Annotated in this window: 44 protein-coding genes (1 of these 44 running past the window's edge); 8 read left to right on the plus strand and 36 right to left on the minus strand. The window is 64.2% G+C overall.

Annotation, left to right across the window (positions count from 1 at the left end; genetic code table 11):
• Window positions 1–287: 287 nt before the first annotated feature.
• From CGS25_RS13145 to CGS25_RS13190, 10 genes are all read right to left on the minus strand, one after another.
• Entirely contained in the window at window positions 288–1,406 is a 1,119-nt protein-coding gene (locus CGS25_RS13145; RefSeq protein WP_101675769.1) for an acyl-CoA dehydrogenase family protein, read from the minus strand.
• Window positions 1,407–1,408: 2 nt separating this feature from the next.
• Window positions 1,409–2,617 carry an acyl-CoA dehydrogenase family protein gene (locus CGS25_RS13150; RefSeq protein WP_089033702.1) on the minus strand — a complete coding sequence of 403 codons (1,209 nt, stop codon included), beginning with the start codon at window positions 2,615–2,617 and terminating at the stop codon, window positions 1,409–1,411.
• Window positions 2,618–2,630: 13 nt separating this feature from the next.
• Window positions 2,631–3,776: a C4-dicarboxylate TRAP transporter substrate-binding protein gene (locus CGS25_RS13155; RefSeq protein ID WP_089033703.1), complete on the minus strand. Its 1,146-nt coding sequence runs from the start codon at window positions 3,774–3,776 to the stop codon at window positions 2,631–2,633.
• Between the two features lie 38 nt (window positions 3,777–3,814).
• Window positions 3,815–5,368 carry a long-chain-fatty-acid--CoA ligase gene (locus CGS25_RS13160; protein WP_089033704.1) on the minus strand — a complete coding sequence of 518 codons (1,554 nt, stop codon included), beginning with the start codon at window positions 5,366–5,368 and terminating at the stop codon, window positions 3,815–3,817.
• A 76-nt stretch (window positions 5,369–5,444) separates the two neighbouring features.
• The gene (locus CGS25_RS13165; RefSeq protein WP_101675770.1) at window positions 5,445–7,025 is read right to left on the minus strand and encodes a fatty acyl-CoA synthetase; all 1,581 of its coding nucleotides are present in this window, start codon (window positions 7,023–7,025) and stop codon (window positions 5,445–5,447) included.
• Window positions 7,026–7,452: 427 nt separating this feature from the next.
• Entirely contained in the window at window positions 7,453–8,760 is a 1,308-nt protein-coding gene (locus CGS25_RS13170; protein ID WP_089033706.1) for a TRAP transporter large permease, read from the minus strand.
• A complete protein-coding gene (locus CGS25_RS13175; RefSeq protein WP_089033707.1) occupies window positions 8,753–9,334 on the minus strand; it encodes a TRAP transporter small permease in 582 nt (193 codons plus the stop codon). The genes CGS25_RS13170 and CGS25_RS13175 overlap by 8 nt, the downstream gene beginning before the upstream one ends.
• 258 nt (window positions 9,335–9,592) lie before the next feature.
• Entirely contained in the window at window positions 9,593–11,230 is a 1,638-nt protein-coding gene (locus CGS25_RS13180) for a long-chain-fatty-acid--CoA ligase (protein WP_101675771.1), read from the minus strand.
• An 86-nt stretch (window positions 11,231–11,316) separates the two neighbouring features.
• Window positions 11,317–12,498 (minus strand): acetyl-CoA C-acetyltransferase, encoded by a 1,182-nt coding sequence (locus tag CGS25_RS13185; protein WP_089033709.1) that lies wholly within the window; start codon window positions 12,496–12,498, stop codon window positions 11,317–11,319.
• A gap of 133 nt (window positions 12,499–12,631) precedes the next feature.
• Entirely contained in the window at window positions 12,632–13,414 is a 783-nt protein-coding gene (locus tag CGS25_RS13190) for an SDR family NAD(P)-dependent oxidoreductase (protein ID WP_089033710.1), read from the minus strand.
• 668 nt (window positions 13,415–14,082) lie between these two features.
• Between CGS25_RS13190 and CGS25_RS13195 the strand changes: the two genes are divergently transcribed.
• Complete coding sequence (locus CGS25_RS13195; protein WP_089033711.1) at window positions 14,083–16,851, plus strand: LuxR C-terminal-related transcriptional regulator; 2,769 nt, start codon at window positions 14,083–14,085, stop codon at window positions 16,849–16,851.
• A 282-nt stretch (window positions 16,852–17,133) separates the two neighbouring features.
• Window positions 17,134–18,582 (plus strand): pyruvate kinase, encoded by a 1,449-nt coding sequence (pyk, locus tag CGS25_RS13200; protein ID WP_089033712.1) that lies wholly within the window; start codon window positions 17,134–17,136, stop codon window positions 18,580–18,582.
• Window positions 18,583–19,167: 585 nt separating this feature from the next.
• On the opposite strand, the gene CGS25_RS13205 is transcribed toward pyk, so the two are convergent.
• The 11 genes from CGS25_RS13205 to CGS25_RS13255 form a co-directional block, all read right to left on the minus strand.
• Complete coding sequence (locus CGS25_RS13205) at window positions 19,168–19,989, minus strand: crotonase/enoyl-CoA hydratase family protein (RefSeq protein WP_101675772.1); 822 nt, start codon at window positions 19,987–19,989, stop codon at window positions 19,168–19,170.
• A 78-nt stretch (window positions 19,990–20,067) separates the two neighbouring features.
• Window positions 20,068–21,228, minus strand: coding sequence for a CaiB/BaiF CoA transferase family protein (locus CGS25_RS13210; protein ID WP_089033714.1), 1,161 nt, complete (start codon window positions 21,226–21,228; stop codon window positions 20,068–20,070).
• Between the two features lie 245 nt (window positions 21,229–21,473).
• The gene (locus tag CGS25_RS13215; protein WP_101675773.1) at window positions 21,474–22,346 is read right to left on the minus strand and encodes a hypothetical protein; all 873 of its coding nucleotides are present in this window, start codon (window positions 22,344–22,346) and stop codon (window positions 21,474–21,476) included.
• 41 nt (window positions 22,347–22,387) lie between these two features.
• On the minus strand, window positions 22,388–22,912 hold the full coding sequence (locus tag CGS25_RS13220) for a TRAP transporter small permease (RefSeq protein WP_089033716.1): 525 nt from the start codon (window positions 22,910–22,912) through the stop codon (window positions 22,388–22,390).
• 25 nt (window positions 22,913–22,937) lie between these two features.
• Window positions 22,938–24,248: a TRAP transporter large permease gene (locus tag CGS25_RS13225; RefSeq protein ID WP_101675774.1), complete on the minus strand. Its 1,311-nt coding sequence runs from the start codon at window positions 24,246–24,248 to the stop codon at window positions 22,938–22,940.
• Window positions 24,249–24,307: 59 nt separating this feature from the next.
• Complete coding sequence (dctP, locus tag CGS25_RS13230; RefSeq protein ID WP_101675775.1) at window positions 24,308–25,393, minus strand: TRAP transporter substrate-binding protein DctP; 1,086 nt, start codon at window positions 25,391–25,393, stop codon at window positions 24,308–24,310.
• 83 nt (window positions 25,394–25,476) lie between these two features.
• Window positions 25,477–27,081 (minus strand): class I adenylate-forming enzyme family protein, encoded by a 1,605-nt coding sequence (locus CGS25_RS13235; protein WP_101675776.1) that lies wholly within the window; start codon window positions 27,079–27,081, stop codon window positions 25,477–25,479.
• 120 nt (window positions 27,082–27,201) lie between these two features.
• Complete coding sequence (locus tag CGS25_RS13240) at window positions 27,202–28,473, minus strand: acyl-CoA dehydrogenase family protein (RefSeq protein WP_089033720.1); 1,272 nt, start codon at window positions 28,471–28,473, stop codon at window positions 27,202–27,204.
• Window positions 28,474–28,486: 13 nt separating this feature from the next.
• Window positions 28,487–28,870 carry a DUF6285 domain-containing protein gene (locus CGS25_RS13245; RefSeq protein ID WP_089033721.1) on the minus strand — a complete coding sequence of 128 codons (384 nt, stop codon included), beginning with the start codon at window positions 28,868–28,870 and terminating at the stop codon, window positions 28,487–28,489.
• A gap of 6 nt (window positions 28,871–28,876) precedes the next feature.
• A complete protein-coding gene (locus tag CGS25_RS13250; protein WP_198588794.1) occupies window positions 28,877–29,872 on the minus strand; it encodes a phosphotransferase family protein in 996 nt (331 codons plus the stop codon).
• A gap of 913 nt (window positions 29,873–30,785) precedes the next feature.
• Window positions 30,786–31,559, minus strand: coding sequence for an enoyl-CoA hydratase/isomerase family protein (locus CGS25_RS13255; protein ID WP_157933830.1), 774 nt, complete (start codon window positions 31,557–31,559; stop codon window positions 30,786–30,788).
• Between the two features lie 208 nt (window positions 31,560–31,767).
• On the opposite strand from CGS25_RS13255, the gene CGS25_RS13260 reads away from it, so the two are divergent.
• The 5 genes from CGS25_RS13260 (at window position 31,768) to CGS25_RS13280 (ending at window position 37,561) form a co-directional block, all read left to right on the plus strand.
• Window positions 31,768–32,571, plus strand: a complete 804-nt coding sequence (locus tag CGS25_RS13260) for an SDR family oxidoreductase (protein ID WP_089033723.1) — start codon at window positions 31,768–31,770, stop codon at window positions 32,569–32,571.
• 139 nt (window positions 32,572–32,710) lie between these two features.
• Entirely contained in the window at window positions 32,711–33,586 is an 876-nt protein-coding gene (locus tag CGS25_RS13265; RefSeq protein WP_089033724.1) for a crotonase/enoyl-CoA hydratase family protein, read from the plus strand.
• A 236-nt stretch (window positions 33,587–33,822) separates the two neighbouring features.
• The gene (locus CGS25_RS13270; RefSeq protein ID WP_089033725.1) at window positions 33,823–34,509 is read left to right on the plus strand and encodes a nitroreductase; all 687 of its coding nucleotides are present in this window, start codon (window positions 33,823–33,825) and stop codon (window positions 34,507–34,509) included.
• Between the two features lie 644 nt (window positions 34,510–35,153).
• Window positions 35,154–36,524, plus strand: a complete 1,371-nt coding sequence (locus CGS25_RS13275) for a hypothetical protein (protein ID WP_089033726.1) — start codon at window positions 35,154–35,156, stop codon at window positions 36,522–36,524.
• A 161-nt stretch (window positions 36,525–36,685) separates the two neighbouring features.
• Window positions 36,686–37,561 carry a hypothetical protein gene (locus CGS25_RS13280; RefSeq protein ID WP_089033727.1) on the plus strand — a complete coding sequence of 292 codons (876 nt, stop codon included), beginning with the start codon at window positions 36,686–36,688 and terminating at the stop codon, window positions 37,559–37,561.
• A gap of 243 nt (window positions 37,562–37,804) precedes the next feature.
• Here CGS25_RS13280 and CGS25_RS13285 read toward each other — a convergent pair whose 3' ends face one another.
• The 12 genes from CGS25_RS13285 to CGS25_RS13340 all read right to left on the minus strand — a co-directional run bounded on the left by CGS25_RS13285 (window position 37,805) and on the right by CGS25_RS13340 (window position 54,052).
• On the minus strand, window positions 37,805–39,445 hold the full coding sequence (locus CGS25_RS13285; RefSeq protein ID WP_089033728.1) for an NHL repeat-containing protein: 1,641 nt from the start codon (window positions 39,443–39,445) through the stop codon (window positions 37,805–37,807).
• A 161-nt stretch (window positions 39,446–39,606) separates the two neighbouring features.
• Window positions 39,607–40,314, minus strand: coding sequence for a deoxyribonuclease V (nfi, locus tag CGS25_RS13290; protein WP_198588795.1), 708 nt, complete (start codon window positions 40,312–40,314; stop codon window positions 39,607–39,609).
• A 42-nt stretch (window positions 40,315–40,356) separates the two neighbouring features.
• Entirely contained in the window at window positions 40,357–41,598 is a 1,242-nt protein-coding gene (locus CGS25_RS13295) for an acyl-CoA dehydrogenase family protein (protein ID WP_198588796.1), read from the minus strand.
• A gap of 14 nt (window positions 41,599–41,612) precedes the next feature.
• On the minus strand, window positions 41,613–42,395 hold the full coding sequence (locus CGS25_RS13300; RefSeq protein WP_089033730.1) for an enoyl-CoA hydratase/isomerase family protein: 783 nt from the start codon (window positions 42,393–42,395) through the stop codon (window positions 41,613–41,615).
• Between the two features lie 4 nt (window positions 42,396–42,399).
• Complete coding sequence (locus CGS25_RS13305; RefSeq protein ID WP_089033731.1) at window positions 42,400–43,509, minus strand: acyl-CoA dehydrogenase family protein; 1,110 nt, start codon at window positions 43,507–43,509, stop codon at window positions 42,400–42,402.
• An 8-nt stretch (window positions 43,510–43,517) separates the two neighbouring features.
• Window positions 43,518–44,711 carry an acyl-CoA dehydrogenase family protein gene (locus CGS25_RS13310; protein ID WP_101675778.1) on the minus strand — a complete coding sequence of 398 codons (1,194 nt, stop codon included), beginning with the start codon at window positions 44,709–44,711 and terminating at the stop codon, window positions 43,518–43,520.
• A 228-nt stretch (window positions 44,712–44,939) separates the two neighbouring features.
• Entirely contained in the window at window positions 44,940–46,088 is a 1,149-nt protein-coding gene (locus CGS25_RS13315; RefSeq protein ID WP_089033733.1) for a porin, read from the minus strand.
• Window positions 46,089–46,224: 136 nt separating this feature from the next.
• Window positions 46,225–47,484, minus strand: coding sequence for an alkyl sulfatase dimerization domain-containing protein (locus CGS25_RS13320; protein WP_101675779.1), 1,260 nt, complete (start codon window positions 47,482–47,484; stop codon window positions 46,225–46,227).
• A gap of 106 nt (window positions 47,485–47,590) precedes the next feature.
• On the minus strand, window positions 47,591–48,871 hold the full coding sequence (locus CGS25_RS13325) for a DUF1254 domain-containing protein (RefSeq protein ID WP_101675780.1): 1,281 nt from the start codon (window positions 48,869–48,871) through the stop codon (window positions 47,591–47,593).
• A 33-nt stretch (window positions 48,872–48,904) separates the two neighbouring features.
• Complete coding sequence (locus CGS25_RS13330) at window positions 48,905–51,025, minus strand: acetate--CoA ligase family protein (RefSeq protein WP_089033736.1); 2,121 nt, start codon at window positions 51,023–51,025, stop codon at window positions 48,905–48,907.
• The gene (locus tag CGS25_RS13335; protein ID WP_089033737.1) at window positions 51,025–52,065 is read right to left on the minus strand and encodes a TAXI family TRAP transporter solute-binding subunit; all 1,041 of its coding nucleotides are present in this window, start codon (window positions 52,063–52,065) and stop codon (window positions 51,025–51,027) included. The genes CGS25_RS13330 and CGS25_RS13335 overlap by 1 nt, the downstream gene beginning before the upstream one ends.
• A gap of 67 nt (window positions 52,066–52,132) precedes the next feature.
• The gene (locus tag CGS25_RS13340; RefSeq protein ID WP_157933831.1) at window positions 52,133–54,052 is read right to left on the minus strand and encodes a TRAP transporter permease; all 1,920 of its coding nucleotides are present in this window, start codon (window positions 54,050–54,052) and stop codon (window positions 52,133–52,135) included.
• A 457-nt stretch (window positions 54,053–54,509) separates the two neighbouring features.
• Between CGS25_RS13340 and CGS25_RS13345 the strand changes: the two genes are divergently transcribed.
• Entirely contained in the window at window positions 54,510–55,826 is a 1,317-nt protein-coding gene (locus CGS25_RS13345; RefSeq protein ID WP_089033739.1) for an alkyl sulfatase dimerization domain-containing protein, read from the plus strand.
• Between the two features lie 59 nt (window positions 55,827–55,885).
• Here CGS25_RS13345 and CGS25_RS13350 read toward each other — a convergent pair whose 3' ends face one another.
• The 3 genes from CGS25_RS13350 to CGS25_RS13360 form a co-directional block, all read right to left on the minus strand.
• Window positions 55,886–56,698 (minus strand): TetR/AcrR family transcriptional regulator, encoded by an 813-nt coding sequence (locus CGS25_RS13350; RefSeq protein ID WP_101675781.1) that lies wholly within the window; start codon window positions 56,696–56,698, stop codon window positions 55,886–55,888.
• A 114-nt stretch (window positions 56,699–56,812) separates the two neighbouring features.
• Window positions 56,813–57,586, minus strand: a complete 774-nt coding sequence (locus tag CGS25_RS13355) for an SDR family oxidoreductase (RefSeq protein ID WP_089033741.1) — start codon at window positions 57,584–57,586, stop codon at window positions 56,813–56,815.
• A gap of 68 nt (window positions 57,587–57,654) precedes the next feature.
• Window positions 57,655–57,671, minus strand: partial view of an alpha/beta fold hydrolase gene (locus CGS25_RS13360; RefSeq protein ID WP_101675782.1) — the 3' end only. The gene runs 1,003 nt beyond the window's last position; the window shows 17 of its 1,020 coding nt (coding positions 1,004–1,020); the start codon falls outside the window, past its right edge; its stop codon occupies window positions 57,655–57,657.

Here is a 57,671-nt window from a genome sequence, read left to right on the forward strand (position 1 = left end):
GGCCCAGCCGCGAGCCAAAAGAAGCTTCCCGCTATTCCGCGATGACCCTTCCTTATTTGGCGGGCCTGAACGGCTCATTCCAACCTCTCAGGTTCGATCATCTCGCTTTACAAGCGAGATAACGACGAGCGGCACAACGTGCCGCGAAGCCCCGCAGGGGGCGAACCGGCTCTGCCAGGCCCGCCTCGCCTGCGGCTCGGTTCGCGATCAAGGATCGCTCCCACAGCGGCGTTGTAGCGGGCCCCATCCCCACTGAAAACTGAAAACTGAACACCGAAAACCGCCCCCTACCCCCCCGCCCAAATCCGCCGCAAAAAATAATCGTCACCACCAAACTGCACCCCCAACGCGGTGAGCCGTTTGAAGTAGTGGCCGACATCCAGTTCATCGGTCATGCCGATGCCGCCGTGCAATTGGATCGCCTGCTGACCGAGGTAGCGCCCGGCCTGGTTGAGACGCACTTTGAGCAGGGCGGCGGCGGTTTGGTTGTCGCCGTGCGGGCGCCAGCCGGTGAGGGTGTGCTCCAGCAAATGTGCGGTGCCGGTGCAGGCGATGTACATGTCCGCGAGCCGGTGCTGGAGCACCTGAAAGCTGGCGATGGGCACGCCGAATTGATGACGAGTGCGGGTGTAATCCAGGGTTTTGTCGAGCAGCGTTTGCATGATGCCAGTGGCTTCGGCGGTGGCCATCAGGATGGCCTGGTCGAGCACCTGGCGCAGCAGCGCCACGGCTTGCGCGTCGGCGGTGAGCGGGCGGGCCGGGGCGTCATCCAGGGTGAGGTTGGCGGCCCTGTGGCCATCCACGGTGGGGTAACCGGTGAGGGTGACCCCGCCGGCGGCCGGGTCGAGCAGAAACAGATCAACGCCGTGTGTCTCGGCGGCCTCGCCGGCGTGGCGCGCGGAGACCAACAGGTGGGTGGCCTGGGCACCGTGCGGCACGCCGATCTTGTCGCCGTTCAGGCGCCATTGCCCACCCTGGTGGTGGGCGCGCACGCTCACCAGCGCCGGGTTGCCACGGCTGCCGGCTTCTTCCCAGGCCAGCGCCGGGCGCGCCTGGCCGGCCACCAGGGCGGCCAGCAAGCCGCTGGCCGTGGCCGTGTCCGCAACGCGGGCGAGTGCCTGGCCGGCCAGGCCGACCACCGCCAGGTAGGGCTCCACCACCAGGGCCTCGCCGAAGGCCCGCATCAGGCCGAGGGTGTCCGCCGGGGTGCCGCCGAGCCCACCATCGGCCTCGGTGAATGGAATGCCCAGCCAGCCCAGCTCCGCGAACCGTTGCCAGTGATCGGGCGAATAACCGGCCGCCCCGGCGGCGATCCGGCGACGCGCCGGAAAGTCGTAATGCTGTCGCAAATAGCGCTCGACACTGTGGTCGAGCAGGGCGCGGGCTTCCGCGTTGAGTGTGGACATAATCAGCGGCTCAGCAGCATTTTGGCGATGATGTTGCGCTGGATTTCGCTGCTGCCACCAAAAATGGTGGCGGCGCGATTGTTGAGGTACGACGGCATCACGGTGAGCGCCTGCTCCGGGCCAATGGGTGGTACCTCGCTGCCCACCACCAGCGCTTGCAACTGCAGCGCCAGGGAGGGCGTGCCGGCCACCTCCACCGCCAATTCGGTGATCCGTTGCAGGGTTTCCATGGCGGTGATCTTGATCATCGAACTGACCGGGCCGGATTCCGGCGAGCCTTTTTCCATGACCGCGAAACCCGCTTCGGTGGCGTCCACCACCGCCACTTCCGCCCACAGAGTGGCGAAACGGTGCTGGAACACCGGGTCATCGGCCAGGCGGCCACCCAAGCCGTCGCCGCTGATCTCGGCGAGCCCGCGCAGCCGCCGCAGTTCCTGCTCGAAGTGGGCGGCGAACGAGGAACTGCCGCCGCGCTCGTGTTCAAGCAGGTACTTGGCCACCGTCCAGCCGTCATGTTCGTCACCCAGACAGGCGTCCAGCGGCACCCGAACGTCGTCAAAAAACACATCGCATTGTTCGGGAAGACCGTCGAGACCGATGATCGGCCGGATTTCCAGACCGGGCAGATCCAGGTTGTCCAGCAAGAAGAAACTGATGCCCTGCTGGGGTTTGCCGCCACGGTCGGTGCGCACCAGCAGGAACATGCGATTGGCGTGGTGGGCGTAGGTGGTCCAGGTTTTGCTGCCATTAATCCGATAATGGTCGTCGTGCCGGTCGGCGCGACAGCTTAGCGAAGCCAGGTCGGAACCGGCCCCCGGCTCGGAATAGCCCTGGGTCCAGAAATCCTCGCCGGAGACGATGCCAGGAAGGTGCCGGCGCTTCTGCGCCGCGCTGCCGAAGCGCATGATCGCCGGCCCCACCATCGACAACCCCTGGGGCAACAGCCTGGGCAGACGCGCGGCGCGGCACTCTTCTTCAAACGCTTTTTGCTGCGCTGGCGACCAGCCGGTGCCGCCGTGCTCCACCGGCCAGGACGGCGCCGCCCAACCCTGCCGATGCAGTATCCGGTGCCAGCGCATAACCGGCTCGAACGGTGCAAAGAAGCTGGTCATCTTGCGGCCCGCCTCACGGATTTCCGAGTCGGCGTTGCGTTCGATAAAGTCACGCACCCCGGCCCGGAATCCGGCCAGCGGATCGTCCTGTTCCTGCATTGCGTTCTCCGTGTTAAAGCCCGTAGCGGTTCACATCCACTTTCGAATAGGTTTCTCGCCAGTAGAGTTCGGCGAGCTGCTCGGGATTGTCCACGTCGGCGACCAGCTTGACCCATTTCGACAGCGTCGCCTCAAAGGTCTTCACCATTTCATCGGCGCGTTTGATGCCATACCGCTTGGCATAGTTGTCGGCGATGGTCTGGATGTCCTGGTCGATGAATTTCAACGTCGCCTGGCGCAGATCCTCGCTGGCCGCGTGCACTTCGATGTCGCTGTCTCCGGCCACCTCCAGCTCGTGGCTGGCGCCGACCTGATAATCCCAGCTGATCACCGCGCCGAGCACGGCGGAGGCGTGCAGCAGGGTTTTGCGCTGCTCGGGCTTGAGACTTTGCCACACTTCGCGATTGATCTGGTTGACACCGGTGCCACCGAACACGCCACCAGGCGCACCGGTGGTGACGTGTTCCGCCACCTCCTTGAGTTTAAAAATATCCAGGTCAACGCTGGAACTGATCGAGCAGTCGAGCACGCCCTGGCCGAGCGCTTCGTAGGAATCACTCACCGAGATGGTCACCGGGGCGGCGCCCACCGCCTGCGCCCAACGCGCCCATTGCGGCCCGGCACTGCGCAGCCGCTTGCCTTTGATCTGCGCCAGGTTGGTGACTTTGTCGTTGCAGATCAGCATGTAGGGCGCGCTGGCGGATGCGCCGGCGAACACCTGGTTCTGCGCCGCGAATTCGCTGACGCACTCCGGGCACTGATTGAACAGGTATTCCGCCATCGCCCCCATGTAGGCGAGGCCCGCTTTGCTGTCCGGAATGTCCTGCCGTTCCAGCAGCATGGTCAGCTCCGACACCAGATTGGTGTTGGGAAACTCGGAGGGATAATAGGAAAACAACACGAATCCGGAATCCGCCATGCCATCGCGTATGCCCGGCGACGTTTCGCTGAAGCTGAGCAACGACATCGGGTAGACCTTGGCTTTAAGCTCCCCGTCGGACATTTTTTCCAGAGTCTTCGCATAGGTGGCGGCGGCGTTGGCGCCAATCGAGTTGGGCGGGTAGCCGGTGGCGTAGGAAATAGTACGAGCATCGACGTGGGCGCTGAACACCAGCGCCGCCGCCATCGGCAGTAACCATCGGGTAGAGAATGACATCATGAAGTTCTCCGCGTATCGGGTGTTGTTGTTCTGCTGTGTCAGCCGATCAGCCGGCCATGGCCGGCCCAGTGTGGCTCTTTGAGTTTGTACTTAAGAATTTTTCCCGCGCCGGAGAGCGGCAGTTCAGTAACGAACTCAAAACTGCGCGGGCATTTGTAGGCGGCGATCAGGCTCTTGCAGTGTTCCATCAGCGCGCTCTCATCGCCGGGCTCGCCGGCTTTCAGCACCACCACCGCGTGCACCCGCTCGCCCCATTTGTCGTCCGGCACGCCGATCACCGCGCACTGGGCCACGGCAGGCTGGCGAAGCAGGGCGTCCTCGACTTCCACCGAGTAAACGTTCTCACCGCCGGTCACCACCATGTCCTTGATGCGATCAACCAGAAAAAGATAGCCGTCGGCGTCCATATAGCCGGCGTCGCCGGTGTGCATCCAGCCGTGGCGTAACGCCTCGGCGGTCTGCTCCGGGCGGTTCCAGTAGCCCTTCATCACCATCGGTCCGCGGGCCACGATTTCGCCCACTTCACCGCGCGGCAGTTCGTTGTCCTGCTCGTCCACCACGCGCACTTCGGCCATGTGCGCCGGGCGGCCGGCGGAGGCCAGTTTTCCTTTCAACGCCGGGTCGCTGTGGCAGCGTGGCGGCAGCGCGGCCACCACCGGGGACAGTTCGGTCATGCCGTAAAGCTGTTGAAAGCAGGCGTTGGGCAGCTTTTTCAGGGCCAGCTCCAACAGCGTGGAGTCAATCGGCGAGGCGCCGTACAGCAAGGTATGCAGGCTGCTCAGATCGTACTGGTCGAAATCCGGGTGGTTGAGCACCGCGCGGATCATGGTCGGCACCAGAAAGGTTTCGCCCACTTGCTCGCTTTGAATCGCCTCCAACACCGCCCGCTCTTCAAAGCGCGGCAACACCACATGAGTACCCTGCCGCAACGCCAGTTGCAGGATCAGGCCGACGCCGGCGACATGAAAAAACGGCGCCGAGTGCAGGCCAATCACCCGGTCGCGGCGGCACTCGTCGAGAATCGCGCCGAACGAGCAACTGTAGAGGTTGGCGTGGCTGAGCATCACACCCTTGGGGGCGCCGGTGGTGCCGCCGGTGTACAACACTCCGGCCAGATCGTCGCCGCCCCGGCCGGCGTCTTCCACCGGTTCGCCGGCATCCATCAGTTGCCGGTAATCCAGGGCATCCGGCGGGCAGTGCCGCTCGCCGATGTAGATCACCGTGTTCAAGGACCGGCTGCGCTGACGCACCTCCGCCAGCAACGGCACGAACTCGTCGTCCACCAGCAGCAGGCGAGTGTCGCAATCGTCCAGCGAGTAGGCGATCTCCGCGGCGCTCCAGCGAATGTTGACGGTGTTGAAAACGCCGCCGGCCCACAGCGCGGCGAAGATCGCTTCGATATAGCGGTCCGAGTTGAGCGCCAGAATACCGACCCGGTCGCCCTCGCCCACACCCAGCCCACGCAGCACCCCGGCCAGGGTGGCGACGCGGTCGGTGAAGGCGGCGAAGGTGTGGCGACGGTCGGCGTAGATCACCGCTTCGACGTCGGGGGTTTCGCGCCGGGCTTTGTGCAACGGCTGGGTCAGGTACATAACGGGCTCTCCTGGAAACGTAGCCCGATTATTCCCCGGCGGGGCCGCCGGGGTGATCGTCGGATGCGACTATTTTTCAGTCGCTGCGGGAATATTGCTCCCGCAGTGTCCTTTTCAGCAGCTTGCCGGCGGTGTTCTTCGGCAAGGCCTCCACGAAGAACACCGCCTTGGGCACCTTGAACGGCGCCAGATGGTCACGGGCGTGGCCGATCAGTGCCTCGGCGTCGGCCTGCTGGCCGGTCTTGAGCACCACCACGGCGGCGATCGATTCAATCCACTTCTCGTGGGGCACGCCGATCACCGCCACTTCGGCGATCGCCGGGTGCAGATAGAGCGCCTCTTCAACGTCGCGGCTGGCCACCAGCACGCCGCCGGTGTTCACCACGTCCTTGATGCGGTCGACGATGTACAAAAATCCCTGCTCATCCTGGTAAGCCAGGTCACCGGAATGGAACCAGCCACCCTGGAACGCCTCGGCGGTCTCCTTGGGTTTGTCCCAGTAGCCCACCATCAATTGCGGCGAGCGGTGCACGATTTCGCCCTGCTCGCCGGGGGCGCAGTCTTCCAGGGTGCCCGGCTTGACGATGCGGGTCCGCACCGTGGTGATGGGCCGGCCGCAGGAGCTGAGACGGCCGGCGTGCTCCTCGGGGGCCAACACCGTCGCCAGCGGCGCGATCTCACTTTGTCCGTAGCAATTGAACAGGCGGCCTTGGGGCAAACGGCGGCCCAACTCCGCGACAATCGGCTCGGGCATGATCGAAGCGCCGTAGTAAAGATTGCGCAGGCTGGCAAGGTCACGGCGGTCGAAATCGTCGTGGCGCAGCAGGCCAATCCACACCGTTGGCGGCGCGAAGAAGGAATTGATTTTTTGTTGCTCGATCAGCGACAACACCTGATCCGGGATCGGGCTTTCCACCAGCCAGGTGAAGGCACCACGCAACAGCCCCGGCATCAGAAAACAGTGCATCTGCGCCGAATGGTACAAGGGCAGCGCCGCCAACATGCGGTCATCCTCACTGATTTCCAGGTGCAGCAGGCAGCCGATGTATTCCGCCATCAGCGAGCGGTGGGTGTGCATCGCCCCTTTCGGATCGGAGGTGGTGCCCGAGGTATAAAGGATTTGCACCACGTCGTCGTCGCTGATCGCCAGCTCCGGCGGCTGATCGTGATCGCCCTGACGGGCCAGGGTGAGGATGTCCCACCGTGGCTCGGCGGGCGCGCCGGCACGCAAGGTGCCGATCAGGGTGGCCCCGATTTCGCCACGAATCTCTTCCAGGTTGGCGCTCAGGTCGTCATCGCAGAACACCGCGCCAGCGCCGGACTGGTTACAGATATAGGAGAGTTCGGCGCGCACCAGGCCATAGTTCACCGGTACATGGATCAGCCCGGCGCGGGTGCAGGCCAGCCACAGCAGAACGTAAGCATCGGAGTTCTTGCCGTAGGCGGCGACCCGGTCGCCTTGCTTCAGGCCGGCGGCGATCAGGCCATGGGCGACCCGGTTCACCGCCCGGTCCAGCTCGCGGTAGGTCCAGTCGCGCCCTTGAAAGTGCAGCGCCGGCGCGTCGGGCTGACGGCTCACCGAACGACCCAGCGCGTCGCCCAGGGTGTTGCGAATGGCGCCGGCGACGTCGCCGGTCATGGTGGTGGCCTGTTGCATATCGGTACTCCCGGTTTTTATTTGGTTCATCGCGGAATAGTGGGAATCGACTCATGCCAACTTACTTGCCAGCTCCGTTGACGCCCTCCGGGCGTTCTACTTTCTTGCTTGTCCAAGAAAGTAGACAAAGAAGGACACGCCGTTGTGTCGCCCTTCGGGTACCCGAGCCGCGGGAAATTGAGGGCCGGGTCGGCGCCGAGACGACATCCTGTCGTCCGCCGCCTCAGTTGGCCGTCCCTGGCCAACTGACCCTATCAATTTCCCGCGCCTCGGCGACACAACAAGGGGGAGACCCTCCAGAGCGGCACGGTAAGGCTCTGATACGGCTTTTCACCACTTTCAAGAACGGACTGCTCTGCTAGCCGGGCCTACGAGTAAAGCTATTTCCCACCGTTCCGCGAAGGACTTTTTTTGATTTCCTTGGCCATCACCCGAAGCGGGTGGGCAGGAACAGAATAAACTCAGGCACCGTGATCAGGAAAAGCAGAACCAGCAGGTCCATGACCAGAAACCAGAAGATGCCTTTGAAAATGTCGGTGGTGGACGCCAGGTCACCGACCACGCCCTTGATCACGAACACGTTCATGCCGATGGGTGGCGTGATCATGCCGATCTCCAACAGCTTGGTGAGCACCACGCCAAACCACAGCAGGCTCAGATCGGCGGCACCGATGATCGGCAACACGATCGGCAGCGTCAGCAGCATGGCGCCGATCGGTTCCAGAAACATGCCCAGCAGCAGATAGATCACCACGATCATAAACAGGATCATCACCGTGCTGGCGCCGCCGCCGATCACCATTTCCGAGAGATAGTCACCGGCCCCGGACAGTGACAGGAAGCGGGTCAGCAGGCTGGCACCAACCGCGATCACCAGCAGCGCGCCGGTGGTCAGCAGGGTTTCCAGCACGGCGTTTTTGAAGCGCTCCCAGGTCAGTGCCCGTTTGCACAGCGCCACGATGCACGACAGGAACGCACCCACCGCGCCCGCTTCGGTGGCGGTGAACACACCGCCGAACAGGCCACCGAAAATCCCCACCATGATCAGCAACACCGGCCAGGTTTCCCTGAGCGCGGCGAGCTTCTCCGAGGTGGGCACGTCTTCTTTCACCTGCGGCGCCAGGGCCGGGTTCAGTTTCACCCGGATCATCACCACCGCGATGTAACCCGCCGCGGTGAGGATGCCGGCGCTGATGCCGCCGAGAAACAGGCCGGTGATCGGCACCTGGGCGATGATGCCGTAGAGAATCATGATGATCGACGGCGGAATCAACGCGCCGATGGTGCCCGCCACCGCCACCGTGCCGGTGGCCAGTTGCGGCTGGTACCCGTGGCGCACCATCTCGGGCACCGCGATCCGGCCCATCGCCGCCGAACAGGCCACCGACGAACCGGACACCGCGGCAAAACCGGCGGAGCCGAAGATCGAGGCCACCGCCAGCCCGCCGGGCACGCCCGCCAGCCACAGCCGCGCGGCGCGGAACAAACCCTGGGTCAGTTGGGCGTGGAAACAGATGAAGCCCAGCAACAGGAACATGGGCACCGAGCTGAGCACCCAGTTGGCGGCGAACTGGTAAGGAATCAGCCCCAGGGAGCCCCAGGCCACGCCCCAGCCCATCAGATACCAGAGCCCACCGAAGGAAACGCCGATCAGCGCGATGCCAATCGGCACCCGCATGGCAATCAGAAACAGCAACAACCCCAGCGCGGAGAGACCGATCTGAACATCACTCATCGCCCTCTCCCAGCTGCTGCTTGTCGACGGCTTGCCCGCCCACCGGCAGGTCGTCCGGCGAAGCCCGGCCCTGGTCCAGGCCCGACTTCAGACCGAACAGGTAGACCACGAACTTGTACACCAGCACCAGCGTCATCAGCCCCAGGCCGGCCGGCAACACAAAGTAGGTCTGCCACACTGGAATGCTGGTGTCGCCCTGCACCACCGAGGCGCCAATGCCATGTTTGGACAACGCCACCTCCCAGGTGCGCGCGGTGATCAGCGCGAACACCACGGCGGCCAGCAACAGCGCCCAGCCTTCCAGATGTTTCTGCACCCACGCCGGCAAACGTTCGGTGACCACTTCCACCGAAATATGGGCGTTTTTCTGCTCCGCGAAGGCCAGCGGCACGAACGCGGCGACGATCATGTAGTAATGGGACACCACGGTGATGGTGCCGGGCACCGGCTTGCCGAACAGGAACCGGCACACCACATCGGCGGTCACGTGCAACATCATCAGAGCGATCGCCAGACCACCCAGAAGCGTCATGAACTGAGTCAGCCCGGAAAGCCAACGTCCCAATCGATACATATGCGGCTCCTGTCCAGGCGCATCGCTTAAGCGCCCGTTTGTTGTTATCGGCACGGCCGGATTCTCCGCACGCAAACCTTTCTCCGCGCGCCTTGCCCGGCCGGTTTTGGGACGAACCGCCCAGGCGGCAACGCGGTCACCAAACGTGGTATGAGCAAACCCTGGCAGCCATCGACCACCCGCACATCGTCGCTTCGGACGAAAGCGGTGCAACCCTCATGCCCTACCCCTCATGCCCTACCCCGAACACCGTCGGGATCAGCGTGCCTGGGGCTGGTAATCCCGGAACTGTTCGCGCAAACGCAGCTTGAGCACCTTGCCGGTGGCGGTGTGCGGCAATTCGTCCACGAACACAATGTCGTCGGGGAGCCACCACTTGACCACCAGGCCGGCCAGGTGGGTCATCAGATCCTCCCGGTCGACCTCGGCGCCGGCGCGCTTGACCACCACCATCAGGGGGCGTTCCTGCCATTTTTCATGACGGATCGCCACCACCGCCGCTTCGGCCACGCCGGGGTGGGAGTAGGCGGCGTTTTCCAGATCCAGCGAGGGAATCCATTCGCCGCCGGACTTGATCACGTCCTTGGCGCGGTCCACCAATTGCATGTAGCCATCGCCGTCGATGTTGGCGATGTCGCCGGTGGGGAAGTAGCCTTCCTCATCCAGCACGTCGCCGCCCTCGCTGCGGTAATAGCCGCTGGCGATCCAGGGCCCGCGAATGCGCAGGTGCCCGGCCTGCTTGCCATCGTGGGGCAGGCGCTGGCCCTGATCGTCGACGATCTTCAGATCAACGCCCCAGACACCTCGCCCGGCTTTTGTTTTGACGTCTTCGCGCTGGGTCTGCGAGAGCCCCTCGTGCTTCGGCAGCCAGCGATTGGCGACGCCCAGCGGGCTGGTCTCGGTCATGCCCCAACCCTGCACCACTTCCACACCGAGCTGATCTTCCAGACGGCGAATCATCGCCCGCGGCGGCGCGCTGCCGCCGATGCCGATGGTCTCGATGCACAAATCCGCCGGGTCCAGTTCCGGGTGATCGTCCAGGTACTGGAACAGCATCAGCCAGATGGTCGGCACCGCCTGGCTGAAGGTGACGCGCTCGTCGCGCATCAGGCCATAGAGATTGTCGCCTTCCATGTTGTCGCCGGGCAGCACCAGCTTGGCGCCGGCCATGGCGGCGGCGTAGGGCATGCCCCAGGCGTTGGCGTGGAACATGGGCACCACCAGCAGCAATACCGACCGCGCCGACACGGAAAAGCTGTCCGGGGCCATCGCGATCAGCGAATGCAGCACCGTGGAGCGGTGCGAATACAACACCCCCTTGGGGTTGCCGGTGGTGCCGGAGGTGTAGCACAGGCTCGAGGCGGTGCGCTCATCGAACTGTGGCCAGTGGTATTCCTCGCTCTCGGCGGCCACCAGCTCCTCGTAACAGAGCAGGTTGGGCACCTGGATGTCCGGCATGTGCGCGCGGTCGGTCATCACCACGTAATGGGTGACGCTGGTCAACGACGGCGCCAACCGCTCGACCAGGTCGGCGAAGGCGATGTCGAACATCAGCACCTTGTCTTCGGTGTGATTGACGATGTACTCGATCTGCTCGGGGAACAGACGCGGGTTCACGGTGTGCAACACCGCGCCGCTGCCGGACACCCCGAAGTACAACTCCAGATGCCGGGTGGTGTTCCAGGCCAGCGTACCGACCCGATCACCCAGCGACACACCCAGGGTGGCCAGCGCGTTGGCCACCTGTTTGGCGCGGCCGCGAAGCTGACGATAATTGGAACGCTGGGTGGGGCCCTCCAGGGTGCGCGAGACGATCTCGGTGTCCGGATGAAAGGTCGCCGCGTGTTCGATCAGCGACGAAATCAACAGGGGCTTATCCTGCATCAGGCCAAGCATGGCGCTCTCCTTGGCGGCTTTATTGTTGTTGGCTGCCCCCGCGTCTCGCGACGCGGGGGCCAGGGCGAGGGCACGGGCAAGAACCGCTATAAGCGCTCAATAATGGTCACGTTGGCCAGCCCACCGCCTTCGCACATGGTTTGCAGGCCGTAGCGCTTGCCCTGCTGATGCAGCGCGTGCACCAGGGTGGTCATCAGCTTGGTGCCGGAGCCGCCCAATGGATGCCCCAACGCAATCGCGCCGCCGTTCACGTTCAAACGTTCCGGGTCGGCGCCCAGGGTGTTGAGCCAGGCCAGCGGCACCGGCGCGAACGCCTCGTTGACTTCGTAGAGATCGATGTCGTCGATCTTCATGCCGGCTTTTTTCAGCGCCTTCTGGGTGGCGGGAATCGGCGCCTCCAGCATGATCACCGGGTCGTGGCCGATCACCGACAGGTGGTGAATGCGCGCCAGCGGCTGCACGCCCAGCGCCTTCAGGCCGCGCTCATTGACCACCATCACGCCGGTGGCGCCGTCGCAGATCTGGCTGGCGGTGGCGGCGGTCACCCGGCCGCCTTCCTGCAGCAGCTTGACCGCCTGAATGCCTTCCAGCGAGGCGTCAAAGCGGATGCCTTCATCCACGGTGTGCGTCTCGCCGTCGCCTTTGCCGTCCACGCTGCGCACCGGCAGCGGCAGAATCTCCGCCTCGAAGCGGCCGGCCTCGGTGGCGCGTTTGGCTTTCTGGTGGCTCTCGAAGGCGAATTGGTCAAGCTGGTCGCGGCTAAGATCGTATTTCTTCGCCATCATCTCGGCGCCCATGAACTGGCTGAAATCGTCCACGTCCGGGTAGCGCTCGCGAATCGCCGGGCTCATGTAATGGCCCAGCCCGTTCTTGTAGGGCAGCGCCACGGAGGTGCCCATCGGCACCCGGCTCATTGATTCCACGCCGGCGGCGATCACCACGTCCTGGGTGCCGGACATCACCGCCTGGGCGGCGAAGTGCAACGCCTGTTGGGAGGAACCGCACTGACGGTCCACCGAGGTGGCGGGCACCGATTCGGGCAGCCGCGAGGCGAGCACCGCGTTGCGGGCGATGTTCTGCGCCTGTTCACCCACCTGGCTGACGCAGCCCATGATCACGTCCTCGACCAGCGCCGGGTCGGCGTCGGCGCGCTGGAGCAGTTCATTGAGCACCTGGCCGGCCAGATCCGCCGGGTGCCAGCCGGAGAGACGGCCGCCTTTGCGGCCTCCCGCGGTGCGCACCGCGGCAACGATATAGGCTTCACTCATGGTCTTTTCCTTTGGTTAATGACAGCGCCAGGGCCGGGCCGGGTCCGGGGCGGGCAAAATCGGGCCGGGGAAAGCTCCACCCTGGCAGCCGACGGGGCCGGAAGGCGTCGTCCGAAGCGACGATTTTGCACGCTCAGCGGGGCGCCATGCGAATGGCGCCGTCCAACCGCACGCTCTCGCCATTAAAATAGCCGTTACAAATCATCGTGTTGACCAGATCGGCGAACTCATCGGGGTTGCCCAGGCGCTTGGGAAACGGCACCGACGCGGCCAGGGAATCCTTGACGTTATCCGGCAAACCGGCCATCAGCGGGGTCTCGAAGATGCCCGGCATAATGGTATTGATGCGAATGCCCTCGCCCATCAGGTCCCGGGCAATCGGCAGCGTCATGCCCACCAGGCCGGCCTTGGAAGCGGCGTAGGCGGCCTGGCCGATCTGGCCATCCTGGGCGGCCACCGAGGCGGTGTTGATCATTACCCCGCGCTCGCCGTCGGCCAGCGGCGTCAGGTCCAGCATGCCACGCGCCGCCTTGGCGTTGCAGCGGAACGAGCCGACCAGGTTGATCTGGATCACCTTATTGAATTCCTCGATCGGGAAGTGCTTGGTCTCGCCGCTGCCCTTGGCGCGGCTGGCGGTTTTGAAAGCGTTACCGATGCCCGCGCAGTTGACCAGAATGCGTTCCTGGCCAAGTGCCTCGCGGGCCAGGGCGAAACCGGCGTCCACGGTGTCCTCGGCGGTCACATCGACCTTGCAGAACACACCGCCCAACTCGGCGGCCAGGGCCTCGCCGGCCTCCTGATTGAGATCGAACAGCGCCACACGCACGCCCTGGGAGGCCAGCCGGCGCGCCACCGCGGCGCCCAGCCCGGACGCGCCGCCGGTGATCACGGCGCTGATGGAATCGTCCAATTTCATAGGGTTACCTTTGCTTGAATGGAAATAATGACCAATGCATTTGGGCGTCATCGCGACATGGCGGGAAGCAGGCTTATTTCCTGGCCGTTGCCTGGAGGCCACACCCCGTTGTGTCGCCCTTCGGGTGCCGCGACTCGGCGACACAACAAACTCGGCTGACACAACAAGGGGGGAGGCCCTCCAAAGCGGCACCAGGCGCACATAGCGCCGCCCTCTCTACAGCGCCGCTGTGGGAGCGGTCCTTGACCGCGAACCGAGCCTGAAAGGCGAGGCTGGCCTGGCAAGGGCCATTCGCGGTCACGGACCGCTCCCACACCAGAATCCAACTCCGGCGCCAGCCTGGCTGGCCTGTTCCGGCCCGGCTACAGCGCCTGTTCCCGCTCACTCCACGACCAAGAAAATTTAACCCCCACCCTGACTCCCGGCATCGTCGGATGCGACGAAATCGGCCGCCGCCAGGCCCCAGTCACACCCTGACCGCCTCCCTGCTTGAATCCGGGCGGCGGCAGGGCTAGTTTTAGCGAAACCCTGCTTTGTCATACCCACCGGTATGGCAACGCCTTTGCCTGATCCCCGGCGCCGTTATCCGGCACCTCGGAGGGCGATAACAACAAAACGGGCAGCGCCGTTTTTTACCCGGCACGGCCCGCCATCAGTGAGGCTCATCCATGCCATCCACGACCACGCCCAGCCATCTGCTCTCGATCCGCAATCTGCTCACCAGCAAGCTCAACCCGCCCACCGTTCACGCCTCGCAGATTCCCCGCGCACGCCTGCAGGCGTGCCTGCGTGAGGAAGACGCGGCGCGGGTGATCCTGGTGCAGGCACCGGCCGGGTTTGGCAAATCCACGCTCATGGCACAGTGCCAGGAGCAGCTTGAGCAGGAGGGCACGGTCACCGCCTGGTTGACCCTGGACGACGCCGACAACGATCTGCAGCGCTTTCTCTCGTGCGTGGAAACCGCCATCGCCAATCTGGTGGAAAGCGCGCCGCCGACCAGCGCGGCGAGCACCGTGGCGCTGGCCGGAACGGCCGGCGAAGACGGCGGCAAATCCCTGGGCGACACCGCGCTCGACCTGGTCGCCCGGCTGGCCGGCGAACCGGGCACCTTCGCCCTGTTTCTGGACGACTTCGAGCGCATCCATGAGCCCACCGTGCTGGGGCTGGTGCGCGAGTTCATTGACCACCTGCCGCACAATTGCCGGCTGGTGATCGGCTCGCGCGGGCAGCCGGAGTTGAACCTGGGGCGGCTGCGGGCACGCGGTCGGCTGCTCGAAATCGACGCCGAGCGAATGCGTTTTTCCCTCCAGGAAACCGGCCAGTTCCTCAACGAGCGGCGCGCTCTGGCACTCTCCGACGAGGACCTGCAGCGCATCCACGATAAGACCGAAGGCTGGGTGGCGGCATTGTGGCTGGCCTCGCTGGCGTTGCAGAACCACGCCGCGCCGGGCGAGTTCATCACCCGCTTCTCCGGTGAGAACCAGGCCGTGGCCCACTACCTCGCCGAAGACGTTCTGGCCCGCCAGCCGGAGGCGGTGCGGCTGTTTCTGTTGCGCACCTCGGTGCTGCGCTATCTGAGCGTGCCGCTGTGCAACGCCCTGCTTCCCGACACCGACAGCGAATCCCTGATCACCCTGCTCACCGAGGCCAATATCTTCCTGGTGCCGATTGAGGGTCGCGAGCGCCTGTACCGTTATCACAGCCTGTTCGCCGATTTCCTGCGCCATCAACTGGAGCGCGAACGGCCCGAGGAGCTGGCCCGGCTGCACCACGCCGCCTCGGCCTGGTTCGAGGACGATCACCGGCCGGTGCCGGCCATCGATCACGCCCTTGAGGGCAAGGATTTCCCGCGCGCGCTGGCGCTGCTCTCCAAACACGCCGAGGATCTGCTCGCCCAAGGCCGCATGCGCCTGCTCAGGCGCTGGTTCGCGGCGCTGCCCGAGGAACATCTGCAGGCCTATCCGCTGCTGCAGGCGATCCACGTGTGGGCACTGTGCTTCAGTTGCAGCCCGCGCAAGGCCATGGACCTGCTGCAAAGCAGCGGGCTGGAACACTCCCGGGACCCGCAGATTCGCCCCCATGTGCTGGCCTTGCGGCCGTCGATTCTGGGCATCATGGACGACATCGAGCAGGTCTATCAGATCGGCCGGCAGGCGCTGAACGAGATGCCCAACGGCGAGCCGTTCGCCAACATCACCCTGGTCAACGCGGTGGCCAACGCCTACGCGGTGCTGGGCAAGGAACAGGAAGCACGCCAGCTTCTCGACGGCGCCCGTGATGTGCAGGGGGTCTATGAAAGCGCCTTTAACGCCATGTACTCCGAATCGGTGGAGGGCATCATCGACCTGCAACAAGGCCGCCAGCGCCAGGCGGCGGCGCGCTTCCGGCTGGCCGCCAGCATGAGCCGCACGCGCGACGCCTTTTCGTTCATCGGCACCAACGGCAACGCCTGGGCCGGCGTGCTGCACGCCAGCTCGGTGTACGAAGCCAACGACCTGCCCCTGGCCACCCGCCTGCTCAATGTGTACGCGCCCCTGGCCCGCGACATCGGCCTGCCCGATCACATGCTGCTGGCGGACACCATGCTGGCGCGCATCGCCTTCCACGACGGCGACCTGGACAAGGCGTTTCAGATCCTCACCGTGCTGGAGCTGACCGGCCACAAGCGGCAGCTGCCCCGCGTGGTGGCCAGCGCCCGCCTGCAACGGGCGCACCTGCTGTTGCTGCAAGGCGACGACCAGGCCGCCCACGCCGAGCTGGAGCGCGCCGACGACCCGGCCACCTGGGCGCGGGTGCAACGTCTGCGGCTGCTCGCCAACGACCTGGACACCGCCCACATCGGCAAACTGCGCTGGCAGAGCCTGGTCGGCGACGCCAACCAGGCGGTGCTCGAGCTGACCCCGGCGATCGACACCGCCAGCGCCCAGAACCGCCACCGGCGTGCCTTCAAACTGCGCCTGCTGCGCGCCGCCGCCCGCCATCGCCAGGGCGACCTGCGCCACGCCCTGGAAGAGATCGAAGCGGTGCTCAAAGAGGGCTGCCGAGAGGGTTACCTGCGTCTGATTCTGGACGAGGGCCCACGCCTCGGCGCCCTGGTGGTGCGCCTGCAATCGGACATCCTCGAACGCAAACTGGACCGCCGCGAACCGCTGTTCGCGGAGTACCTGCAAACCCTGCTACAGGGTTTCGGCCCGGCGGTGTTCAATCTCTACCCCAACGGCGACGACGCCAACGCCGCCCTGCTCGAGCCGCTCACCCGCAAGGAGATCCGCGTGCTGAAACTGCTCGCCGAAGGCCACTCCAACAGCGCCATGGCGGAAAAACTGTTCGTCTCCGACAGCACCATCCGCACCCACCTGCGTAACATCAATTCCAAACTCAATGCCAGCAATCGCACCGAGGCGGTGGCGATCGCGCGGAAGGCGGGGGTGGTTTGATTTTAGTGTCTGACGTCGGACGCTAGACGCTAGACGCCGGACGCCGGACGCCGGACGCTAAGATCAAAACCCGCTACTGAGATTGTTGGCGTGTTTTCTGCCATTCATCGCAGCAAACACGCCGAGCCTTTCCGAGCCAGGGTTAAGCGTCCGGCGTCCGGCGTCTAGCGTCCGGCGTTCCGGCGTTCCGGCGTTCCGGCGTTCCGGCGCCCAACCGTTTGCCAGCCTCTTCAGCTTCCGCCACTCTTCCCCCACCACCACCCACCAAGGACCCCCACCCCCATGTTCCGACGCACCAAAATCGTTGCCACCGTCGGCCCGGCGAGCGCCGGGCCGGAACGCCTTGCCGCGCTGATCGAGGCGGGCGTCAATGTGTTCCGGCTGAATTTCTCCCATGGCAGCGCCGACGATCATCGCGCGGTGGCGGAGGACATCCGCCGTTGCGCCAGCGAGCAGGGCCGCATTGTCGCCGTGCTCGGCGACCTTCAGGGGCCGAAGATCCGCATTGCCCGTTTTCGCGATGGCCCGGTGACCCTGGACAACGGCGCCGCCTTCACCCTGGACACGGCCCTGGATGTGGACGCCGGCGACCGCCACCGGGTGGGCGTGGACTACCCGGCCCTGGCCGGCGAATGCGCCGCCGGCGACACCCTGCTGCTCAACGACGGCCTGATCGAATTGCAGGTGGAATCGGTGCGCGGCAGCCAGGTGAATTGCCGGGTGATCAGCGGTGGCGAGCTGAGCAACCACAAGGGCATCAATCGCAAGGGCGGCGGCCTCAACGCCGAGACTCTGACCGACAAGGACCGCCGCGACATCGTGCTGGCGGTGAGCCTGGAGGTGGATTATCTGGCGCTGTCGTTTCCCCGCCACGCCGACGACATTCACCAGGCACGGGCGCTGTACCGGCAGGCCGGCGGCCAGGGCGGGCTGGTGGCGAAAATCGAACGCGCCGAGGCGGTCGCCGACCCGGACACCCTGGATCAACTGATCCTCGCCGCCGACGGCGTGATGGTGGCGCGCGGCGATCTGGCGGTGGAAATCGGCGACGCCGAACTGGTCGGCGTGCAGAAACACATTATCCGCCGGGCACGGGCGCTGGACCGCTTCGTGATCACCGCCACTCAGATGATGGAATCAATGATCCACAGCCCACAGCCGACCCGGGCGGAGGTGTCCGACGTCGCCAACGCGGTGCTCGATGGCACCGACGCGGTGATGTTGTCGGCGGAAACGGCGGTGGGCGAGTACCCGCTGGCCACGGTCAACGCCATGGCGCGCATCATTCTCGGCGCCGAGCGCACCTATCAGAGCCGCCTGCCGGAACCGGTGGCCGAGCCGGGCATAACCCGCAGCGACGAAGGCATTGCCCGGGCCGCCATGTACCTGGCCAATCACCTTGAAGGCGTGCAGGCGATCCTCGCCATGACCGACACCGGCACCACGCCCCGCTTGATGTCGCGCATCCGCTCGGGCATGCCGATCTTCGCCCTCACCCCGCACGCCGCCACCCGCCGCCGGGTGGCGATCTACCGGGGCGTGCAACCGCTCGCCTTCGACAGCGCCGGCCTCGCCCCGGAACAGGCCAACCAGGCCGCCGTGGCGCAACTGCTGCAACGCGACCTGGTCCACCCCGGCGCCCGCCTGATCCTCACCAAAGGCGACGCCGTGAATCAGCATGGGGGAACGAATACGTTGAAGGTGATTACGGTGGGTGACGCTGGACGCTAGACGCTAGACGCTAGACGCCGGACGCCGGACGCCGGACGCGAAGATCAAAACCCGCAGCTGAGAGCATTGCGGCTACGCATACGGGGTTTGCTCTTCCGCAGCCGCACCAGTCATGGGTGAGGCTGGACGATTAACCCGCCTGGTGTTTCCCAGCAAACATCGCAGAAAACACGCCAAACCTTCCAGAGCCAGGGTTAAGCGTCCGGCGTCTAGCGTCAGGCGTCTACGCGGCCCTGTAGAGGGACGTGTTTTTTTGTAGGAGAGGCTGGGCGGCATTCCGCCCAGCCAGCGACGTCTTTTAGCCGAATGGCACGGCGTTTCTGCCCCGCACCTGAGGGTTTCAGGCCGGACGCCGGACGCCGGCCGCTAAGATCAAAACCCGCTGCTGAGAGCATTGCGGCTACGCTTACGGGGTTTGCTTTTCCGCAGCCGCACCAGTCATGGGTGAGGCTGGACGATTAACCCGCCTGGTGTTTCCCAGCAAACATCGCAGAAAACACCCCGATCCTTTCAGAGCCAGGGTTAAGCGTCCGGCGTCCGGCGTCTAGCGTCAGGCGTCAGGCGTCAGGCGTCAGGCGTCCAGCGTCAGCCGTCCAAAAACCGCGCCACCCGCTTCTCCAAATTCGCATACACCGCCTCAACCTGATTGGGGCTGCCGATGATGGCGTCCTGTTCGCGGGATTCGGCCAGCAGGACGTCGGCGGCTTGGGCGGGTGGCATGGCCGAGCGGGTCAGCAGGCGTTTCATGGCGCGCACCGCGTGCGGGTTGCGGCCGGCGATCTGTTCGGCGAGCGCCAGGGCGTCAGCGCGCGGGTCGTCGCAAATCCGGGTGACCAGGCCCAGTTGCTGGGCTTCGGCGCCGTCGAACACACGGCCGCTGTAGCACAGTTCGCGCACCTGGTCGGCGCGCGCCAGTTCGTTGAGCAGCACCATGCCGGCCATGTCCGGCACCAGCCCCCATTTGATCTCCATCACCGACCAGCGCGAATCCGCCCGCGCCAGCCGCAGGTCGGCGCCCAACGCCACCTGCAGGCCACCACCAAAAGCAACGCCGTGCACGGCGGCGATCACTGGCACCGGAATGTCCCGCCACACCATGGCGGCGTACTGGGGCTGGTTGCTGTCGCCGTGGGTGCGCGGTTCCAGCCGCGAACCCCCGCCGACCCCGGCGCCACCGCCTTCGGCCATGGCGGAGAAGTTGCCCATGTCCAGCCCGGCGCAGAAGCTCGGCCCTTCACCGCTGAGCACCACGGCGCGCAGGCCGGGCTCCGCCGCCAAGCGCTCGCCGATGCCGGCCAGGGCCTGGAACATCTCCGCGTCCAGCGCGTTGTGCTTGTCCGGCCGGTTGAGGCGCACCTCGCGCACCCCCGGCACACCGGTATCGATCACCCGCAGGCGTTCGCTCATTGTTCTCTCCCATGGCGCCAGCCGCCGCTGGCGATTGTGGTCGCGGCCGCGCCGGCCACGTTATTGGTCGGTCGGTGTTCAGCCCGGCCCGTTGGCGGCGTCCGCGGCCAGCACGCCCTCGGCGCGCAGCCGCTCTATGTGTTTCGGGTCGAAGCCCCAGTCGCGCAGGATCGCTTCGCTGTGCGCGCCGCGTGGCGCGGTGCCGCCCGGCACGGCGGCGGGGGTGCGGCTGAAGCGCGGCGCCGGTGCCGGCTGAGTAACGCCGTCCACGGTGATGAAGGTCTCGCGCGCGCGGTTGTGCGGGTGCGCGGGCGCTTCGTCCCAATCCAGCACCGGTGCGAAGCAGGCGTCGCTGCCCTCCAGCAATTCGCACCACTGGTCGCGGGTGCGGGTGGCGATCACCTCGGCCAGACGGCGTTTCAGATCCGGCCAGGCGGCCGGGTCGTTCTGGGCGTCGAAGGCGGCGTCATCGAGGCCGCACAGGCGCCGCAGCTCCGCGTAGAACTGCGGCTCGATCGGCCCCAGGGCCACGTATTTGCCATCGGCGCAGGCGTAAGTGTCGTAGAAATGGGTGCCGCCATCGAGCAGGTTGGCGCCGCGCTGGTTGCTCCATTGGCCGGCCGCTTTCATGCCGTACATCATCGCCGAGAGCAGCGCGGCACCGTCGGTCATCGCCGCGTCCACCACCTGGCCACGGCCGGAGGCACGGCTCTCGTGGACGGCGGCGAGAATGCCAAACGCCAGCATCATGGCGCCGCCGCCGAAGTCGCCCACATAGTTGAGCGGCGGCGGCGGCGGTGAGTCGGGCCGCCCGACCGCGTGCAGCGCGCCGGTCAGGGCGATGTAATTGAGGTCGTGTCCGGCCGCGTGGGACAACGGACCATGCTGTCCCCAGCCGGTCATGCGTCCGTACACCAGGGATTTTCGCCGCGCCAGGCACACCTCCGGGCCGAGCCCCAGTTTTTCCATCACGCCGGGGCGGAAGCCTTCGATCAGCACGTCCGCCTGTTCGATCAGCGCCAGCACCGTGTCGGTGCCGCCCGGCTGCTTCAGATCCAGCGCCAGGGAGCGCCGCCCACGGCCAAGAATATCGAAACGGGCGCGCTGCGCGTCCGCTTTGCCCGGCCGGTCGATGCGAATCACTTCGGCGCCCATGTCGGCGAACATCATGGCGCAAAACGGCCCCGGCCCGATGCCCACCATTTCGATGACTTTCATGCCCTGTAACGGTCCCGCCATACCCTGAGCCTCCTGCGAACGGATTGATGGACGTTCAGGGTAAGCGCACGCCGCCGCGCGTGCATCGTCGAAAACGACGAAGCAGCTTAGCGTCGGACGTCGGACGTCGGACGTCGGACGTCGGACGCCAACATAACACCCCATCGCCAAAGGTATTGCGGCTACGCAACGCGTCTTTGTATCCGCTCAAACCGTTCCGCTTGGGGGTTAAGCGTCAGACGTCAGACGTCGGACGCCAGACGTTCCTAAACCGAAATGTCCGCCATTTTGGCGCGCATCGTGTCGGTGACCGGGGTGGGCCGATGACTGGCCTGGTCCATCAGCACCATTATGCTTTCCGAGGTGGCGACCAGGTCGTCGTCCATCAACACGCCACCGCGCAGAACGAAAGAGGTGTTGCCGATGCCGGCCACGCCGGAAGCCAGGGTGATGTCACCGAAGCCCTTGTCCCAGCGGTGATAACGCAGGTCGATGCGCGCCACCAGCAGGCTCAGGCCGGGCATGCGGATCACGTCCATGGAACCGGCCCGGGCCTGTTCCGTGTAACGCGCCACCGACAGCTCACCCAGGCAACGGTCCGGATCGAGATCGGCGTAGCGCATGGTCAGTGGCGAGCGGCTCGGGTAATCGTGAATGCGCGCCGAATACTCCTCGCTGCCGGATGGCGGCCAGTCGGCCACAACGACCTCGGCGCCAAGCCGGCCGGTGAGCGCCTCGCGTACCGACGCCGGTAACGCCACCCACGCCTCGTCGCCCCAGGCGCCCATCAGGCACTCCTGCACGCCCACGCACTGGCCATCTTGGAACAGGCCCAGGGCGAGCCGGAAACGGTCTTCCTCCACCGCCACCACGCGGGCCGCGCAGAGCACATCGCGCCCGTAGTGAGTCTCGCCGGTAAACTGGGTGACGGTGCGCCGGGGGCGCAGCAGCAGGTGATCGGAAAACCAGCTGTCATTGCCCAGAACCGCCATCAGAAAACGCACCCGCACCTCGCTGTGCAGGCTTTGCACCGCCACATTGTTGACGTGGCGTTCGGTGTCCAGATGGCTGTACATCGGCGACAGAGTAATGCTGAAATCGTAATGGGAGGGGTCCAACTGCCAGGGCTGTGCTTTCACCGAAACACTCCAACCGGAAAAGTAGGCGCATGAGAATCCAATCAGCGCCCGGACGCAAGCCCGGTCTTGCCCGATTCTCCACCACGCAGCGCCTTCCAGAGCAGGCGGAACATCTCCAGAAGCATCAGCCCGAACGCCAGCGGCATCATCAGCATCACCGGCCAGACCGGCCACAACCGGGTGCCAATCTGCATTTCCCGGGCGCTTAACGTGGCCTCCCAGGCGAACCGGGCCAGGTACCAGAACAGGATCATAAACACCGCGATCTCCACGATCAGCACCAGCGCGGTGAGCGCCCGTGACAGCGCCGCCGGCAGCCGCTCGGTGAGCACATCGAAGCGCGGGAAGCTGCCCTGACGGTGCCCCAGGGGCACCGCCCAGAACACCAGCAACGGGAAGGCGATGCGTTCGATCATGTTATAGCCGCCGGGAATCAGATCCATGCCCAGCACATAACGGCCGAACACGCCGATCACGGTAATCATCATGATCAGAAACAGGCACAGCCCGGCTCCCACCGAAGCCAGCCCCCCTTCCAGACGATCTATCCAGCGCCAGAATGTCATCGTCGTTTCTCCGTGTGTGTGACCGCTACTGAATGCGCGCCGGCAACCAGGTCACCAGCGCCGGGTAGAAAATCAACAGCGAGGTCACCACCACGCCGGCCGCCAACGCGAACATGGAAGCGGCGCGGAACACCGGCGCCGCCGGATAATTCACCGCGCTGGCGGCGGCGAACGAGGCCAGCCCCACCGGCGGGGTGAGCAGCCCCAGCGCGATCATCATCGACGCCGACACGCCGAACCACAGCAGGTCGATGCCGGCCGCTTGCAACAACGGCAGAATGATCGGCACCAGCAGTACGATCACCGCGGCGGATTCCAAAAACATGCCGCCGACAAAAAACACCGCCAGCAGAATCGCCGCCACCAGACGCGGGCTGTCCAGCGTCGGCTGCATCAACGACAGCAGTTCGTTGGGCAATTGCGAAAACGAAAGAAAGCGGGCGAAGATCTTCGCCCCCAGCACCAGCATCATCAGGGTGGCGGTGATCTTCACCGATTCCGACAGCGCCAGAAACAGATCCCGCGCGCCCACCCGCCGCATCAGCAGCATGCCGACGATGGCGGCGAAGGCACCGAGGGCGCCGGCCTCGGCGACCGTGACAATGCCGCCATAACTGCCGCCGAACACCACCACCATCAACCCGAGCACGAAGGCAAACGCCGAACCGCTGCGCCGGGTTTCATCCGGGGCCGGCGGCTGATCCGGCGAGACGCCGTCCTCAACGCCGGGGCGCACCTCGCCAAACAGCCGCAAACAAATCATGTACACCAGCACGCACAGCACGCCCGGGCCGATGGCGCCAATGAACAAATGGCCAATGGGCACCGTGGTCAGCGAGCCATAGATGATCATGATCAGGCTGGGCGGGATGATCGCCGACAACGAGCCGGCCACCGCCGACAGGCTCAGCGAGAAGCGGCGCGTGTAACCGAGGCGCTCCAGCTCCGGCGACGCCAGCGAGGCCAGCGACGCGGCACTGGCGGCGCCGGAGCCGGACACCGCGCCAAGCAGGGAACCGGTGACGATGGTGGCGACACCGAGGGGAAAGCGCCGATAACCGGAGAGCCGATGGCCAACCTGGAACAGATCCTTGATCACGCCGCCGCGCAACAGCATTTGCGCCATCAATAAATACAGCGGCACGATCGACAGCGAATAGATCGAGGCGGTGTAGAAGGTGTCCGGGCCGAGCAGCCCGCCCAGCACGTCGATGCCGACCATCAACACAATACCGAGCATGCCGGCGCCGAACAGCACGGTGGCCACGTTCTGGCCAAGCACCAGGAAGACCGCGAACCAGGCCAGCACGATCCAGATAATCAACGTATTCGACATGGCGATCACCACAGCCGGGGCGAAGCGAATCGCGCCACCGCACGCGGCGGCGCGGGCGGTCAGTCCAGTTTCAGATAGCGGGCCGCGCCATCGGGAATCTCACCCCCCTGCTCGCGGATCAGGCGCGCCCACTGGGTGGCCGCCGCGCGGCCCGGGTGGCCGGCTTTTTCCATTTGCTCAATCCAGCGCACCCAGGTGCGGCTGGCCGCCTCGCCGAGGCGGGCCCGCATCGGCTCGGGCAAATCGGCCAGTTCCACGAAGGTGGCGCCTTTGGCGGCGGTGTCCTTACGCACCTGAATTTCCAGCTGATCAATGTAGGCGGCGTTGTCCATGGCGGTCTTTTTGGCCACCTCGTTCCAGGTGCGCCGCTGGTCATCGGTAAAACCGTTCCAGGTTTTTTCGGTGACCGCCAGATAGCTTTCCCAATGCCCCATGGAAAGCCCGGTGATGGTGTATTTGAGCAACTCCTGGAACGAGTAAGAAGGCCAGTCCGCCACTGAGAGAATGGTGCCTTCCACGGTTTTGCGCGACAGCGCCTCGTAGGAATCGGCGCTGGTCATGGTCACCGGCGTGGCCCCCAGCTCTTGAAGCAAAATGGTGTGCAGCGTCGAGCCGGCACGCATCGGCAACCCTTTCAGGTCGTCCGGATCATCCAGCACCTTGCCGGTGGTGGACAACGAATACGCCGCCGTCGCCCCCACCGCCCAACCGCGCAGGCCCTTGTCGCCCAGTTCATACTGATAGAACGTTTTGCCGTCCACCAGTGTCTGGTCCGACGCCATCAAGGCCATCAGCGCGCGGGTCTCCTTGACCGAGTTGGTATTGAGGGTCGGCAGCTGGGTCACGTCGGAAAGCGGAAACTGGCCCTCATGATAGGGCGCCAGCAACGGCGCCGCCACCGAGACGATGCCGGATTTCAGCGCGCCCAGCTCGCGGCCGGGGGTCACCAGGGACCCGGAATAAAAGGGCGTAAAGGTGAGATCGGATTGAGCCTGCATGCTCTTGATGAACGGGTCCATGAACTGGCCCACCCAGAAATGCTGCTGGCCCATGCCGGCGGAGATTCTGAGATTCTCGGCGTGCGCGCCGAGGCTGAATACCACGGTGAACAGAACCAACAGGACCCGTAACGAACGCTGACGCATAACGCTGTCTCCTGGGCCGGATCGGCTCCGGCCGTTGTTGTTGTTCGATAATTTTTCCGGTGCCGCCAACGCCAGCGGCCGCTTCAACCGGCGCTAAGGCGCTGTCGCAGTTGCGCCTTGATCACCTTGCCGTTGGCGTTGCGGGGCAACGGCTCGCTTTGCAGGGTGATGTAATCGGGAATCTTGTAATCCGCCAGATGCTCGGCGCAGAACCGCTTGATGGCGTCGTCTTGCACCGCCGGGCTTTGTTCGCCGTGGCTGATGAAAATGTGGATTTTCTCGCCCAGCACCGGGTCCGGTTGCGCCACCGCCGCGCACTCCACCACGCCCGGATGCCGCACGATCAGGTTCTCCAGCTCCACACTGTAGATGTTGTAGCCGCCACGATTGATCATGTCTTTCTTGCGATCGTGCACGCGCACGTAACCGTGCTGGTCTTTTGAACCGATGTCGCCGGAGCGCCAGTGTCCGGCGACGAACTCGCGCTGGTTGGCCTCGGCGTTGTTCCAGTAACCCGGCACCACCATGGGCCCGCTGATCCACAACTCACCGGCCTCACCGGCCGGCACTTCACGGCCTTGATCGTCCATCACTCTTACTTCGCCGCAGGTCACCACGGTACCGACGCTGTCCGGGCAGTGGGCGGCGTCGCCCGGCGGCAGCACCGTGGTGGGCGAGGTGGTTTCGGTGGCGCCGTAGGCGTTGATCAGCTGCAGCGCGGGCAATTGTTCGTGCAACCGGGCGATGGTCACTTCCGGCATCGGCGCGCCGCCAAAGCCGCCGATCCGCCAGGCGGACAAATCGTGTTCGCTGAAATCCGCGCGCAGCAGGCACAGGTTGTACATGGCCGGCACCATGGAGGTGTGCGTAATGCGCTCGCGCGCCGCCAGCGCCACGAAGGCGGCGGCGTCAAACTGGCGCACCAGCACCACGCAACCGGCCACATGCATCATCGTCAGGATCACCGCCGCCACCCCGGTGACATGGCTGGCCGGCACCACCAACAACGAACGCTCACCATCGACCAGCGACATGCGCTGCTGGTAGTGCATCAGAGTGTGAATCAGGTTGAGGTGGGTCAGCATCACACCCTTCGGGCGACCGGTGGTGCCCGAGGTGTAGAGAATGATGGCGGTGTCTTCTTCGTTGAGAGCCGGCTCGGGGGCCGCCTTTCCGGGGTCCGCCAACAGCGCCTGGAAAGGCTCCCCGTCACCGGCGTCGCCACCAACTATAAAACGGTGCGCCAACGCCGGCAGCTGCTCGGGGCCGGCGATCTTGGCGATTTGATCGGCATCGCAGATCACCGCGCGGGCTTCACAGTGGCCGAGGATGTAACCAATGCCGTCGCGCTGTTCACGCACATTGACCGGCACCGCGATGGCGCCCAGGCGCGCAATCGCCAATAACGACAGCACAAAGGGCGCGTCGTTGCCGAGCAGCAACGCCACCCGGTCGCCGGCTTCGACGCCCCGTTGCGCCAGTTGCGCGGCGATGCGCTCGGCGGCGTCAGCGGCCTGGCGATAACTGTAGCGGCCGCCGTCGGCGACGATGCAATCGTTTTGTGGCGCGCGGCCCAGCGCCCGCCGGAAGGAGTCGAGCACGCTGCCCGGCCGATGCGCGAAACAACGAACCAGGCGATCGCCGAAATGTTGTTCGTAGCGAGTGGCGAAATGATCTCGGCCAGACATGCCGGGCTCTCCCTGCTGCGGGCCACCCTGCGGCCCGGTGAATGCATGCTTCAGGTGTAATCGATGAGCGCCGCCATGACCTCGTCCGAAGCGACGATATTGGTACCGCCGTGACCGGGGTCAACGCTTGCCCAGATAACCGAACAGATGGCCGGCCACCTTACGCATCTGAATTTCTTCGCTGCCTTCGGTAATGCGATAGCGGCGATGGTGACGATAGATGTGCTCGAACGGCTTATGCCGGGAATAGCCGATGCCGCCGTGCACCTGCATGGCACGGTCGGCCGCTTCGCAGCACAGGCGATTGGCCCGGTAATTACACATGGACACCTTGTCGGAAAGCTGTTTTTCGATTTCCGGCTTGGGCAACTGATCCATTTCCCAAGCGGTTTTGCGGATCAACAAACGCAACATCTCCGCTTCGCTGTGCAGTTCCACCAGCGGGAATTGAATCGCCTGATTTTTTGCCAGCGCCTCGCCAAACGGTTTGCGCTGGCGGGCGTATTGGACGCTTTCATTAATGCAGTAACTGGCGGCGCCAAGGCTGGAGGCGGCCTGGCGGATGCGGTTTTCGTGCACGAAATGCTGAGCCAGGGCCAGCCCGCCATCGCGCGGGCCGAAGATGGCGCTGTCGGGCAGCCACACGTCACGCAAGCTCAGGCGTGGGTGATCGGTGGGCATGTTGAAGGTCCACAGATACTCCTCGATGGTCAGCCCGTCGATCGGCGAAGGCATCAGGAAGGCGGTGATTCCTTTGGCGTCGCCGTCGTCGCCGGCGGTGCGCGCGAACAGCACACAATGGGTGGCGGTATGCATGCCGGTGATCCACATTTTTTCGCCGTTGATCAACCAGCCGTCCACGCCGTCACGGCGTGACGGCACCGCGCGGGTTTCCATGTGCGTGGCGTCGGAGCCGTGGTTCGGTTCGGTCAGGCCAAAGGCGATCTTGTGGGTTTCAGCGAGCATGCCATTGACGAACTCTTCGCTTTGCGCGGCGCTGCCGAAGTCGCGAAACATCAACACAAACGGATTGTTGGCGACAATCGAGTGCTCGTTTTGAAGATCGTTGTGCAAGCCCAGCCCGCGCGCCGCCAGGTGCTCACGGATCACGGTCATGGCGAGGTGCGAACCGTCCTGGCCGCCGTAGGTTTTGGGCAGCGGGAAACGCAAATGCCCGGCTTCATCGGCCAGTTGGCGCGCCTCGGCGAGCAGCGCTTCCCACTCCGGCCGTGGCAGGCCACCGTTTTCGAAATCGGTGCGCGCCCATTCGCGGCGGTGGTCAAAAAAACGGATGTTATCGTCGCGCTGCTCAAGCGGCTTGATGCGCGCCTCGATGAAGTCGTCCAGTTGATCCAGGTAAGCGGTCAGTTCCGCCGGCAGGTTAAAGTCCATGGGTGAGTCCTTGTCAGCGGTCGCCGAGGCGCTGCAGCGCCTGCTGATACGCGGCGTACCGGGGCTGATCCACCGCCACCTTATTGAGCGTGACGAACCAGAGAAAATCTTTCAGGCCGGGCGTGCTCAGGCTCACCTCGCCGGCGGCGATGCGTTGGCAAAGCGCGCTGGTCAGCGTGGCAACGTCGCCGCGCTCTCCGGTGAGCCGCTCAAGTTGCTGTTGCTCCTGGCGGGCCAGCTCCGCCGGCTGCCGCCACTGGCGGCAGGCCATGTCAATGACGTTGGCGGCGACCCGGGTTTGAAACGCCAGGCTGCCCTCCAGCGTGGGCACCAATTCACGGCGCAGGAATTCCGCCACCACGGCGAGCATGTCAGTGCTGTCCGGCAGGTCATGCATGGGGGTCTACTCCTTCGGCGCCAGCAGGTTAAGAAGATCCAGTTCGGTTTCCGAGGCGCGCCGGCCAATCGCGCCACGCTCGACCGTGCGGTCCGCACCGCTGATGAACGAGCGCGCCATCTTCTGGCAGATCACGCCCCAGCGCAGGGTGCCCAACAGCTCCCAGAAGGCCACCCGTCGCCGGCAAACACGCTGGCCGCTGGCCTCCTGATAGCCGGCGTAAAGCTGTTCGCGGCTGCCGAAGCCGCCCACCGGCAACTGGCTCCCGAAGCGCCAGGAGTTGACGCAGATCCAGCCCAGGTCCGCCATCGGATCACCCACATAGGCCAGCTCCCAATCGAGCACCGCGCGCAGACCGGTGCGATCGATCATCAGGTTGCCGTTGCGGAAATCGCCGTGCACCAGCGCCGGTTCCGGCTCGTGGGCCGGCAGGTTGTCGTGCAGCCAGCGCAACGCCAGTTCAAACACCGGGCGCGGCTCGCCGTAGCCACGGTATTCCTCGGCCAGCTCCGCCAGCGCCCGGGCCGCGTTCAAACGGCGTAAAAAAGGTGCGTCATCGAAGGGCACCTGATGGATGCCGGCCATCACCCGCCCGCACTGGCGGGCCAGCACCTCGCGGGCGCCGGCATAGGTGTCGTCACGGAGAATGCGCTGCGGCAGGGTTTCGCCTTCCACCCTTTGCATCAGATAGCCGATGCCAAGCCCATCGCCGTGTTCCAGCACATGGCGAACCCGCGGCACCGGCACGTCGTGCCGCTCCACCAGCTGCAGCAATCGGGCTTCCTGATCCAGCGGCAGCGAGCCACGCTCCTGGCCGTTCCAGGGGCCGGCGAGACGCAGGATCAAAGGCTCGATGCGCTCGCCCTGCACCAGGTCCAGGGACCACATATGCTGGCTGGCGCCGCCGGTCAGTTTCACCAGCCGTTGCACCGCAGCGCCCGGCAACAGACGCGGCGCCAGACTCTGCAACGCGTCCATCACCACTTTGCCGTCGCGTTCCATTGATCCACTCGCTCCACGTTCTTCTTCATCGTAGCGGGCAGTCTAGGGCGGCGCGGCGGGCCGGCTCGTCGTCGCATCGGACGATTTAGGGGGTTGTCTTTTTGTAGGAGAGGCCGGGCGGCGCCCCGCCCCGCCAGCGACGGGGTTGATTTTGATTTTCGCGTTGAACGTCTGACGTCGGACGTCGGACGTCGGACGCAAAAACCATAAGGTGCGGGGCAACCGCGCAGTGCCATCCGGCCAAAACACGTCGCTGGCACGGCGGAACGCCGCCCAGCCTCTCCTACGGCAGCGTTGTAGAGGGGCTGTCAGCGTTACGGTGCGCCCCGTGCCGAGCTGGAGGGCCTCCCCCTTGTTGTGTCGCCGAGGCGCGGGAAATTGATAGGGCCAGTTGGCCAGGGACGGCCAACTGAGGCGGCGGACGACAGGGCGAAGCCGGATCAAGCGAAGCATTGCTTCGCCCGGCGTAGCGCGCCGAGCACGCAGGCTCGGGGCCGGGGCCGCAGGCTCGTCTCGTCGCCGACCCGGCCATCAATTTCCCGCGACTCTTGTTTGGAGAATGAAGGGTACCCGAAGGGCGACACAACGGGGTGTCCTTCCTTCTCTTCATAAAAAAGAGGCGCTTCGCTCCGGCCTACGGCCCGCACTTCGTGCGTTCACCCGCTGCGCGGGATGTGTTTACTTTCTTGGAGAAGCAAGACCAGCCGCTTGCGGCTGGAACGCCGAAGGCGGCCCGAAGGGTGAGTGGCAACGCCACGAATCAAGTAAAACGCCCAACAGGGCGTCAACAGCGGTAGGAGATGTCTTCTCACGGTCATTGCTCTTGCAGGACACCATAGAATCTCCTACGGCGGCCTAAAGGGCCTCAGCGGCGAAGGGGGGAAGGGTTCGGTAAAAACCGATTCCCGCCAGCCTATTTTTTCTTGGCGGCTTTCTCTTTGAAGGCGGCGATGGCGGTTTTCGATTCTTCGCTGTCCATGCACAGCTGCTGGGCAATGGCTTCCTGCTCGACGGTTTCGGCGAAACGGTTGTTGGCGGCGGCGCGCAGCAGCTTCTTGGCTTCGGCGTTGGCCAGCGCGGAACGCTGGGCGAGCTCGGCGGCCCAGCTGGCGGCGGCGGCGTCCAGCTCCGTTACTGGCAGCACTTTATTGGCGATGCCGATTTGCAGGCATTGCTCGGCGCTCAGGCTGCCGCCCTCGACGATCAGCTGAAACGCGCGCTGATAGCCCAGGTGCTGATAGAGCAGCCAGGTGGCGCCACCATCGGGGACCAGGCCGATGTGGCTGAAGGCCATGTAGATGCGCGCCTCGTCGGCCATCATCACCAGGTCACAGTTCATCAACAAGGCCGCGCCGACGCCGGCGGCGACGCCCGGCGCCACGCCGATCACCGGCAACGGCGAACGGGCGATCTTCTCCAATAACGGCCGGTAACCCTGCAGCAGCTCATCCACCACGCTGTGGTTTTCGGATTTCGGCTCGGTGAGATCGGCGCCGGCGGAAAAGCCCCGCCCGGTGGAGCCGAACACAATCACCTTGATCGCCGGGTCCCGTTCGGCCCGGTCAAAGGCGTCGATCAGCGCCCGGCGCAACCCGGGCGTAAAGGCGTTGAGCACTTGGGGGCGATTCATGCGCAACGTCGCCACCGCGCCGTCCACCCGATACTCAACCAGTTGTTCTTCACTCATTGCGTTCTCCTTAATGTCTGCCCAAAAGCCGGGCTCGCCGATGCGGTGCCAAACCCCCATTATTCGAGCCTTGCGCGCCGCTGGCGTCGTCCAATGCGACGAATCCGCCGACGCGAACGCCCGCCTTTTCGTCGCAACCGACGATTGTCCCACGACGAGCTCTGGCCAATCATGACAGCCTTGATCACTGCGACAGGAGCACGGCGCCATGACGGAGACCCGGGTACGTACGGTACAACAACTGTTCGATCTTAGCGGCAAGACCGCTTTGATCACCGGCGGCTCCCGTGGCCTGGGCCTGCAAATGGCCGAGGCCCTCGGCGAGGCCGGCGCCCGGCTGGTGATCACCGCGCGCAAGGAAGGCGAGCTGCAGCAGGCTTGCGCGCATTTGCGCGAGGCCGGCATTCAGGTAACGCCGATGGTCACCGATCTGGCCCGCGAAGAGGAAGTGTTGAGCCTGGCGGAGCGCGCGCTGGAAACCCTCGGCCAGGTGGATATTCTGGTCAATAACGCCGGCGCCACCTGGGGTGGCGCGGCGGAAGATTACCCGCTGGAAGGCTGGGACAAAGTGATGACGCTGAACCTGCGCCATCTTTTTCTGCTGACCCGGGAGATCGGCCGGCGCAGCATGATCCCGCGCCGCTACGGGCGGGTGGTCAACATCGCCTCCAATGCGGCCCTGGGCGGCAACCGGGAATTCATGCAGGCGGTGGGCTACAACACCAGCAAAGGGGCGGTGGTGACCTTCACCCGGGCACTGGCCGCTGAATGGGGTGCTTACAATATTACCGTCAATGCCATCGGCCCCGGGGTGTTCCCCAGCAAGATGTCCCGCTATCTTACCGAACGGCATGGCGTCGACGACCTCGCCGCGCGCGTGCCACTGAACCAGGTCGGCGACGAAGAAGGCCTGAAAGGCGCCGTATTATTGTTCGCATCCGATGCGGGCAAGCACACCACCGGCCAGTTCCTGCTGGTGGACGGCGGCGCCTCGGCCATGATCGCCGGCTGATTGTCGCGGCACTGATTGCCATTGATCACGCCAATCATCGCGCCAACCATTGAAATTCGCGACCGGGCACCGTTTGCCCGGCCGCCCGCCACGGGGCCACGGCCCTGCCTTTATCCAGTTGCATCACTCGGGAGCCATCATGCAAATCCCCAGCTTTCAAACCCTGGAACTCCAGGTCGAGGACGGCATCGCCACCCTCTTTCTGAATCGTCCTGACCGGATGAACGCTTTTACCCGTGAAATGAAAGACGAGCTGATCGCCGCGTTCGATTTCACCGACGCCAGCGATGAAGTGCGCGCCGTGATCGTCACCGGCAAGGGCCGCGCCTTCTGCGCCGGCGCCGACTTGTCTTCCGGCGGCGACACCTTTGATTACAAGAAGCGCGGCGGCGAAGGCGCCAACCCGGACGACGCCCACCGCGATGGCGGCGGCCAGGTGTCACTGCGCATTCACCGCAGCCTCAAGCCGGTGATCGCCGCGGTGAACGGCGCGGCGGTGGGCGTGGGCATCACCATGCAATTGCCGATGGACGTGCGCATGGCCTCCGAGGACGCCAAGTTCGGCTTCGTCTTTTCCCGCCGTGGCATCGTCAACGAAGCGGCTTCGTCCTGGTTCCTGAGCCGTGTGGTGGGCATCTCTTCGGCGCTGGAGTGGTGCTTCTCCGGCCGCGTGTTCAGTGCCGCCGAGGCCAAGGAGCGCGGCCTGGTGCGTTCCGTGCACAAAGCCGATGAGCTGTACCCGGCGGCGGTGGCGCTGGCCCGTGAGTTCGCCGATCAGACCGCGCCGGTGTCGGTGGCGGTGATCCGCCAAATGATCTGGCGCATGGCCGGCGCGGAAACGCCGATGCAGGCGCACCAGATGGACAGCCGCGCGATGAAATCCCGTGGCGCCTCCGAAGACGTTAAGGAAGGGGTCACCTCATTCCTGGAAAAACGCCCGGCGAAGTTCCCGGACCAGGTCTCCAAGGACCTGCCCGACTTCTTCGACTGGCAGAGCGAGCCGCCGTTTAAATAATCGGCTGAGCGGCTGAGCGGATAACGTGCTAGCCCTCTCCGGCGACATCCCGGGGTCGCCCGCGACGGTGTGGATGGCGCTTCTACCGGGCTACGAAGCCGCTGTGGGAGCGGTCCTTGACCGCGAACCGGCGCAGCCGGGGGGAGCGCCAGCCCCGGCCATGCTTTATCTACCGCGAAGGCCCGAAGCAGTGTGCGCTCGGGCCATCCGTGGCCACCATCAACCTGGAGATGGTTATGAACGACACCGCCAACAGTGTCAGTGAGGCCCTGGCCACGCGCCGTTCGGTGCGCGGTTTTCTGGATAAACCGGTGGATGGCGCGCTGCTGCGCGATCTGCTGGAGAAAGCCGCGCGCGCCCCGTCGGGGGGCAACCTTCAGCCCTGGCACCTGCATGTGGTGGGCGGCGAGCGCATGAAGGCCCTGAAGGCTCTGGCCTGGGAACGGGTCGCGGCGCGGCCCGGCGGCGAAGACACCGAGTACGACGTGTATCCGAAAAACCTGGTGGCGCCCTACCGGGACCGCCGTTTTCAGGTTGGCGAAGACATGTACGGGCTGCTCGGCATTCCCCGTGAAAGCAAGGCCGCCCGCCTGCAATGGTTCGCCCGCAATTTTCAGTTTTTCGGCGCGCCGGTGGCGCTGTTCTGCTATGTGGACCGGCGCATGGGCCCGCCGCAGTGGTCCGACCTGGGCATGTACCTGCAATCACTGATGTTGCTGTTGCGTGAGGCGGGCCTGCACAGCTGCCCTCAGGAATGCTGGTCGCTTTACCCCCGCACCATCGCCGAATTTGTTGGCGCCCCGAATGAACAGATGTTGTTTACCGGCATGGCGATCGGCTACGAAGACCCGGATGAGCCGGTCAACCAGCTGCGCTCACGGCGCGCCCCCTTGGATGAAATCGCCCACTTCCACGGTCTGTAAACGCCTCCGGGCGGGGTATACGGTCCGCGACGACATATCTTGCAACACATTGTCGCGGACTTTTCCGTGGGATTTCCCCTCCAAATGATGACATCAGTCACAATCCCATCACCAACGTGAACAAATGTTCTCATTCCTATGGAGATCATTTTTTACGCGCCCGCGCTGTTTCATTTTTCCGCTCCTCGCCCGCCAGCCCAATAATTACGCGGCATCAACATACCGAAGAGTATCTTTACAGGCTGTAAACATTTTTTTGTTTTATAACTACGCCACCACTAGTGTTCACATCATACCGAAGGGTGAGTCTCCGGAAGTCGGCGCAAGCCCTTGGCGCGCCAGTATTTATGGGCCTCAGACTATTGCTTCCGCGAACACAGGGGCTCTAAGATAGCCTTCGACTTAAGCGTAATGGATACGTGAATATTCGTGCTTTACGCTAAGCGTTAAGTGGTTCCGTCAACGACCAAAATGAAATGACGGGCCGCTCGGGAGATATTGCTCTTGGATGGGCAAAGAAGAGGGTACTTAAACCTGTCGCTATGTTTTGAGGTCTGTCACGCCTCGTTAGCGGCCCGAGGTCAGGGAACGCCGTTACCCACCCTCTCAATACCAATAAACCTCGAAGAAACAGGAAAAAAACAATGGCACTTAAGTGGACCGCTAAATCCAATGGGGCGCTGGCAAACAGTGCCAACGTTCAACCCAAACTCTCTCTTCAGCGCCTCGGCCAAGCCATCGGCCTGTGCTCCGTGGTCGGTGCCGCCGCTCTGCTGTCACCCACCGCTCACGCTCTGAAAACCGATTTCGGCATGGAATACCGTGCCACCGCCTTCGCCAGCGGCTCCGATGCTTTCGAAACTCTCGGCGGCAGCGACAGCGACACCGGTTTCGGCCAGCTGATCCGCGTCAAGGGTAACTTCCTCGACGAGGAAACCGGCATTTCCGTGTACACCAGCGTTGAGCTGGCCGGCGACCGCTGGACCGGCGACGACCGCAAATACGGCACCACCAACGACCAGTCCTTCAACAGCACCAGCCGCGGCGACAACGTGCGTCTGGACCTGGGCTACCTGCAGATCCCGGTGGGCCACACCGTGTTCCGCGTGGGCCGTCAGGCCACCAGCTACAACAACTGCTTCCTGGTGTGTGACGACCGTCGTGACCGGATCATCATGATCCAGCCGTTCAGCAAGACCCTGTCCGTGGTGCTCGGTTACGACCGCCGCCAGGACAGCACCCCCTTCGAGCACCAGGACAACGGTGACATGATGAACCTGGGTGTGATCACCAAACTGGGTGACTGGGACCTGGGCCTGCTGTACGTGAAGTGGATGAACAACTACGAAGGCACCGTCGGTGTGGCGCCGACCCCGTATGTTCTGCAGAACGTGGATCTGTTCTCCGGTTATCTGTCCGGCGACCTGCTGGGCCTGGCCAAGGCCACCGTCGGCTTTAACTACTTCATGAACGGCAACGTGGAAAACCCGGTGGATAACGTTTATTTCACCGATAAGTCCCCGTCCGCCTATCTGCGCTTGACCCAGAGCTTTGGCGTCATCGACGCGGGTCTGCAGTACGTCACCTCCAAGGATGGCGGCCTGATCTCTCCTGGCTTCGACACCTACTCCAGCCTGATCAACTCCAACCCGGAAGCCACCGCCAGCGCCACCAGCATGTATCGCATGGGCGGCACCCTGGGCCGCGAGGATTTCGACGAGAACCTGATCATCGGCAAGGCCACCTGGAACCTGACGCCGAAGTTCGCGATCACCGGCGCCGTGGGTAACCTGGACATCGACAACGGCACCGACAGCGACGACAGCATGGTCTACGACCTGCAGCTCAGCTACCAGGCCAATAAGGCTCTGCGCACCTGGCTGTCCGTGGGCATGATCGAGAAGAACGACGCTGGCGCCCTGACCGGTAACGACCTGGTCGGCTCCCTGGCCGGCGCCGACTTCTCCGACGACGACGTCAAAGCCGCCAGCCTGAACATGTCGGTGAACTTCTAAACCGATTGCCTTTCGGGGCATCAGGTACGGCAACAAAACGAATCGGGGTGGCGCAAGCCACTCCGATTCTTTTGTTTTAAGGAGCCGCTGGACAATCCACCCCGCCGTTGCGCACACTCACCAGTTGCGTTTATGCGTCTTGATACTACGGGAAAGCCCCCATGACCGATTTCACCCCCAAGCAGGCGCTGCTCGGCGCCCTGATCGCCGCCCTCGCTCTCGGCGGCTGCGCCACCACCGATTCCGATGCCCGACAAGCCGTCGAAATGGTCGATTCCGAAGCCGCGCTCGATACCCCCCAACCGGACTGGGACACGCCGTTCTGGGAGCGCTTCTCCAAGAGCGACAACAGCGCTCAGGCCAACGCCAGCACGCAGGCTTTTCAGCGCCGCGACGAACCGCTCAATAACGTCGGTGTTCTGATCGAGGGCAACGTCAACAATGCCGACGCCTTCATGGCCGCGTTGCGCGACGGCGCGCCGCAACACGGTTTCGTGATCGTGCCGCCGGGCACCTTGCGCGAAGCCATGAACAACACCCAGGGCTGCGGTTCGTCCGCCGGTGACAGCGGCTGCCTCGCCGGGCTCGCCATTTACCCCGGTGTGCGCCTGCTGGCGAACGTCAAAGCCAACGGTCAAGGCGGCCTGGATGTGACGCTGCGCGACACCACCCGGGACAACAGCGCCAGCGCCACCCTGAACGCCGCCAGCGAACAATCCGCCGGCGCCCTGCTGGACGAGCTGGAAGCCCGCGCCGGCTCCGCGCGCTGGTCGGTGAAAGCCTTTGACGGCGGCGATGGCCACCTCTACATCAGCGCCGGTCGTCGCAATGGTCTGGACCTGGGCACCGAACTGCAAGTCCGCCAGCCCGGCACGCCAATCCGCACCCCCGCCGGCCAGGTGGTGGCCTGGCGCCCCGGCGCCGTGTCCGGCACCGTGAAAGTGACCCAATGGGTGGGTGAAGGCATGTCCGTGATCGAAACCGTCTCCGGCACCGCCCCCACCGCCAGCGACTGGCTGACTCTGCCCAGGGAATAACCGGCGGGGAACAGGTTGCAGGGAACAGCGGGGCCCGCGCCGGAGTTAAATTCTGGTGTGGGAGCGGTCCTTGACCGCGAATCGGCTCTGCCAGGCCCGCCTCGCCTTCGGCTCGGTTCGCGGTCAGGGACCGCTCCCACAGCGGCGCTGTAGCAAAGTTTTTCCTGCGCCGTGGCGCGGGCGCCTGCCGGCCCCGTCAGCCTTCCCCGCGCTGTTCCTGTTCCCTCCCAACCTGTTCCCGCCTCAGGGCCGCCGCTGCATCCGATACAACCCGCCCTTGGCGTCGGCGGTGAAGTAAAGATCGCCGTTGGCGGCTTCCACCACGTCGTTGAAGACACCGGTGGGCGGCAGTCCTTTAAGAGCCGGCAGGCCCAACGGCAGTTTGCTCGCCAGTACCCGGCTGTCGCCATTTTCCGGGTCCACTTCAAGAAGCTGCTTTTTGCCGGTTTCCATTACCAGCAACTTGCCCTCACGGGTCAGGTCGATGCCTTCGGGCAGAGACAGGTCATCGCGAATCAGCGTTTTTGACCAGTCCTCAACGGTGATCGCCCACAATTTTCCCGCGGCGGTGCTCAAGTAAACTTTGGCGCCATCCTTACTGATGGCCATGCCCGCCGGCGCCGACAGCCCCTTGACCACAACATTGCGTTTCTTGCCTTGCTCGCCGCTGACGCGAACCAGAGTTCCGGTGGCCAGTTCCGCCACCAGCAGGTCGCCATTGCCCAGCCGCACCACATCGTGGGGCGCCTGGAAATCATGCAGGCTGCGCTTGAGCGTCAGGGTGTCACGATCAAATTCCTGCACCGTGCCGGTGGCCCAGCTGGAAAGCACCACGGTGTCGTTGTCGGCCCAGGCGTTCATCGGGTATTCCAGTTTCGAGGCCCACATGCGCGCCGCTTCGCCCACGTTTCCGCTGGCGGTGTCGTAGGTGCGGAAGGCAAAAATATCGGCGATGTAAACGGTATCGCCGACCACCGCCAAACCGGCCGGCGCGGCCAGCTTGCTGCTCACCAGGGTGCGCGTTTTGCCCGTGTCCGGGTGGATCTCCTGGATCGAATCGTCGGCCATGTTGGAGACATAAATCAGGTTACGCTGGCGGTCGATGGCCAGGTTATCCAGGGACGGTTTCAAGGTGGCGACCACGGTTTTCTCACCGCTGTCCACGTTCACCCGGATCAGTTCACCGGTTTCACTGTCGACCACGAACAACCGGCCCTGCCCGTCGAAATTCACCGCCGCCGGTGTTTTGAAGCCCTTCGCCACGGTCTCCATGTCGCCGCTGTCCACATCCAGGCGCACCACTTTGCCCTTGAACCAGAGCGGGCCGTAAAGCTTGCCGTCGGGTCCGAAATCAAAGCCGTTCAAGCCCCCCATGCCCTCCTTGATTTTGCGGGGCGGGGTTTCACCGGTGCGGTCGATCTCATAGAGCGCGTCGCCAAGAAACACCCGCGAGGCAAACAGACGGCCTTCTTTGTTGTAGGCCAGCGAATTGATCCCCGGCAAACCCAAAGCGGCGTCGCGCACCTGACCGTCGGCGGAGCGGATACGAAGCGTGCCGAGCAGATAGGAGGTCCAGGCCATCTCGCCGTCCGGGCCGAACGCCAGGTCGTCCGCCATGCCGTCGCCAGGGCCTTCGAACACCGACACCTTGCCGGTTTTGCGGTCCACCAGAGACAGGGATTGACCGACCACGCTGCCGGCCATCAGCCGGCCCTGATCGTCGATGCCCAGACCGTGCACGCCGAGAAACGGCACCGGCCCGACCACCGCCCTGGGGGCGGCGTACCCGCCGGCCATCGCCTGGCTGGCGCTGACCACACTGCTCGCCAACATCAGCGCCACGGACAACGCCCGCCAATGCGTTAGCGACGACTGCAACTTCATAACGGACACTCCCTGGTCCTTCACTGCCGCGAATGGCGTCGCGCGGCCACGGCCGGGGAGCAACCCTCTTGTGCCACCGGTGCGACGCCGGAACGCCCTATCCTAGGGCAAAAGCGTGCTCCGGACAGCGTTTGCAGACGGTCATTGTTTGTCAAAAATGATCAAACGCCGGGCAGCCGGCTCAGCCAGCGCTGGCCCCGATTGGACGCAATGCCGTCGGCCCAGCGGGTGGTTTCCGGCAGCCGGTAGCGGGTGGTGCAGTGCATCACCAGCGCCACCGCGGTTTGCAGGCAGACTCGATGGCCCGGGGAAACAAACAAGGGCTTGGTGCCTTCCCGGGTGCGCAGCACCGCGCCGATGGTGTCACCGCGATCACGCAGCGGCGTCCAGTCACCACGGCCTTCCGGCACCTCACCGTGTCGCCCGGTCAAACGGCTCTTGCCCACCCCCACGGTGGGCAGGCCGGTGAGCACACCCAGATGCGAGGCAATGCCCAGGCGGCGCGGATGGGCAATGCCCTGGCCATCGCACAGCAACACATCCGGTGTCACCGGCAACGCCTGCAAGGCGTGCAGAATCACCGGGCATTCGCGGAACGACAATAAACCCGGCACATAGGGAAACGACACCGGCAACCGCGCCAGCGCATGCTCCAACGGTTCCAGGGTGGCGTAGTCGAGCACCACCACCGCCGCCCGCGCCACCGTGTTGCCCTGCTCGAAGCCCACGTCCACGCCGGCCACGGTGCGCGGCGGTGGCAGATCGTCATGCCGTATCACCTGGCCGGCGGTTTCGATTTGCAGGGCGCGGGCGCGGGCCGGCGTCATATCGGCCCATTGCTGTTGCAGTGTCTCGGCACTGATGGCCATGCTGGCTCCTTCGAACGGACAGTCAGGCGTCAGCGTAGCATGTCAGCGGCTGTCCACCAGCAACCCCAGCCAGTCGGTATCGTCGCGCTCCCTGTCCTGCATCTCCAGACGGGCCAGCGTCTGCAAGTGGATTTCCGAAGGGCCGTCGTAAATGCGGAAGGCGCGCATGTCGGCGAGAAAATCCGCCAACGGTGTGTCTTCCATCATGCCGGCGCCGCCGAACACCTGAAGCGCCCGGTCCGCCACCTTGAAGCAGCTTTCCGAGACCGCGTATTTGATCATCGAGATGGAACGGCGGGCCCCGCGGTCACCAAGCCGGTCGAGCTGGTCGGCGCTGTCCAGGGTCAGCAGGCGGGCCTGGTTCAGTTCGATCCGCGACAGTGCGATCCACTCGCGCACCTTGTCCCGCTCGATCACCGGTTTGCCAAAGGTGTTACGGGTTTCGGCGCGACGGATCAGTAATTTCAGCGCCACTTCGGCGGCGCCGATGCTGCGCATGCAGTGGTGAATGCGGGCCGTCGCCAGGCGCACCTGGGCGGCGGCGAAGCCCTTGCCGCGCTCACCCACCAGGTTGGTTTTCGGTACCCGCACCCGGTCGAGTTTCACTTCCGCCTGCGGGCTCCAGCGGCGCCGGGCGCCAAGAATATTGTATTGGCGCACCACTTCGAAGCCCGGCGCGTCGGTGGGCACGATCACCGCACTGTGCTGGTCGGTGCGCGGCGCGTCCGGGTCGGTGACGCCGATCAGCACCACGTAGTCCCAGTTGCGCAGGTTGGAGTTGCCGACGAACCATTTGCGGCCTGTGATCACGAAGTGGTCGCCGTCTTCCGTGATCGAGCAGGCGATGTTGCGCGCGTCCGAGGAGGCCACGTCCGGCTCGGTCATGGCGAAGCTGCTGGCCACCTTGCCTTCCAGCATCGGCTTCAACCATCGCTCCTTTTGCGCCTCGGTGCCGAGCTTCTGCAGCATTTCCATATTGGGCAAATCCGGGGCGTGGCAATTGAACACCTCCGGTGCCCAATGCACCCAGCCCAGGGTTTCGGCCACCGGCGCGAATTCCAGGTTGCTCAGGCGCGTGCCCGGGGCACCCTCCGGCAGTTCCGGCAAGCCCAGGTTCCACAGGCCCTCGGCCCGGGCCTGCTCACGCAGATCATCCAGTAGCGCCGGGCGGTACTCGCCGGTCGCTTCTTGAGCCTGGCGGTGCAGCGCGGCGCACTGCGGCAGAATCCGCTCTTTCATGAAACGTTCAACGCGCCGCTGAATTTCCGATTGCTGGCTTTGCATGGTCGCTCCCCGGTTCATTCGCCTTTAAAGCGTGCTTTGCGTTTTTCCAGAAAGGCGCTGGCGCCTTCCAGGAAATCGTCGGACACAAAGGTGCGCGCCGCGGTTTCGCGCTCTTCGTCCAGGCGTTCGGAAAGACCGGCGGCGAGATCGGCGAACTGGCGTTTGATGTACGCCTGAGCCAGCGGCGGGCCGGCGGCCAAACGCTCGGCATGGCGCATCGCCACCGCCAGCGCCTCGCCTTTGTCGGCACGCACATCCACCAACCCGATCCGCACGGCGTCGTCCAAATTCACTTCTTCACCGGTGAGCAGAATGCGCCGGGCAGGGCCGGTGCCGACCCGGAACGGCAATGACCACATCAACGAGCCATCCGGTGCCGCGCCAACGCGAATCTGCGCGGCGCAGAAGCGCGCGCCCTCGGCGGCCACCATCAGGTCGCAGGCGGCGGCCAGCCCCAGGCCGGCGCCGAAGGCCGGCCCTTCCACCGCCGACACATAGAGTTTGTCCGAGGTGAGAATGCGCTCCAGCAGCGGGCCACCGCCTTTAAGCCGTTCGCGAATCTTGTCGAGATCGCGGATCTTGCGCAGGGCGTCCAGGTTGCCACCGGCCGAGAACACCCCGCCACTGCCGGTGAGCACGAACACGCGCAGGGCGGCGTCGTTCTCGAAACGTTCGATGGCGGCCAGCAGACCGTCGCGCACGCCGGGGGCGCCCATCGAGTTGCGCATTTCGAAGGCGTTGATGGTGACCACCGCCACCGCGCCCCGGGTTTCCATCAATACCGCTTGGTCAGTCATCTCTCTATACCTCCAGGGTGGCCAGATAAAGGCCGCCGTTATGAGCCGCGTCGCCGAACAGCCGGCTGAGCGCGTTGACGCGCAACAGATAGCGGCCAATGCCCAGTTCCTGGGTCATGCCGATGCCGCCGTGCATCTGAATCGCTTCCCGGCAAACGTGATCGCCCACCGGCACCGCCAGCGCCAGCGCCGCGTAGGCGTCGCCGTGGGCCGGGTTTTCGGCCAGGCTCTGGCAGGCGCCGGCCACCAGTGAACGCAGCATTTCCAGCTCCGCGTGCAAATCGGCGGCGCGGTGCTGCAACGCCTGGAAGCGGCCGATCACGGTGCCGAACTGCTCGCGGATGCGCAGGTAATCCAGTGTGCGCTCGAGCGCGCCTTCACAGGCCCCCAGCGTTTCCGAGGCAGCGGCCAGGGCGCCGGCGGCCAGCGCCGCGTCCAGGGCGGTTAGGGCGGCGTCGCCGCGGGCCAGGATCGCGTCGTCGCTTACCGCCACCGCGTCCAGATACACGGTCGCCAGAGAGGTGCCATCGAACGCGGCGTAGGATTCCACGCGCAGCCCGGAGCTGGCGGCGTCGACGACCAACAGGGCGGGTGCGTCATCAAGCCGGCAGGAAACCAGCACATGCTCGGCGATGCCGGCGTCCATGACCGCTCGCTTGCAGCCGCTCAAACTCAGGCTGTCGCCGGCGCGGCTGGCCTGCGCTTCGATAAGCCGATGATCGTAACCGGCGTCGCTTTCCAGGGTGGCCAGGGTCAGCGTCACGGCGCCGCCGGCCAGTTGCGCCAGCAAAGCGTCGCGTTTGGGGCCCGCCGGCGCATGCGCCAACGCGGTGCCGGCCAGCACCTGGGAGGCCAGGAAAGGCGCGCGCACCTGATGGCGCCCGAAGCGCCGACACAGGATCGACAACTCGGCGGGGCCCATGCCACCGCCGCCGGCGGACTCGGGCAGCGCCAGGCCAAGCAGACCGAGCTCGTTGAGTTCCTTCCATAAGGTGCCGCCCGCCATCTGGCTGGACTGCGTGTTCATTTCCCGGCGCGGGTCCCATTGCTTGTCCAGCAGGCGCGCCACGGTGTCATCGATAAGCTGCTGTTCTTCAGTCGGTATAAAACCCATGGATCACCTCAAAGATCGAGCACGTGCTTGGCAATAATGTTGCGCTGCACTTCATTGGAGCCGGCGGCGATGGCCGGGCCACGCAGGTAGTAACGGGATTCCGCCACGTAGCGGGCGTCACCGCCCGCATTGAGAACGTCACGCGGGTGCTCGTCGTAGGCACTGTCCGCCGCCAGGCCGTCAATGCCGGCGACATCCAGAATCGCCTCGTCCACGGCCTGGTTAATGGCCACCCCTTTCAGGTTCAGTGACGACGCGAACACGCCAATGCGGCCGTCCTGGATCAGCATCTCCAGGCCGCGACGGGTGGCGTATTCCAGGGCTTTGACCTGCACCGCCAGGTGGGCGATGCGCGCGTGCATATCGGGGCGTTCATACAAGCTGCCGGAGCGGTCCCGATTGGCTTTCGCCAGTGCCAGAAGGCGGCCCAGTTTGCGGCGCGCCTCGGCGTGGCGCGAGGTGGCCAGGCGCTCGTGTTCGAGCAGCGCCTTGGCGGTGGTCCAACCGGTATTCTCTTCGCCGATGCGCTGGTCCACGGGCACACGCACGTCGTCGAAGTTGACCTGATTGAGAATGTGCGCGCCGTAGAAATGGCGGATCGGCTCAACGCTGACCCCATCGCTGCGCATGTCCAGCAACAGAAAGGAAATGCCTTTCTGCTTCTTCACCTCGGTGTTGGTGCGCACCAGGCAGAACATCCAATCCGCGTACTGTGCGTAGCTGGTCCAGATCTTGGCGCCATTGATGCGGTAGTGATCGCCGTCGCGTACCGCTCGGGTACGCAGAGACGCCAGGTCGGAACCGGCGGAGGGCTCCGAGTAACCCTGGCACCACCATTGGTCCATATTCAAAGCGCCGGGCAGAAAACGTTCCTTTTGCGCCTCGGTGCCGTACTCAAGAAGAATCGGACCCAGCATGCGCATGTTGAAGGCCGGCACCCCGGGCGCGCCCGCCAGCGCCATTTCCTCTTCGAACACAAAACGTTTCTCCAGGCTCCAATCCGTGCCACCCCAGCGCTTGGGCCAGTGCACCGCGCCCCAGCCTTGCGCCACCAGCTTGCGCTGCCAGGCGATCGTCTCGGCACGGCTGGCATCCCGACCCTGCGCCATCTTGAGACGGATCTGCTCGGGTACTTCGCTGGCCACGAATTCGCGAATCTCTTCACGAAAGCGGCCTTCCTCCTGTCGAGACATGATCGACATGATCGTTCCTCCTGCTGTCAAAGGGCCAAGCGGAGCGGCTCACGGCATTGCCGGTACGCTCCGCAAAAAAAAGCCGGCATGGGGATGCCGGCGAAAAAAAGCGCGCGAGACGGGAGTGACTCAACTTGGACGGGGAGAGCATCCGCGCCGATTTCCAGCCATTCCCGTGGCGGCGTGCCGAAGCACGCCACCGGGACCGTTTTCCCGCGCGCCCTGTTCAGCGCTGCCTCAGAATTTCAGTTGCGCGCCCACCGAGACCGACCAGGGGTCACGACCGGGCAACGTGGCGAGCTTGTCGCCATGGGCATAATCCACACCACGGTAGGAGGCGTTCTCGCCGTTCTGGGTGGTGGTGTACATGGCGTGCAGAAGCACCGCATCGCTGAGCTGGTGGAACAGGCCCACGCTGTACTGGTCGGCTTCATCGTCGCCCACCTTTGATTCCTCGGCGTGGTTCCATTGCCCCACGGCGGTCCAGCGCGGCGCCAGGGTGTAGTTGACCTGCAGGCCATAGGCTTCGCGGTCCAGGGCATCGAAATCATCTGGCGTGATGTCTTCGTAAACGGCGCCGAGAGTCAAAGCACCGAAATCGTACTTGGCGAACCCACGATAGGCGTCCAGCGCGCCGGTACCGAACGCGTCGGCGTAATGAATGAACGCACCACTGAGCTGCAACGCACCCGGCTTCCAATCGACCCAGCCGCTGTAGCTTTCGCGGTCGTTGTCATCCACCGCATTGACCGAGCCGGCCTGATCGGAGGAGTACTGCAGTGCCAGCGAGACGTTGCCGAGGCGTGCCTTCCAGTTCAGGCTATTGGAACCGAACAGATCAAGCCGGCCGCCGGCGCCGGCCGCCGACGTGCCGAGAATGGCGTGGGAATCGCCCACCGTGGTATTGAAATAGCCCAGGTAAGAAACACCCAGGTTCTTGAACGGCGTGTTCATACGGCCGATCAGGAAAGTACCTGCCGGAGTATCAAAGCCCAGGAAGCTGTCGCGGGTGGTCCACACGTCACCACTGTCCACGTCGTCGACATCGACTTGTTGCTCGTACTGCCACAAAAATTTATAACCGTCGCGGTAAGGAACTTCGCCACGAAAGCCGATCATGCTGGTGTTGCTGGAGACACTGACGCCGCCATCGGAGAGCAACGGACTGGCTTCCGCCTCGCTGCCGCTGACATCGGAGTCGGAGTACTCGGTGGACAGACGCATCGCACCATAGAGTTCTACTTTTTTGGTGATCGCCCGTTCCGGGTGAATAACCTCTTCAAGCACCTGGATCGCCGCCGCCGATGCAGTGGCAGGCAGCATCGCGGGAGTCAGTATCGCGACCAGGCAGAGCCCGGACTTCACCGTGTTTTTATAGAGTTTCATGTTGATCTCCTAGAACCTGTTTTGTTGTGTCATTTAAAGGCCACTTGGCCTTGGTTCAGGCGCACGTTCCCGCTGTCACCACGAACCTGTTCTTTGCAGACCGGTATCCGTTCCGATACCACCGGCAGTGCCGGCGTCAGGCATCACCACTCATCCGCCGCGCCACCGACCGATAAATCTGGCCGGAAACATAGGACGGCGAGCGCTCCGCCAGTTCTTCGAGAATTTCCGCTTTCATTTGCCGCGCCTCGCGGCTGAACGCGTCTTCGCCGCGTTCCGGCGAGAGCACATCGAGCACATGCAACGCCAGTTGCGGTTCACCGGCGGCGCGCTTGGCGGCGGCGGTATCCAGAACGTGGCGCGGGTCGCTGATCGCTTCGCGCAGAGCGGCGGCCACGGCATTGGGCTCGCCGGGGTGAAGCTGGGTGGCATTGCGGTCCCACCAGCCGTTCTCCGAGCGCCAGATATCGCGCACGATGTATTCGGGCATGCCATAGCTGGGCTTCATCAGCGGGTGGCCGAAGATCTCTTCCGGGTAGCTCATGTCGTGCAGAATTTCCGCTTCGCTCATACCACGGTTCATTCGCTCGACCGTTTCCCGGCGCAAATAACGCAGCGCATCGATGCTCAATTGCAGCGCGTCCCGTGCTTCCGCCTCACCGTTGATCGGCTTCCCAAACTCGGGGATAAGGGTCTTCGGACGTAACGCCTGAAGTCGCTCCAGGGTGTTCGCCCAGCGAACCGGGTCGCGCAGGGTGCGAAGCGGTGTGCCGATGTTGGGAATTGATTTGATGAAACCCGGGCCGGCGTAGAGGATGCGGCTTTCCGGTAACCACAGAGCCATGCAGTCATCGGTTTCCGACGGCGCCGCCAGAATTTCGATGTCGCGGTCTCCGCCCTCGATCACATAGCGATCATCAAACTCAATGGTTGGGAAGGTGAACCATTTCTCCGGCGGCTGCTCGGGCATCTGAAAGTTAAACTGCAGTCCATTCAAATGACTTTGCAGGCGCCAGGGCTCCTGATAACGGCGATAACGGTGGGCAAGACGGCTCTGAGCAATGATGTCGGGCTTTGGATGGCCACGCTCGGCGGCGTCTTCCAACCAACGCTTGGCACCGTGGTTGTAACCCACATGCCCGTGGCTGTAGACGATCGCCAGCAAGGGCTTGTCGCTGATGCCCCGTACATGCTCAATCATGGATCGGGTGACTTTCCCGCCCGGGCCCGAATCGGTAATCACCAGGCCGCGCTCAGTCTCCACCAGCACACTGTTGCCCTGGCCGCCGACCAGATGCACGCCGTCGGCGACCGTTGTGACGTCTTTCTTCGCCAGCAAAAAATCGCTGACGACCGGCGCCGCACTGCTGCTGTTGCTTGCTTCTTGTTCACTCATGATCCGCTCCTTTCCCGGGGCCAGCCTTTTTTCAGACAAGGGGCGCCCGAAGCAGGCGCTGAGTGTTAAACGCCCGCTGGTGGTTGATCGCTGTGCTGCTCTTTCTTTAAGCGCGCTTCACGGCAGGTAGACGGTAGCTACCACTCAGTAAAGCCCGCTTCGGAATGTAGCCTCGAAAGGTGAGCGCGAACGGCCCTTGCGGTGCCGGCAACCAGTTCGACTGCCGTTGTTCCCCGGGGCTGCGCGAGCCGATCCAGATGTCCAGCGAGCCGTCCTCATTCCAGCTCAGGCCCGGCGACCGGTCGCCCACCGCATAGCGGCGTAAAGGGGTATCGGCAAAAAAGAACTGGCCGTCGTCGGTGGCCTCATAAAGACTCAACGACCAGAACGATTCCAACGGTGGCATTTCGCCGGCGGGAAAGTGCAGCACGTAGTCCTGGTTGCCGTCGAACAGACCCTCGGCCTGATCGCCGTCGGCGCGCATATAGATCGCCTCTTCAATCGGCAGTGCGCCCAGACCACCCACCGCGACCACCGCACGCAGCAGATAGTCCTGCCCGAAGTTGCCGTTACCGCTGTTGGGGTAAGTCCAGCCCTGAATCATCGCGCCGCGCGCGCGCTGGATTTTCACCAGATACGCTTTTGCATCCTCGATGCCAGCCTCGATGGCTCCGGCCTGCTCCTGGTCGAAGACGGACGCGTCGAAAGTCTGGTCCGGGCCGATTCCCAGCGCGGCGATACGTTGCAGCACCAGGCCGTCGGTGACCGGCGGACGCTCGCGGCGCAGCAAACGATTAGCGGCCTTCAGGTACTCTTTCCAATCCGCGGAGCGCAGTACCGGATCACCGGGTTCGACATCATCTTTGCTGGCGCCTTCGTGCACGAACAGGCCGTCCTGAACCGCGCAGGCGGCTGCCAGATCATCCGGGCCGTCGACCAGGATGCGCGCCAGCGCCCAAACGCGCGTGGTCGGCGCCCGCACTACTTCCGCGGCGTCGCCGGGTATCGCCTGATCCGGCCCCACCACGGTATAGACGCCGCCGTTGTTGCCGGTGGTGCGTGTACCCAGCACCACGAAGTTATTGGTGTACATGTCCATGAATGCCAGCGAGATATAGCGCTCACCGGTGTCCGGCACGGTGATCGTCACCGGGCCTTTGGAGAGATCGAGCCAGGCGTCCGAGTACAACGTATCGTTGTTCGGCGTCGTGACCCAACGGCTGCGATGGTTCAACAGCTTGCGGGCGTGATTAAACACGTTGGCACCGGCGCCGATGCGCCACTTCCGTGTCGTTTCCATGATCACCAGCGGCACCGTGTAGAGGTAGGCCTGCTTGGCGATGCTTCTTAAAGCCGCCGGATCAACGGCGGGCAGTTGCTTACTCATTTTTTTTCCTCGTTGTCTTGCCAACCCGCGGCGCTATCGGCGGCCGATCAGCAGACCATCCAGCGCCACCACGCCTTCGCCTTTGGCGCGCACCAACACCGGATTGATGTCCAGACTTTCCAAAGAGTCGCCGGCGGCGACGGCGAACTCGGAGACTCGCATCAGCAGGTCCACCAGCGCGTCGACGTCGGCGTGCGGCCGTCCCCGAGCACCGAACAGCAGCGCCTTGCCACGCAGCTCGTCGATCATTTCCATGGCCATGTCGCGGTTCAGCGGCGCGGTGCGGAAACTGACGTCGCCGAGCACTTCCACCAGAACGCCACCGAGGCCCAGCATCACCACCGGCCCGAACGCGGGATCACGCTGCACGCCAACAATGCACTCGACGCCTTCGCTTTCCATCGGCGAGAGCAGCACGCCATCCAGACGCGCATCCGGGCAGGCCTGGCGCGCAGCGGCGAGAATCTCGTCGCAGGCACGGGCCACCTGATCGGCGCCACGCAGGTTGAGACGCACGCCGCCAATGTCGGATTTATGGGTGATGTCGGCGGAGGCGATCTTCGCCACCAGGGGCCGGTCGATATGGCCGGCGACCACCGCCGCCTCTTCGCCGCTGTGCACCAGGTGAGTTTCCGGCACCGGCACGCCGAAACGCGACAGCACTTCGAAGCTGCGTGCCTCGGAGTAGGTGCAATCGTCCAGGGTGACCGGGTCCGGCTCGCGCTCGGCACGGGCACTGACGGTGCGCGCCTGGAACTCGGCGAAGCCGGCCAACGCCGAGAGTGCTCGAATGGCGCGGCTCGGGTCCTGGAACGCCAGACAACCGTTGCGTTCAAGGATTTCCCGCACCGGATCGTTGAACACCGACACCGCGCAGAAAACGCGATCGGGGAAACGCTGGCGCACGGCGGCGATCTGCCCGGCGATGTTCTCGCCCAGCGCGCCCAGGCCGGCGGCGGCCAGGAAGGCGATCATCATCTGATAGTCGCCGTTGTCGAGCATGATCTGCAGGCTGGTTTCGAACAGGGTGACGTCGTTGGTGATCTGCCCGGTAATGTCCACCGGATTGCGCGGCGCGGCGAACGGCACCAGGCCTCGGATCTTCGCCTGACCCTCAGCGCCCAGCTCCGGCAACACCAGCCCCGCTTCGTCGGCGGCGTCGGCCATCAGTACCCCGGCGCCACCGGACACGGTGAACACACCCAGCTTGTTGCCCTTTGGCAGACCTGCCACCGAAACCGCGTAGCCCACGTCGAAGAATTCCTCGATGGAGTTGGCACGGTACACCCCATACTGACGGAACACGGCATCGAAGATGGCGTCTTCGCCGGCCAGGGCGGCGGTGTGCGAGGCCGCCGCCTGCGCACCGATGGCGGTGCGGCCGACCTTGGTGATGACCACCGGTTTGCCCGCGTCCCGGGCGGCGGCCAGCGCCGCCTCCAGTTTGCGGCCATCGCGGCAACCTTCCATATAGCCAAGGATCACATCGGTGTCCGGATCGTTAGCGAGCCAGGCCACGCAGTCGGCGAAATCCACGTTGCCTTCGTTACCGGTGGTGATCCAGTAGTTCAGGCCGATGCCACGCTGACGCGCCAGGGTAAAGGCATAGGCGCCGTAGGCGCCGCTCTGGCTGACCAGCCCGATGCGGCCGGTGGGCGCCACGCCCTGGCCAACCACCGGTGAGAAGGTGGCGAACACCTTCTCTTTCAGATTCATGAATCCCAGGCAGTTGGGGCCGAGCACGCGCACGCCGGCGGCTTCGGCCCGGGCCATCAGAGCCTGCTGCGCCTGGCTGCCTTCGTCGCTCACCTCGGCGAACCCCGAGGAGAACAGAACAATGCCACTGACCTGAGCGGCGATGGCGTCATCCAGTGCCTGCTCGACCATCGCCGCTGGCACCGCCACGATCACCAGGTCAACCTTGCCAGACACCTCGCGAATCGACGGGTATGCCTTCAAACCCTGAATTTCAGTGGCCTTCGGATTGATTGGATAGATTTCACCCTGAAAGCCATTAGCGAGCAGGAAAGCAATCGGCAGCCCGCCAATTTTCGACGGCGTGGAGCTGGCTCCAATCACCGCCACGGAGCGCGGGCGGAACAGCCGGTCCAGGGAATCACGCTGCTCGATAACGCTGCTGACTTTTGCGTTCATCACTGCTTGGCCTCCGGCGGAATGGCGCTGTCGGGCAGTTCGATGCCGCGCTCGCGGTAGTAGCGCAGCGCGCCCGGGTGCAGCGGACAGTTCATCTGCTTAATGGCGTTCTCCATATTGACGCTGCTCATGAACTTGGCGGCGTTATGGAAGGTGTCGAGATTCTCGAAGATGGTCTTGGTGATCTGGTAGACCAGCTCTTCATCCACATCTTTATTGGTGCCCAGACCGACCCAGGTGCCGACCGCGTTGACCGGCTCGGTGTTGACCTGGTTGTCGCCATAGATGTCCGGCGGAATCTGCATGATGGTGCGGCCCGGCAGATTCATTACCTTCTGCATGACCTCGGTTTTCAGCGCTTCATCGGGCACGCCCAGGAAACGGACTTTTTGCAGCAGAACGATTTGTTCAATGGACGCCGACGGAAGCTGAGTGGGACCGATGTAGAGATCCACCTGGCCGTCCTGGAACGCCTGATTGCCGGAGTTCCAGTCGAGCTTGGCCATTTCATAATCTTCGCCGGCTTTGTAGCCGGTGGCGCCTTCAATGATCGACAGCGCGACCAGGGTGGCGGCGCCACCCGGCGGGCCGATAAACACGCGCTTGCCCTTGATCTGCTTCAGAGACGTGATGCCCGAGTTCGCGTGCACCATGATGTGATACGGCCCGAGCGGGAAGTTCATGATCTGACGAACGTTCTTATACAGCTCCGGCGCGCTGGACATATTGGCGAACATGCCGGTGCCGGTGCTCATGAAGTGGTTGATCGACGGGCTGCTGATAAACAGATCCACCTGACCGCGGGCGGCGTCCAGAGTGGAACGGGTGGACGCCATGCCGGAGGTCATGTTGATGCGCACCGGCAGGTTTTTCTGCAGTACCGATTGCAACGTTACCGCGAACACGTACGGCGAAGAGCCGGCCTGGGCGGTGTGCATGCGCAGGTTGGTGTCGGCGGCGCCGGCCTGGCCGGCGAGCCCGACGGCCGCCAGCATGGCGCCGGCCAGGCCGAGATTCTTGAGACGCTTGGTGAAGTTCATCGAACTCTCCCTTTATTGCTGTTTGTATTTGCTGTTTGTTGTTTAAAGTTTTGTCTTTGATGAATGTCTATTCGGCTTTCGGTTTCACCACCGGGTTGGAGTCACCCAACCAGCGCGGCTTAAGGTTGGGCAGGAAGCTGGCGCCGAGCACCAGCAGCCCCAAGGCGAAGCCCACCAGTTCGATGGAAGTGCCGCGCATCATCAGCAGCACGGCGACCACAAAACGCAGCCCCCGTGCCAGCGGCCCCAGTTTCATCGCACCAAAGCCGGCGAACGCGGTGGTCAAGGCCCAAATCACCAGCAGCATGCGCACCACGCCCCAGATCAAATCGGGCATGTTGAAGCCTTCCACGATCAACAGCAGTGACGGGTTAAAGACGAACAGGAACGGCACCAGGAAACCGACCAGCGCCAGGCGCACGGACACCGCCGCCACCTTCATCGGGTTGGCTTCGGCCAGCGGCGCGGCGGCGAAGGCGGCCAGCGCCACCGGCGGCGTGATCGCGGACAGTACGCCGAAGTACAGCACGAACAGATGCACCGACAGCAACGGCACGTCGAAGCTGGTCAGCGCCGGGCCCATCACCAACACAATGATCAGGTAGGCGGGCAGCGTCGGCATGCCCATGCCCAGCACCAGACAGCCGGCGGCGGTGAGGATCAGGCTTAACAGCAGGCTGTGCTCGCCCAGGGTGGCCACCGCCTGGGCAAAGCTCAGCCCCAAGCCGGTGAGGTCCATGCCGGCGATGACGATGCCGATGGCGCCCACCGCGATCATGATGCGCGAGCCCGCCACGCCGCCATGGGCCAGTGCGACAATCAAACGTTGCGGTTGGCGGCGGATTTCCGGATTGAGAATGCCGAAGCCCATCGCCACCAGGGTCGCCCAGACCCCGGCGAGCGCCGGCGAACGGCCGGCCGCCAACACCAGAATCACGGTGGCCACCGGCGCCACGAACATCAGCGAGCGAATCCAATCGTCTTTGGTCAGTACCGGCAATTCATCCGCCGGAGTCGGTTTAATGCCGAGGCGGCGCGCTTCGTAGTAGACCGCCGCGAACAGCGCTGACACATAGAAGAACGCCGGCAAAATCGCCGCCACGCAGATCAGCAGATAGGGGGTGCCGGTGAGTTGCGCCATCATAAAGGCGGCGGCGCCCATGACCGGCGGGATCACCTGGCCGCCGGTGGAGGCGGCGGCCTCGACAGCGCCGGCGAACGCCGGGCTGAACCCGCGCCGCTTGATCATCGGGATGGTGAAGGCGCCGGTGCCGGCCACATTGGCGGTGACACTGCCGGACATGGTGCCAAACAACATGCTGGCGAAGATCGCCGCGTGGGCGGGGCCACCGGGCAAGCGCCCGGTAACGCGGATCGACATACGCACCAGCGCCGGGCCCGCGCCCGTGGCCTCCAGAATCACGCCAAAGATGATGTAGATAAACAGCAACTCGATCATCACCGCCACCGGCGCACCGAACACGCCGCTGAAGCCGTACCACATGCCCTGCATCACCTGATCCAGCGAGAAGCCGGCATGGCGTACCGAGGCCGGCAGCAGATCGCCGAACAGGCAGTACAGCAGAGTGATCGCCGCGAACAGTGACAGGCCCAGGCCGAATTCCCGGCGGGTCAATTCGATCAGAGCCAGCACCCCGCCCAGCGCGATGAACTGGTCGGTGCGGCTGTAATCCACCAGCATGTTCTCCATCTGGCTGGCGGAGCCGACAAAGCGCTGAACGGCCAGGAAGATCAGGCCGACCAGCAGCGCATCGATCAGCCAGAGCAGGATTTTCACCGCCGGCTGGCGGGGCGGGTACATCACCACCAGCGGCTTCACGAACACCGCCACGGCGATGCAGGCCGCGAAGGTCAGCGGTCGCTGATAGCTGGGATCAAAAATTCCAAACAGGGACGTGTAAATGGTGATCGCCGCAAGCACGACACCAATAACCAGCCCTAGCTGCCGGATTGACGCTGTAAACACACTCTCCTCCCACGGACTCGAAAGGGCCCGCCTTGGTCTTGTTGTGACCGAATCACACCACGGCTGATTAATGGCTGTCAATTATATTGTTTGCATTTCCATCAGGCCCGCGACTCCATTGCAATGAACTTCATTAATTTCCATGCCCCTCCTCCAGGCCCATCGCCGACATCTGTTTCCGACCAGTTTTAACTTGAAACCAGGTTCGCCGAAGCCTGAAATTTCAGCGCATTTCTTGCTAAAGGCGGCCAAATCCCGGCATTGAGCGCACAACTGTTTACCGGGCCCCGCCGCGCCACCCATTCCATAAAAACCGCACCGGGCGCCAGGTCGAGACCCTGCATGCCGGCGCCGGCCGCCGCGCTGATTAATGGCCTCCATGCATTTCAGGCTTCCTTTTTTAATGACCTCGCATTACTTTAAGTAACACTTGCCCCACGACACAGGAGATTCAACAGTGATCAATCATGAGCTCAGGGCCATCGGTGACGCCTGCTGGGACCGCTTCGATTTCGGCCGCGACTGGAACCATCACATCAGCGGCAGCCAGGTCATCCCGATTAATGATCGCCTTGCCTATATCGCCTCGCGGGGCGTGGTCGGCAATGTCACGCTGGTGCGGACCGACGACGGCCTGGTGGTGATCGATTGCGGCAGCCGCAACACCGCGAAGAATATTCACCGCGCCATCCGCGCCTGGTCGGACCAGCCGATCCATACGGTGATCTATACCCACGGCCATCTGGATCACGCCTTCGGTACCCCCCTGTTCGATCAGGAGGCGGAAGCCGCCGGGCTGCCAAAACCGGAGGTCATCGGCCAGGCCAACATCGAACGCCGCTTCCGTCGCTATCGGGCCAGCGCCGGCTGGAACGCCAACATCAACGGCCGTCAGTTCAAAGTGGCCGGCTTCACCTGGCCGGACGAGTACCGCTATCCGGACACCTTCTATGAAGAGGAAATGACGCTGGAAAAGGGCGGGCGGCGCTTGGAGCTGTACCACGGCATGGGCGAGACCGACGATCACACCTGGACCTGGATCGCGGAAGACAAAACCGTGGTGACCGGCGATTTCGTGATCTGGGCCGCGCCCAATGCGGGCAACCCGCAAAAAGTGCAGCGCTTCGCCAGACCCTGGGCAGAGGCGTTGCGGGCCATGGCGGCCAAGAAACCGGAAGTGCTGGTGCCCGGCCATGGCCCGGCGGTGTTCGGCGCCGAGCGGGTCGCCACCTTGCTCGACGACACCGCCACCTTCCTGGAGACGATTCACGATCAGACCCTGGAAGCCATGAACGAAGGGCTGAAGCTGGCCGACATCGTCGACAAGGTGACGTTGCCCGAAGGTCTTTTGGAAAAGCCCTACTTGCAGCCCACCTACGACGATCCGGAATTCCTGGTGCGTAATGTGTGGCGGCTTTATGGCGGCTGGTACGATGGCAACCCGGCGCATTTGAAACCGGCGCATCCGCAAGCCCTGGGCACGGCCATCGCCGCCATTGCCGGTGGCGCCGACGGGCTCGCCGAGGCCGCCAGTCAGTGGTTGGAAAAAGGCGATTTAAGACTGGCCGGGCATCTCAGCGAATTCGCCGTGCAGGCGGAGCCAGACCACAAAGAAGCCCACCGCGTGCGTGCACGGGTGAACCAGGCCCGCGCCAAGGCGGAGACGTCATTGATGGCGAAGGGGATTTTCAGCGACGCGGCCAACGTGTCCCTGCGGGAACTCGGCGACGACGGCGAGGGCGGTTACCCGGGCTCACGGGTGGGCATCGGCTGATCCTTCGCGCGCCTCTCAAGCTCGCCGGACGGCAAGCCTGAGAGGCGGTCAGCGTGTTCTCAGGCGCCGGCTTTTTCGTCTTCGGCGGCGCTGCGCACCGCCGCCGGTTGCCAGCTGCGTTGCTGATCCATGGCGACGCCCATGTAGGTGGGCATGGCGTGCCGGGCGTCCGCTTCCTGAATCGCCGCCAGGGTCGACGGGGACAACGGCGCGTCGAATATCGCCGCCGCGGTGGTGATCATGTCATCCACTCGTATCCAGCCTTCGTCGAGGCGAAAACCGCCTTTCTTTTCCGACTTCACCTGCTCGATCGCGGCCAGGCCATTAATGTGCATGTACTGCATGCTCACATAACGCTGATCCAGAATCGCCACCGGCATATACGGCTTGGCTTCGTGAAGCGCCTTGCGGCTGTTTTGTGAACCCTCGCCGTGCAAGCCATTGAAACGGCGCCAGGCATTGCGGTCCATGCGCAGCTGCACCAGAAACCGCAGGTAGTAGCCGGGCTCATCGTTATCGAGCACATATCGGGCCAGGGGCATGATGCAGGTTTCAGCGATCACCATGGACGATAAGGGAAGGCCATTATTTTTGCGCCGCAACTCGGCCAACATGGCGAGGCGCTCGGCATCGATCGGGTTGGAGCGGAGATTCAGGATCGACTCGATGATCGCCTCTCGGGAACCGAAGTGATAGTGGATCACCGATTCGTTTTTCTGCCCGGCCTCTTCCCTGATCTGGCGCAGCGTGGCACCACGCAGGCCATTCATGGCGAAGACCTTTTCGGCGGCCAGGGTCAGCTCAAGTTTGGTGCCGTTGATCTCACCGGACCGGTTCTTCGTCGGACGACTTTTGTTCTTTGCATCCGCCATGGGCGCCTGCCTCGTTCCACTGAATTTAATGGCCCTATACTAACACTCTCTCGTCTCCATGGTCTCCGCCGACCGGGCTTTTCCGTGGTCCGGCGGTCACCCCCGTCAACGCCGCTAATCCTGGTAGATCATCTTGCAGGTCATGCCGCCGTCCACGGTGAACTGTTGCCCGGTAATAAAACCAGCCTGGTCAGAGGCGAGAAACGCAACGGTGGCGGCGATGTCTTCGGGCACGCCAACCCGGCCCACCGGGTGCTGCCGCCGATCCGTCTGACTGTGTTGTGGGTGGGAACGTCGTGCGCGCCGCTGCCAGGGCCCGGTCTCGATCCAACCTGGGCAGATCGCATTGACGCGGATGTCCGGCCCCAGGCTGATCGCCAGGGCGTGAGTGAGGGCCAGCAACCCACCCTTGGCGGCGGCGTACGCTTCGCAGTGAGGCTCGGACTGCAACGCCCTTGTAGAAGCGATGTTGACGATCACACCCTGCCGGGCACGGAGCAACGGCACCGCCGCCCGGCTACACAGGAACGCGCCGGTTAAGTGGCTGTCCTGCCAGCGGCGCCAATCTTCCAGGCTGAGACTTTCCAGCGGCCCACTGACCGGATCGGCAATGCCGGCGTTATTCATCAACAGGTCCAGCCCCGCCGGCTGACCATCCTGTTCTTGCCAGGCCCGCAGCGCCTGGAAAGCCTCCGCGACCCGGTCTTCATCTCCCACGTCCACGGCGGCCACCCGCAGCGCGTCGTCCCGCCGCTCCGCGGCCAGCTCCTCAAGGGCCTGGTGGTCGCAATCCAGCACCATGACCCGCCATCCCCGGTCCAACAGAAAGGCCACGGTGCCCCGGCCAATACCTTGAGCGCCTCCCGTAATCAATGCGGTCGATCTCATACCTGTCTCCTTGAGTCTGCTTAAGAAGACATGCGGCCAACGCCAGCAGGATCAACGGCAAAGACGTATCACGGCGGCGTCGCCA

It is taken from the genome of Alloalcanivorax mobilis (assembly GCF_002864685.1).
Lineage (GTDB): Bacteria > Pseudomonadota > Gammaproteobacteria > Pseudomonadales > Alcanivoracaceae > Alloalcanivorax > Alloalcanivorax mobilis.

Bases quoted from the DNA above. Each gene is read 5' to 3' on its own strand.
- CGS25_RS13145 (WP_101675769.1), bottom strand. From the start codon at position 1,406: ATGTCCACACTCAACGCGGAAGCCCGCGCCCTGCTCGACCACAGTGTC.
- CGS25_RS13150 (WP_089033702.1), bottom strand. From the start codon at position 2,617: ATGCAGGAACAGGACGATCCGCTGGCCGGATTCCGGGCCGGGGTGCGT.
- CGS25_RS13155 (WP_089033703.1), bottom strand. From the start codon at position 3,776: ATGATGTCATTCTCTACCCGATGGTTACTGCCGATGGCGGCGGCGCTG.
- CGS25_RS13160 (WP_089033704.1), bottom strand. From the start codon at position 5,368: ATGTACCTGACCCAGCCGTTGCACAAAGCCCGGCGCGAAACCCCCGAC.
- CGS25_RS13165 (WP_101675770.1), bottom strand. From the start codon at position 7,025: ATGCAACAGGCCACCACCATGACCGGCGACGTCGCCGGCGCCATTCGC.
- CGS25_RS13170 (WP_089033706.1), bottom strand. From the start codon at position 8,760: ATGAGTGATGTTCAGATCGGTCTCTCCGCGCTGGGGTTGTTGCTGTTT.
- CGS25_RS13175 (WP_089033707.1), bottom strand. From the start codon at position 9,334: ATGTATCGATTGGGACGTTGGCTTTCCGGGCTGACTCAGTTCATGACG.
- CGS25_RS13180 (WP_101675771.1), bottom strand. From the start codon at position 11,230: ATGCTTGGCCTGATGCAGGATAAGCCCCTGTTGATTTCGTCGCTGATC.
- CGS25_RS13185 (WP_089033709.1), bottom strand. From the start codon at position 12,498: ATGAGTGAAGCCTATATCGTTGCCGCGGTGCGCACCGCGGGAGGCCGC.
- CGS25_RS13190 (WP_089033710.1), bottom strand. From the start codon at position 13,414: ATGAAATTGGACGATTCCATCAGCGCCGTGATCACCGGCGGCGCGTCC.
- CGS25_RS13195 (WP_089033711.1), top strand. From the start codon at position 14,083: ATGCCATCCACGACCACGCCCAGCCATCTGCTCTCGATCCGCAATCTG.
- pyk (WP_089033712.1), top strand. From the start codon at position 17,134: ATGTTCCGACGCACCAAAATCGTTGCCACCGTCGGCCCGGCGAGCGCC.
- CGS25_RS13205 (WP_101675772.1), bottom strand. From the start codon at position 19,989: ATGAGCGAACGCCTGCGGGTGATCGATACCGGTGTGCCGGGGGTGCGC.
- CGS25_RS13210 (WP_089033714.1), bottom strand. From the start codon at position 21,228: ATGGCGGGACCGTTACAGGGCATGAAAGTCATCGAAATGGTGGGCATC.
- CGS25_RS13220 (WP_089033716.1), bottom strand. From the start codon at position 22,912: ATGACATTCTGGCGCTGGATAGATCGTCTGGAAGGGGGGCTGGCTTCG.
- CGS25_RS13225 (WP_101675774.1), bottom strand. From the start codon at position 24,248: ATGTCGAATACGTTGATTATCTGGATCGTGCTGGCCTGGTTCGCGGTC.
- dctP (WP_101675775.1), bottom strand. From the start codon at position 25,393: ATGCGTCAGCGTTCGTTACGGGTCCTGTTGGTTCTGTTCACCGTGGTA.
- CGS25_RS13235 (WP_101675776.1), bottom strand. From the start codon at position 27,081: ATGTCTGGCCGAGATCATTTCGCCACTCGCTACGAACAACATTTCGGC.
- CGS25_RS13240 (WP_089033720.1), bottom strand. From the start codon at position 28,473: ATGGACTTTAACCTGCCGGCGGAACTGACCGCTTACCTGGATCAACTG.
- CGS25_RS13245 (WP_089033721.1), bottom strand. From the start codon at position 28,870: ATGCATGACCTGCCGGACAGCACTGACATGCTCGCCGTGGTGGCGGAA.
- CGS25_RS13250 (WP_198588794.1), bottom strand. From the start codon at position 29,872: ATGGAACGCGACGGCAAAGTGGTGATGGACGCGTTGCAGAGTCTGGCG.
- CGS25_RS13255 (WP_157933830.1), bottom strand. From the start codon at position 31,559: ATGAGTGAAGAACAACTGGTTGAGTATCGGGTGGACGGCGCGGTGGCG.
- CGS25_RS13260 (WP_089033723.1), top strand. From the start codon at position 31,768: ATGACGGAGACCCGGGTACGTACGGTACAACAACTGTTCGATCTTAGC.
- CGS25_RS13265 (WP_089033724.1), top strand. From the start codon at position 32,711: ATGCAAATCCCCAGCTTTCAAACCCTGGAACTCCAGGTCGAGGACGGC.
- CGS25_RS13270 (WP_089033725.1), top strand. From the start codon at position 33,823: ATGAACGACACCGCCAACAGTGTCAGTGAGGCCCTGGCCACGCGCCGT.
- CGS25_RS13275 (WP_089033726.1), top strand. From the start codon at position 35,154: ATGGCACTTAAGTGGACCGCTAAATCCAATGGGGCGCTGGCAAACAGT.
- CGS25_RS13280 (WP_089033727.1), top strand. From the start codon at position 36,686: ATGACCGATTTCACCCCCAAGCAGGCGCTGCTCGGCGCCCTGATCGCC.
- CGS25_RS13285 (WP_089033728.1), bottom strand. From the start codon at position 39,445: ATGAAGTTGCAGTCGTCGCTAACGCATTGGCGGGCGTTGTCCGTGGCG.
- nfi (WP_198588795.1), bottom strand. From the start codon at position 40,314: ATGGCCATCAGTGCCGAGACACTGCAACAGCAATGGGCCGATATGACG.
- CGS25_RS13295 (WP_198588796.1), bottom strand. From the start codon at position 41,598: ATGCAAAGCCAGCAATCGGAAATTCAGCGGCGCGTTGAACGTTTCATG.
- CGS25_RS13300 (WP_089033730.1), bottom strand. From the start codon at position 42,395: ATGACTGACCAAGCGGTATTGATGGAAACCCGGGGCGCGGTGGCGGTG.
- CGS25_RS13305 (WP_089033731.1), bottom strand. From the start codon at position 43,509: ATGGGTTTTATACCGACTGAAGAACAGCAGCTTATCGATGACACCGTG.
- CGS25_RS13310 (WP_101675778.1), bottom strand. From the start codon at position 44,711: ATGTCGATCATGTCTCGACAGGAGGAAGGCCGCTTTCGTGAAGAGATT.
- CGS25_RS13315 (WP_089033733.1), bottom strand. From the start codon at position 46,088: ATGAAACTCTATAAAAACACGGTGAAGTCCGGGCTCTGCCTGGTCGCG.
- CGS25_RS13320 (WP_101675779.1), bottom strand. From the start codon at position 47,484: ATGAGTGAACAAGAAGCAAGCAACAGCAGCAGTGCGGCGCCGGTCGTC.
- CGS25_RS13325 (WP_101675780.1), bottom strand. From the start codon at position 48,871: ATGAGTAAGCAACTGCCCGCCGTTGATCCGGCGGCTTTAAGAAGCATC.
- CGS25_RS13330 (WP_089033736.1), bottom strand. From the start codon at position 51,025: ATGAACGCAAAAGTCAGCAGCGTTATCGAGCAGCGTGATTCCCTGGAC.
- CGS25_RS13335 (WP_089033737.1), bottom strand. From the start codon at position 52,065: ATGAACTTCACCAAGCGTCTCAAGAATCTCGGCCTGGCCGGCGCCATG.
- CGS25_RS13350 (WP_101675781.1), bottom strand. From the start codon at position 56,698: ATGGCGGATGCAAAGAACAAAAGTCGTCCGACGAAGAACCGGTCCGGT.
- CGS25_RS13355 (WP_089033741.1), bottom strand. From the start codon at position 57,586: ATGAGATCGACCGCATTGATTACGGGAGGCGCTCAAGGTATTGGCCGG.